Origin of the sequence: Dyella lutea (genome assembly GCF_024158035.1) — a bacterium.
In the GTDB taxonomy this organism is placed as follows: Bacteria; Pseudomonadota; Gammaproteobacteria; order Xanthomonadales; family Rhodanobacteraceae; genus Dyella_A; species Dyella_A lutea.
Window position 1 is genome coordinate 1,596,119 of record NZ_JAMZEK010000001.1, and the last position, 57,671, is coordinate 1,653,789.

Annotated in this window: 47 protein-coding genes and 1 pseudogene (2 of these 48 running past the window's edge); 26 read left to right on the top strand and 22 right to left on the bottom strand. The window is 66.4% G+C overall.

Annotated elements, in window-relative coordinates; translation table 11 throughout:
- From NC595_RS07015 to NC595_RS07055, 9 genes are all read right to left on the bottom strand, one after another.
- Window positions 1-362: the 5' portion of a hypothetical protein gene (locus NC595_RS07015; RefSeq protein WP_253565622.1), read on the bottom strand. It extends 124 nt beyond the left edge of the window; only the first 362 of its 486 coding nucleotides appear in the window; its start codon is at window positions 360-362; its stop codon lies off the left edge, out of view.
- 466 nt (window positions 363-828) lie between these two features.
- A complete protein-coding gene (locus NC595_RS07020; RefSeq protein WP_253565623.1) occupies window positions 829-2,871 on the bottom strand; it encodes a glucosidase family protein in 2,043 nt (680 codons plus the stop codon).
- A 122-nt stretch (window positions 2,872-2,993) separates the two neighbouring features.
- Window positions 2,994-3,725: a CDP-diacylglycerol diphosphatase gene (locus NC595_RS07025; RefSeq protein ID WP_253565624.1), complete on the bottom strand. Its 732-nt coding sequence runs from the start codon at window positions 3,723-3,725 to the stop codon at window positions 2,994-2,996.
- A 95-nt stretch (window positions 3,726-3,820) separates the two neighbouring features.
- Complete coding sequence (locus NC595_RS07030) at window positions 3,821-5,023, bottom strand: M23 family metallopeptidase (protein ID WP_253565625.1); 1,203 nt, start codon at window positions 5,021-5,023, stop codon at window positions 3,821-3,823.
- A 313-nt stretch (window positions 5,024-5,336) separates the two neighbouring features.
- Complete coding sequence (locus NC595_RS07035; RefSeq protein ID WP_253565626.1) at window positions 5,337-6,044, bottom strand: dienelactone hydrolase family protein; 708 nt, start codon at window positions 6,042-6,044, stop codon at window positions 5,337-5,339.
- A gap of 160 nt (window positions 6,045-6,204) precedes the next feature.
- Window positions 6,205-7,233, bottom strand: a complete 1,029-nt coding sequence (locus NC595_RS07040; protein WP_253565627.1) for a YncE family protein — start codon at window positions 7,231-7,233, stop codon at window positions 6,205-6,207.
- Between the two features lie 28 nt (window positions 7,234-7,261).
- Complete coding sequence (locus tag NC595_RS07045; protein WP_256489005.1) at window positions 7,262-10,309, bottom strand: efflux RND transporter permease subunit; 3,048 nt, start codon at window positions 10,307-10,309, stop codon at window positions 7,262-7,264.
- A gap of 14 nt (window positions 10,310-10,323) precedes the next feature.
- Entirely contained in the window at window positions 10,324-11,403 is a 1,080-nt protein-coding gene (locus NC595_RS07050) for an efflux RND transporter periplasmic adaptor subunit (RefSeq protein ID WP_253565629.1), read from the bottom strand.
- A complete protein-coding gene (locus NC595_RS07055) occupies window positions 11,400-12,785 on the bottom strand; it encodes a TolC family protein (RefSeq protein ID WP_253565630.1) in 1,386 nt (461 codons plus the stop codon). Before NC595_RS07055 ends, NC595_RS07050 begins: the two co-directional genes overlap by 4 nt.
- A gap of 160 nt (window positions 12,786-12,945) precedes the next feature.
- On the opposite strand from NC595_RS07055, the gene NC595_RS07060 reads away from it, so the two are divergent.
- The 7 genes from NC595_RS07060 (at window position 12,946) to NC595_RS07090 (ending at window position 20,498) form a co-directional block, all read left to right on the top strand.
- Window positions 12,946-13,611, top strand: coding sequence for a response regulator (locus tag NC595_RS07060; RefSeq protein ID WP_253565631.1), 666 nt, complete (start codon window positions 12,946-12,948; stop codon window positions 13,609-13,611).
- A complete protein-coding gene (locus NC595_RS07065; RefSeq protein ID WP_253565632.1) occupies window positions 13,608-14,987 on the top strand; it encodes an ATP-binding protein in 1,380 nt (459 codons plus the stop codon). The genes NC595_RS07060 and NC595_RS07065 overlap by 4 nt, the downstream gene beginning before the upstream one ends.
- A gap of 232 nt (window positions 14,988-15,219) precedes the next feature.
- Complete coding sequence (locus tag NC595_RS07070) at window positions 15,220-16,839, top strand: methyl-accepting chemotaxis protein (RefSeq protein ID WP_253565633.1); 1,620 nt, start codon at window positions 15,220-15,222, stop codon at window positions 16,837-16,839.
- Window positions 16,805-18,655, top strand: a complete 1,851-nt coding sequence (locus tag NC595_RS07075) for a GGDEF domain-containing protein (protein WP_253565634.1) — start codon at window positions 16,805-16,807, stop codon at window positions 18,653-18,655. The genes NC595_RS07070 and NC595_RS07075 overlap by 35 nt, the downstream gene beginning before the upstream one ends.
- Before the next feature lie 84 nt (window positions 18,656-18,739).
- On the top strand, window positions 18,740-19,087 hold the full coding sequence (locus tag NC595_RS07080; RefSeq protein ID WP_017463483.1) for a PadR family transcriptional regulator: 348 nt from the start codon (window positions 18,740-18,742) through the stop codon (window positions 19,085-19,087).
- Entirely contained in the window at window positions 19,084-20,004 is a 921-nt protein-coding gene (locus NC595_RS07085) for a hypothetical protein (RefSeq protein WP_253565635.1), read from the top strand. The genes NC595_RS07080 and NC595_RS07085 overlap by 4 nt, the downstream gene beginning before the upstream one ends.
- A complete protein-coding gene (locus NC595_RS07090; protein WP_253565636.1) occupies window positions 20,004-20,498 on the top strand; it encodes a hypothetical protein in 495 nt (164 codons plus the stop codon). Before NC595_RS07085 ends, NC595_RS07090 begins: the two co-directional genes overlap by 1 nt.
- A gap of 79 nt (window positions 20,499-20,577) precedes the next feature.
- Here the strand turns inward: NC595_RS07090 and NC595_RS07095 are convergent, their stop codons facing one another.
- The 3 genes from NC595_RS07095 to NC595_RS07105 all read right to left on the bottom strand — a co-directional run bounded on the left by NC595_RS07095 (window position 20,578) and on the right by NC595_RS07105 (window position 25,214).
- Entirely contained in the window at window positions 20,578-21,525 is a 948-nt protein-coding gene (locus tag NC595_RS07095; protein ID WP_253565637.1) for a CHAD domain-containing protein, read from the bottom strand.
- A 51-nt stretch (window positions 21,526-21,576) separates the two neighbouring features.
- A complete protein-coding gene (locus tag NC595_RS07100) occupies window positions 21,577-23,472 on the bottom strand; it encodes a putative bifunctional diguanylate cyclase/phosphodiesterase (RefSeq protein WP_253565638.1) in 1,896 nt (631 codons plus the stop codon).
- Window positions 23,473-23,558: 86 nt separating this feature from the next.
- Complete coding sequence (locus NC595_RS07105; protein WP_253565639.1) at window positions 23,559-25,214, bottom strand: methyl-accepting chemotaxis protein; 1,656 nt, start codon at window positions 25,212-25,214, stop codon at window positions 23,559-23,561.
- Window positions 25,215-25,466: 252 nt separating this feature from the next.
- Here NC595_RS07105 and NC595_RS07110 point away from each other — a divergent pair, with 252 nt between their 5' ends.
- From NC595_RS07110 to NC595_RS07140, 8 genes and pseudogenes are all read left to right on the top strand, one after another.
- On the top strand, window positions 25,467-25,826 hold the full coding sequence (locus NC595_RS07110; protein ID WP_253565640.1) for a helix-turn-helix domain-containing protein: 360 nt from the start codon (window positions 25,467-25,469) through the stop codon (window positions 25,824-25,826).
- Between the two features lie 644 nt (window positions 25,827-26,470).
- Complete coding sequence (locus NC595_RS07115; protein ID WP_253565641.1) at window positions 26,471-28,648, top strand: CHAT domain-containing protein; 2,178 nt, start codon at window positions 26,471-26,473, stop codon at window positions 28,646-28,648.
- Window positions 28,649-28,772: 124 nt separating this feature from the next.
- Entirely contained in the window at window positions 28,773-29,072 is a 300-nt protein-coding gene (locus NC595_RS07120) for a HigA family addiction module antitoxin (RefSeq protein WP_253565642.1), read from the top strand.
- A gap of 392 nt (window positions 29,073-29,464) precedes the next feature.
- On the top strand, window positions 29,465-29,728 hold the full coding sequence (locus NC595_RS07125; protein WP_253565643.1) for a hypothetical protein: 264 nt from the start codon (window positions 29,465-29,467) through the stop codon (window positions 29,726-29,728).
- A gap of 238 nt (window positions 29,729-29,966) precedes the next feature.
- Window positions 29,967-32,387 carry an integrase catalytic domain-containing protein gene (locus tag NC595_RS07130; protein WP_253565644.1) on the top strand — a complete coding sequence of 807 codons (2,421 nt, stop codon included), beginning with the start codon at window positions 29,967-29,969 and terminating at the stop codon, window positions 32,385-32,387.
- Window positions 32,384-33,361: a hypothetical protein gene (locus tag NC595_RS07135; protein ID WP_253565645.1), complete on the top strand. Its 978-nt coding sequence runs from the start codon at window positions 32,384-32,386 to the stop codon at window positions 33,359-33,361. Before NC595_RS07130 ends, NC595_RS07135 begins: the two co-directional genes overlap by 4 nt.
- Before the next feature lie 3 nt (window positions 33,362-33,364).
- Window positions 33,365-33,820, top strand: a pseudogene (locus NC595_RS20555) (TniQ family protein); the annotation flags it as partial.
- Between the two features lie 159 nt (window positions 33,821-33,979).
- Window positions 33,980-34,657 (top strand): hypothetical protein, encoded by a 678-nt coding sequence (locus tag NC595_RS07140; protein ID WP_253565646.1) that lies wholly within the window; start codon window positions 33,980-33,982, stop codon window positions 34,655-34,657.
- Between the two features lie 227 nt (window positions 34,658-34,884).
- Here the strand turns inward: NC595_RS07140 and NC595_RS07145 are convergent, their stop codons facing one another.
- From NC595_RS07145 to NC595_RS07160, 4 genes are all read right to left on the bottom strand, one after another.
- Window positions 34,885-37,371 (bottom strand): hypothetical protein, encoded by a 2,487-nt coding sequence (locus tag NC595_RS07145; RefSeq protein WP_253565647.1) that lies wholly within the window; start codon window positions 37,369-37,371, stop codon window positions 34,885-34,887.
- Window positions 37,372-37,527: 156 nt separating this feature from the next.
- On the bottom strand, window positions 37,528-38,877 hold the full coding sequence (locus tag NC595_RS07150) for a hypothetical protein (protein WP_253565648.1): 1,350 nt from the start codon (window positions 38,875-38,877) through the stop codon (window positions 37,528-37,530).
- Window positions 38,878-39,325: 448 nt separating this feature from the next.
- Window positions 39,326-40,018 carry a DUF2971 domain-containing protein gene (locus NC595_RS07155; RefSeq protein ID WP_253565649.1) on the bottom strand — a complete coding sequence of 231 codons (693 nt, stop codon included), beginning with the start codon at window positions 40,016-40,018 and terminating at the stop codon, window positions 39,326-39,328.
- Window positions 40,019-40,057: 39 nt separating this feature from the next.
- On the bottom strand, window positions 40,058-41,071 hold the full coding sequence (locus tag NC595_RS07160; RefSeq protein ID WP_253565650.1) for a hypothetical protein: 1,014 nt from the start codon (window positions 41,069-41,071) through the stop codon (window positions 40,058-40,060).
- Between the two features lie 554 nt (window positions 41,072-41,625).
- Between NC595_RS07160 and NC595_RS07165 the strand changes: the two genes are divergently transcribed.
- The 3 genes from NC595_RS07165 to NC595_RS07175 are packed head-to-tail and all read left to right on the top strand — an operon-like array spanning window position 41,626 to window position 43,384.
- The gene (locus NC595_RS07165) at window positions 41,626-41,991 is read left to right on the top strand and encodes a PadR family transcriptional regulator (protein ID WP_017461925.1); all 366 of its coding nucleotides are present in this window, start codon (window positions 41,626-41,628) and stop codon (window positions 41,989-41,991) included.
- Window positions 41,991-42,914: a sensor domain-containing protein gene (locus NC595_RS07170; protein WP_253565651.1), complete on the top strand. Its 924-nt coding sequence runs from the start codon at window positions 41,991-41,993 to the stop codon at window positions 42,912-42,914. The genes NC595_RS07165 and NC595_RS07170 overlap by 1 nt, the downstream gene beginning before the upstream one ends.
- Before the next feature lie 26 nt (window positions 42,915-42,940).
- Window positions 42,941-43,384 carry a DUF1579 domain-containing protein gene (locus NC595_RS07175; protein WP_253565652.1) on the top strand — a complete coding sequence of 148 codons (444 nt, stop codon included), beginning with the start codon at window positions 42,941-42,943 and terminating at the stop codon, window positions 43,382-43,384.
- A gap of 9 nt (window positions 43,385-43,393) precedes the next feature.
- Here the strand turns inward: NC595_RS07175 and NC595_RS07180 are convergent, their stop codons facing one another.
- From NC595_RS07180 to NC595_RS07190, 3 genes are all read right to left on the bottom strand, one after another.
- Window positions 43,394-44,596 (bottom strand): DUF1501 domain-containing protein, encoded by a 1,203-nt coding sequence (locus tag NC595_RS07180; RefSeq protein WP_253565653.1) that lies wholly within the window; start codon window positions 44,594-44,596, stop codon window positions 43,394-43,396.
- 8 nt (window positions 44,597-44,604) lie between these two features.
- Window positions 44,605-46,188: a DUF1800 domain-containing protein gene (locus NC595_RS07185; protein ID WP_253565654.1), complete on the bottom strand. Its 1,584-nt coding sequence runs from the start codon at window positions 46,186-46,188 to the stop codon at window positions 44,605-44,607.
- 117 nt (window positions 46,189-46,305) lie between these two features.
- Entirely contained in the window at window positions 46,306-46,593 is a 288-nt protein-coding gene (locus NC595_RS07190) for a hypothetical protein (RefSeq protein WP_253565655.1), read from the bottom strand.
- A gap of 111 nt (window positions 46,594-46,704) precedes the next feature.
- On the opposite strand from NC595_RS07190, the gene NC595_RS07195 reads away from it, so the two are divergent.
- The 8 genes from NC595_RS07195 (at window position 46,705) to dsbG (ending at window position 53,106) form a co-directional block, all read left to right on the top strand.
- Window positions 46,705-47,313, top strand: coding sequence for a class I SAM-dependent DNA methyltransferase (locus tag NC595_RS07195; RefSeq protein WP_253565656.1), 609 nt, complete (start codon window positions 46,705-46,707; stop codon window positions 47,311-47,313).
- Window positions 47,314-47,341: 28 nt separating this feature from the next.
- Window positions 47,342-47,755, top strand: a complete 414-nt coding sequence (locus NC595_RS07200) for a hypothetical protein (protein ID WP_253565657.1) — start codon at window positions 47,342-47,344, stop codon at window positions 47,753-47,755.
- 129 nt (window positions 47,756-47,884) lie between these two features.
- Window positions 47,885-48,769 carry a metalloregulator ArsR/SmtB family transcription factor gene (locus tag NC595_RS07205; protein ID WP_253565658.1) on the top strand — a complete coding sequence of 295 codons (885 nt, stop codon included), beginning with the start codon at window positions 47,885-47,887 and terminating at the stop codon, window positions 48,767-48,769.
- A gap of 27 nt (window positions 48,770-48,796) precedes the next feature.
- Window positions 48,797-49,771: a substrate-binding domain-containing protein gene (locus NC595_RS07210; protein ID WP_253565659.1), complete on the top strand. Its 975-nt coding sequence runs from the start codon at window positions 48,797-48,799 to the stop codon at window positions 49,769-49,771.
- A complete protein-coding gene (locus NC595_RS07215) occupies window positions 49,761-50,435 on the top strand; it encodes a c-type cytochrome (protein ID WP_253565660.1) in 675 nt (224 codons plus the stop codon). Before NC595_RS07210 ends, NC595_RS07215 begins: the two co-directional genes overlap by 11 nt.
- Window positions 50,432-51,409, top strand: a complete 978-nt coding sequence (locus NC595_RS07220; RefSeq protein ID WP_253565661.1) for a c-type cytochrome — start codon at window positions 50,432-50,434, stop codon at window positions 51,407-51,409. Before NC595_RS07215 ends, NC595_RS07220 begins: the two co-directional genes overlap by 4 nt.
- Window positions 51,410-51,496: 87 nt before the next feature.
- Window positions 51,497-52,351 (top strand): TlpA disulfide reductase family protein, encoded by an 855-nt coding sequence (locus NC595_RS07225; protein ID WP_253565662.1) that lies wholly within the window; start codon window positions 51,497-51,499, stop codon window positions 52,349-52,351.
- A complete protein-coding gene (gene dsbG, locus NC595_RS07230) occupies window positions 52,348-53,106 on the top strand; it encodes a thiol:disulfide interchange protein DsbG (RefSeq protein WP_253565663.1) in 759 nt (252 codons plus the stop codon). The genes NC595_RS07225 and dsbG overlap by 4 nt, the downstream gene beginning before the upstream one ends.
- A gap of 72 nt (window positions 53,107-53,178) precedes the next feature.
- On the opposite strand, the gene typA is transcribed toward dsbG, so the two are convergent.
- From typA to NC595_RS07245, 3 genes are all read right to left on the bottom strand, one after another.
- Window positions 53,179-55,008: a translational GTPase TypA gene (gene typA / locus NC595_RS07235; RefSeq protein WP_253565664.1), complete on the bottom strand. Its 1,830-nt coding sequence runs from the start codon at window positions 55,006-55,008 to the stop codon at window positions 53,179-53,181.
- Window positions 55,009-55,420: 412 nt separating this feature from the next.
- Complete coding sequence (locus tag NC595_RS07240; RefSeq protein ID WP_253565665.1) at window positions 55,421-56,116, bottom strand: lipase family protein; 696 nt, start codon at window positions 56,114-56,116, stop codon at window positions 55,421-55,423.
- A 320-nt stretch (window positions 56,117-56,436) separates the two neighbouring features.
- A protein-coding gene (locus NC595_RS07245; protein WP_253565666.1) for a GntP family permease crosses the window boundary here: on the bottom strand, window positions 56,437-57,671 show its 3' portion. The gene runs 163 nt beyond the window's last position; only the last 1,235 of its 1,398 coding nucleotides appear in the window; its start codon lies off the right edge, out of view; it ends in the stop codon at window positions 56,437-56,439.

Below are 57,671 nucleotides of genomic sequence, written 5' to 3' on the forward strand. Positions count from 1 at the left end.
AGAACCGCTTTGCAGTTGAACGGGTCTCCGAGCGTACTGAAAAGGTCAGGGCCGCGGGCGTCTCCGAAGGAGCCGAATTCGACCAGGATCTTTGCTCGGATAACCCGGGATGGGGGGAAGCCGGCTCTGGCAAGTGAGGCGGAGAGGTAGCCCCCATACCTGACGATGAGGTTGCTGGCGACCGGACGCTTCGGATCCGTCTCCCTGGACAGAAGATCCAGCTCTACCGTACGAGATTCGCAATCTTCGGTCTCGTTTCGAAGCTGTCCGATACCCCAGTATCCGAAGACGTCATTGTTCCGGCTGACGAAGGTCTCGACGAGACCGCTCGCGATGCTTTTCAAAGCTCGGGATCCGGGCATGTGTATGCCTCCTTCCTTCACATGCGCAGGTTGCAAAGGACCTGTTCCATAGTCCCTAGGGTCCCCAGTAGTCGAACCTGAAGGTTGTGCCTGTGGGAATGTCGAAAGCGGCATCGCTGCCGCACTCGATCTTGTGGCGACCTGGAGACACCAAACCCGGCTCGCCGATCCTGTGGGGCCAGATTCTGCCATCCAGCTTGATCGGGCCACACGCCCCGCCGTTGTCGTCTGCGACCACCAGATAGGTCCTTCCGTCGACCGACTTTTCAACGGACCGCTCTGAGCGGTCGATCAGAGCAGCCAGTCAGGCAGATCAACGCCACATACACCACGACAAGTTTGCGCATCCATGCCTCCATGGCCCAGCGGTGCCGACGCCCCCTGTATCGTCACCTGCGGTCATCAAACGGATTTGACGTCGTTCGCGGCGAGGGCGGGCAGGCCCGATTCCTCAATGCAACCGGTATCAATCATTGCATTTTGCTCCCGCTGTTCCCGGCGCCGGAATCGCCAGATACACCGTGCTCCACAGCTGCGCCGCGTTGGACTCGTCCGCGTCCTTGCCGCTCGCGCCGAAGGCGGCGACCTGGTAGTGGCCGCCGGCGTAGTGCCAGGACCAGAGTTCCGAGTTGCTCATGTCGCGGGTGGCGTCGATGGCGTGCCACAGGCAGGCCTGCGCGCTTTCGAGGTGCTTGCGGGTGTTGACCGGCAGGTCGGTGCGGGTGAGCTGGCGGGCGAGGCCGGCGGCGGTGAGGGCCTGTTGCCACGACCACACTACGGTGCCGTGGTAGGCGCCGGGGGTGAAGCGCGCCTGTTCGGCCGTCGTTGCGAAGGCGGGGTTGGCGACCAGCATGCCGACCGGGGTCATCAGGCCGGCGGGGAAGGGGCGGCGCAGCAGTTCGGCTTCGGCGTCGAGTTGCGCGGGACTCGGGTGGCCGAACAGCAGGGCGAAGCCGCCGTCGCTGTTCTGCACGCGGATCGGGTGGCCGTCGGCATCCAGCGACAGCGCCTGGAACTGCACGGGCCGGTCACCGACGGCTTTCAGTGCGGGCGCGTCCGGCACGCCCATGGCCTTGGCGTAGGCGGCGATGTCCTGCTTCGCGGTGGCGGCATCGACGTGGACGATGAACAGCGCGGGGGCCTTCTCGCGCCACACCTTGGCAGCGTGGGCGAGGCCGGCGAGCATCGTCTTGTCCCGCGCGTTCGCATACGGCGCGAGCAGGCCGCTGCGGTTGAGCGCGTTGGCGGCGTCGAGCGCGGCGGGGATCAGGATCGCGTTGACGTCGTAGGCGTAGCGGCCGCCACCGAGGCCGTCGTTGCTGTCACGCCAGTCGCCCACCGGCACGCCGGGCTTGAGCGAGACCAGGTTCGCCGCGACGGGATCGGCGGCGAAGGCCTTGGTGTGCGCCGCGATGTAGCGCAGGTTGCGCATCAGCGCATCGCCGGCGTGGGCGTCGCCCAGCTTGCCGGCGAGGAAGGCTTTGGCGCGGGCGCGGGCGCGGCCGCGGGCGTCGTCTAGCAGCCAAGCCTGCGCGACCGGAGCGAGCAGGTAGTCGCTGTCGACCATCTTGTAATCGTAGATCGGGGCGTCGGAGCGCGAGCCGTCGGTCTTCATGTGGTCGAGGATGGCGAACTCGCCGATGTCCTCCTCGTGCGCCACCTGGCCGTCGGGCGACAGGCGCTCCAGCACCGAGCGCAGGCCGGTTTCCACCGCCTGCGGCTGCAGGGCCGGCATCAGCAGGCGCACCGACATCAGCGTGTCGCGGCCGAAGTAGGTGTCGAAGCGCCAGGAGCCGGCGAGGTATTTCTCGCGGTAGCTGAGGAAGGCCAGTGCCTCGCGCGCGGCGCGGTCGTCCTGCGCGTGCGCGTTGAGCAGGGCGTGGCCGGACACCGGCGTGAGCGGCTTCTCGCCGGAGAGTGCGGTGATGGTCAGCGTGATGTCGCCATCGGGGCCGGCGACGAAGCGGCCGTCCTTGAGTGCGCCGTGCACGGCGGTGAGCGAGAGCGCATAACCGGGGGCGCCGTCGAGGCGATCGCGCGACCAGGCGAGGGTGTTGCCATTTGCGCGCGCGTCGGTGAGCACCGGCTTCGGCGCGGTGCCCAGGCCCTGGTAGTCGCGCAGCACGCGGATGCTGGAGAGCACGGCCTGCTTCGGTGCCAGCGCGGCGGTGTGGAGGGTGGCGGTGAAGCGCACGCCGTGCAGCGGACGTCCCTTCGCGTCGGCCTGGGTCAGTGGCGTGGCCGGGCCATCGAAGCGCCATGTGACCGGTGAGGACACCGCATCGAACCACAGCCCCACGCCGCTGTTGCCGGCCGGGAAGGCGACGATCAGCCGCGGATCGGTGCCCGAGCGCAGCACGATGTGCGCGGCGACGTCGCCCTGGCGCACGAAGCGGTTGAGGTTGAGGCCTTCGCTGCGGTCGAAGGTTTCCGCGCCCGTCGCCAGCGTCGCCTGCGCCACGCCCAGCACCAGTGCGCCGATCACGCCCACCCATTGCCTTGCCTGCATCGGATCGTCCCGTCGTGTTCGCCGGTCGCTGCCCGGCCGAACGGACATGCTAGCGCGCGGGCGGCCGCGGCGATGCTGCGTTGCGGATGATCGCGGCGTGGGTTGCCTGCGTGTAATGCCGATCAGAGCGGCGGCGGGCGACGCGCCATGGTGCAGTCGACATCCTGCAGCTCTTCGGCGTTGGCGCGGTCGTCCGGGCCGATGCGGTCGCTGAGCAGGATGAAGCCCGGTCGGGCCGGGCCGCGCGAGGCGCCGACCACGGCCAGCCCGTGCATGTCCATGCGGTCGCCGGCGGGCAGGGCGCGGGCGAGGTCGGCGAACGGATTGACGTGCAGCTCGGTGCCATCCACCCAGCGCGCCATGTAGCGGTGGCCGTGCGGCGGCAGTCCGACCGGCAGCCAGCGCCAGCGGGAGGAGATGTGCCGCAACTGGCGGGCGAGCGCATCGCGCACGTCGCGGCGCATGCAGTCGACGTGGATGTGCAGCTGGTTCTGTGAGCGGCCTTCTGGCGAGTTCACCACCAGGCCAAGCACCTCGCGCGGCTGCGCCATGCCCAGCGCGGCTTCAACGTAAAGCCGCGCGCGCCAGGCCGCAGCGAGGTAGTTGGGCGCGTCGGGCCGGATCAGTTCCGGGCTCTCGATGCCCTGCGTGCGGGCCAGCGGCAGCACCAGGTACTGGTAGGCGCCGTGGCGGTCCTTCAGTACGGCGTAGCCGCCCGGCCCCTGGTGCACGGCGGCGCAGGGCGAGGGCGGATAGACGCCGCTGGCTGCCGCGGGGGCGCAGTGGTCGTGGACGATCTTCCAGAGAGCGTCCGGATCCTCGTGATGCGTGGCCTTCCAATCGGCCTGCGGCACCGTTGCCGCTCCAGCCTGAGCTTGCGCCTGCGCTGTCGCGATCAGCCCGAAGGCGAGGACAAGAGGGGCGAACACGAGGCGGGAGGCTAAGGAGGTCACGAAGTCTGCTGGACGCTGGCGATGAGGTGGCGGAGGCGTTTGCGCTGGTGGGTGTCGAGCCGGGCGGCCACGGTCAGTGGAGCGTGGCGCAGGGGGTCGACGCGGACGCCATGTTCCCAGATCTCGTAGTAAAGGTGGGGCCCGGTCGACAGCCCGGTGCTGCCGACGTAGCCGATCACCTGGCCCTTGTGCACCCGGCTGCCCGGGTGCAGCCGCGCGGCGAAGCGGCTGAGGTGCCCGTAGCGTGTGCGCAGCCCATGGGCATGACGGATCTCCACCACCCGGCCGTAGCCGCCGTGCCAGTCGCACAGGCTGACGGTGCCGTCCATCGCCGCATGCACCGGGGTGCCGATGGGGGCGGCGTAGTCGATGCCGCGATGGAACTCGCGTCCGCCCAGCACCGGCTGGATGCGCCAGCCCCAGCCGGAGGAGATCCGCGCGTGGTTGACCGGATGGCGGGGGCGCAGCACTTCGAAGCCGCGGCCGCGGTCGCTGACGACGTAGTCGTGCCCCTTGGCATCGATGTAGTGATACGCCCGCCACGTGTGGCCGTGCGCCTCCAGCGCCACCATCGCCAGCCGGTGGCCCGCCCCATGGTGCGGATCCTCCAGCATCGCCAGGCGGTAGTGACTGTCCTTCGGCAGGGTCCTGGGCAGGTGCCAGACATGGTGGGCGTAGGCGGCCAGGGCCTCCACCACCGGACGCCGGCCGACCACGGCGGCCAGCGCGCCGGCCAGGTGGGTCGCCGACGGCAGCGGTTCGGTGACGGTTACCTGCGATCGCAGCGGATGCCGGGCGGTGGTGCTGCCGCCGGCCAGCGGCACGGTGACTACCGATGCGCGGATGCCGACCAGGCTCGCCACGGTCGGTTCCTGCGCAGCCCGGCGTCTCCCGGCGCGATCGGACTGCACGCGCAGGCGGTCGATCGTGGTGGGGTGACCGTCGACCCGGGCGACGCACAGCTCCAGATGATCGCCGGGACGCATGCTCCGCAGCGCGCGGCGTTCGGCATCGCCCGCATGGGCCAGCCAGTTGGCGAAGGCATGCGCGTCCACGCCGTCGCGGCGCGCCAGCGCCACCGCGGTATCACCCGGACGGATGTCGTGATGGTGGGAAGTGCAGGAGGTTTCGACGGGATGGGCCGGCACGGCGGCGACACACATCAACCACAGGGAACACGCCAGGAGCCATCGCCTCATCCACATCCTCGTCTGCTTGTCGTTGCCGGTCCGATCGTCATCCCGCCAAGCGGCGGCCGCTGCGCGTGCCGTGACGACGGACCGCAGAACGGTGCGCTGCCATCGCAGCGGGATGATTCGGGTTGCAGATGCCCCGGGGCCACGCATGCGGTCCGCAGGCGGGCAAGCGGCAGATGGGACAGCGCGGCGGCGGCGGTGTTCCCCCGATCCGGCGCAGCATCCTGCGAAATGTGTGCGGCGTGTCGATGCCGCAAAAAGCGGCGGCCCGGGAAGGCGCCTCCCGGGCCGTCTCCGTCGTGCGTGGAAGAACTGATCAGGCCCAGAGCGTGCGGCCGAAGAAGGTCAGCGTGCGGTCCCAGGCCTGCGCGGCCCACACCGCGTCGTACTGCGTGGCGGCGATGCGGCCGGGGCCGACGGCCTCTTCGTTGGCGAAGGCGTGATGCGCCAGGTAGCGGTGGAACTCGGTGCTCACGCCGGCCTCCTTCAGCTTCGCCTCCAGCTTGTCGACGTTGTCGATGGCGAAGAACTCGTCCTGCGTGGCCCAGTGGCCGAGCACCGGTGCGGTGATCTTGCCGGCGTCGATGTACTCCAGCGGCGGCATGCCGTACCAGGCGGCACCGGCGTCGACCGCCACGCCCTGGCCCATCGCCAGCAGGGTCAGCGCGCCGCCCATGCAGAAGCCGGTGATGCCGACCTTGCCCGCACGCTGGCGCAGGAAGGCGACTGCGCCGGCGATGTCCTGCGTGGCGGCGTCGGCGAAGTTCAGGCCTTCCATCAGGTGGTGAGCCTCTTCCTGTTCCACCGTGCTCTTGCCGCGGTACAGGTCCGGCACCAGCGCGAGGTAGCCGCAGCGCGCGAGGCGGTCGGCGACGCCGCGGATCTGGTCGTTGAGGCCCCACCACTCCTGGATCACCACGATGGCGGGCGCACCCTCGGCGTGGGCTGGCGTGGCCAGGTAGCCCTGCACGTCCTTGCCGTCGGGGCGCTTGAAGGTGACCGTGGATCCGGAATGAGTCGTCATGGCGATGCCTCGCTGGTTGATCGGGAGAGATGGGGTTGGGCGGGGCGCGTGCGGCGCCCCGCGCATGCGATGCGGCCCGACGCCGGGGCGGGGCCGTCATCGCGGCCGCAAACCTACGACCCGCCCAGCATATCGGATGCGCGCCCGCCCACGCGTGGCCTCAGTGCGCCAGTTCCAGCACCACGAAGCTGCCCGGCACCGCCATCGGCCAGCCGCGCGCGTTGCGCTGGCTGCCCAGCGTGGCGGCGGACAGGTAGATGCGCTGCGTGGTCGGGTCCAGCGCCATGGTGCGCGCGCTCTTCTGCGTCGGCACGGTGGCGGCCACGGTGTAGTGGTCGGCATCGACCTGATGCACCACGGTCAGCGTGCCGCTCTCGCCGTTGGAGCTGTAGACCGTGCCGGTGGACGGATCGAAGGCGGCGGCATCCGGGCCCTCGCCGATCGGCACGGTGGTCACCACGGCGCCCTTGTCGACGTCGGACACCGCCATCACGCGGTTGTCGCAGACCGAGAAGGCACGACGGTGCGCGGCGTCGAAGGCCAGGCCGCTGGGCGACTCGCACGGCGCCAGCGACCAGGTGCGCAGCAGCTTGTCGCTGCCGGTGTCGATCTCGGCCAGCTCCGACTTGTCCTCGATGTTGACGTACAGGTGGCCCTTGCCGTCGGCCGCCGCGAACTCGGGCTTGCCGGGCAGGGCGATGGTGGCGACCACGGCGCGCCTGGCCGGATCGATCACGCTGGCCGAACGGCTGCGGCCGTTGAGCGTGAACACGTGGCCGGAGGCGGCATCGAAGGCGATCGCGTCGGGGTTCTCGCCGGTGCCGCGGATCGTCGCCAGCACCTTCAGCGAATCGAGGTCGAAGACGGTGACCGCGGCGGCGCGGCCGTCGCTGGTGAAGCCTTCCCGGCGCGCCGGATCGAAGGCGATGCCGTGCACACCGCTGGTGCCGGGGATGGTGCCGGCCAGCTTGCCGGTGGTCGTGTCGACCACCATCACGCGGTCGCCGCGGCTGACGAACAGGTGGTGATGCGGTGCGTCCACCGCGAGGTAGTCCCAGCCGCCGGGACCGCCCAGGGCGAGACGACCGACGACATGCAGGGGCTGGGTGCTGGCGGTGCCGGTGGCGAAGGCCGGCGCGATGACGCCGGCAAGCAGCATGGCAAGGGCGGTACGTGGAAGCGTGGACATGGTCGGTTTCCTCGGGCGGCGGAGCGGGTCAGGGCGACGTGCGCCGGCGCTGCAGCAGCGCGTACAGCACCGGCATCACCAGCAATACAAGGGGTAACTGCAGCAGCATGCCGGCAATGATCGCGATGGCCAGCGGCTGCTGCATCTGCGAGCCCTGGCCGATCGCCAGCGCCAGCGGCAACAGGGTGAGGATCGCCGCCAGCGTCGACATCAGGATCGGCCGGGTGCGGTGCTTGCCGGCGCGGTGCAGTGCATCGTGCAGCGGCAGTCGCCCTGCGGTCTCGTCGGCCTCGGCCTGTTGCAGCTCGGAGAAGTAGAAGATCGCCACCTCGGTGACGATGCCGACGATCATCGTCATGCCCATCATCGAGGAGATGTTCAGCTCGATGCCGGTCAGCCACAGCCCGATGAACACCGCCGGCAGCGCCAGCAGCGGCATCGCCATGATCGCCAGCGCCACGCGGAAGCTCTCGTAGAGGAACAGCAGCAGGGTGAACACCAGCGCGATCGCGGCGACCATCACGATGGTCAGGCCACGGAACGCCTGTTGCTGCTGCCGGTAGACGCCGCCGAGCTGGTAGAACATGCCTTTCGGCAGCACGCCCGGCCTGGCCAGCGCGGCTTTCACGTCGGCGATCGCCGAGCCCAGGCTGCGACCGCTAATGCGGCCGGTGACCGCGACCATGCGCTTGAGGTTGTCGCGGGTGATCTGCGGCTGGCCCTGCACCGGGGTGATCGTGGCCAGCTGCGACAGCGGCAGGTGGTGGCCGTCCGCGGCGCGGATCGGCAGCGAGTCGATGGCCCCGACATCACGCCGGGCGCTGTGGTCCAGCCGCACGCGCACGCCGACCACCTTGCCGTCGGCTGGAAGTTGCGCCGCCACGGTGCCGTCCACCGCGGCGTTGACCTGCGCCACCACGCCGGCCGGATCCAGCCCGGCCAGTGCGGCACGCGCGGGATCGACGTGGATCTCCAGCGCGTCGCCGGCAGGGTTGATGCCGTTGCGCACGCCGACCACGCCGGGGATCTTGCCGATCAGCGCGGCCACCTTGCCGGCGGTGTCGTTCAACTGCTTCGGATCCTCGCCGTACAGCTGCACCTCGATCGGTTGCGGCACGGCCACCAGGTCGCCGATCAGGTCTTCCATCAGCTGCGACAGCTCGATGTCCAGGCCGGGCACCTTCGCCTCCACCTGCTGGCGCACCTGTGTCATCACCGTCTCGGTACTGGGGCGCGAGCCGTTCTTCAGCCGCACGAAGAAATCGCCCTCGTTGGCCTCGGTGAGGCCGCCGCCGAGCTGCAGGCCGGTGCGGCGGGAGTAGGTGTCGACGTAGGGGTTGGCGCGGATGATCGTCTCCACCTGGCGCAGCAGGCGGTCGGTCTCTTCCAGCGAGGTGCCGGGCGGCGAAATGTAGTCGAGGATGAAGCCGCCCTCGTCCATCTGCGGCATGAAGCCGGTGCCGACCCGCGTGTAGGCCAGCGTGCCCAGCGCCAGCAGCGGCACCACCAGCAACAGCAGCAGGATCGGGCGCTTCAGCCACGCGGCCAGCGTACGCTCGTAACCGGCCATGATGCGCCGCCCGAAGCGGCTCGGTGGCGGCTCGTCGCGGTGCTTGCGGTCGAGGAAGCGCTCGGCCAGCAGCGGCACGGCGATCCAGGTCAGCAGGTAGGAAATGATCAGCGCGCTGGCCATGGTCAGCGACAGCGCCTTGAAGAACGCGCCGGTGACGCCGGAGAGGAAGGCCAGCGGCAGGAAGATCACCACCGTGGCCGCGCTGGAACCGGTCAGCGGTCGGGTGAACTCCCACGCCGCGCCGGCGATGCGCTCGTGCACCTGCGATTCCTCGGTGCCGCCGCCAAGCCGGCGCATGATGTGCTCGAGCATCACGATCACGTCGTCGATGATCAGGCCGACCGCCGCGGCCATGCCGCCGAGCGTCATCATGTTGAAGCTCATGCCCAGCACGCGCAGCAGCAGCACGGTGATCGCCAGCACCGCCGGCACCACGATCATCGCAACCAGGATCACCCGGGTGTTGCGCAGGAACACGAACAGCACCAGCCCGGCCAGCACCACGCCGATCAGGATCGCGTCGCGCACGCTGCCGGCGGCGTTGGTGACCAGCTGGGTCTGGTCGTACCAGTTGGCCACGGTGACGCCGGCCGGCATCTGCGGCGCGAAGTCGGCCAGTCGCTGCCGCACGTCCCTGGCGATCTGCACGCTGTTGCCGTCCGGCTGCTGGTAGACCTGCAGCAGTACCGCGTTCTGGCCATCGGCGTTGACCTTGATCCACTGCGGCACGTGGTCGAGCCGCACCGTCGCCACGTCGCTCAGCCGCACCACGCCGGAGGGGCCGGCGCGTAGCACCACGTGCTCCAGCGCCTGCACCGTGCGCGGCTGGTTGTTGCCCAACAGCAGGAACAGCTTGTAGTGATCGGACACGCGGCCCATCGCGTCGATCGTGGCGGCCTGCGCTACCGCCCGGGTGACTTCGTCCAGGCTGAGGTGGAAGGCGCGCAGCTTGTCCGGATTGACGTCGGCATGGAACTCGGCCACCTCGCCGCCCTGCACGCCGACCTGGGCCACGCCGTTGATGCCGCTGAGCAGCGGGCGCAGCTGGTATTCGGCCAGGTCATGCAGCTGGCTGGGCGAGAGCGTGTGCGAGCGCAGGCTGTAGGCCAGCACCGGGAACGTGGTCGGGTCCATGCGGCGGGTGCTGAGCCGGGTGCCCGGCGGCAGCTGTGGCAGGATCTGGCCGGCCGCCGCGTTTACCTCCTGCAGCGCGCGCGCCATGTCCGCGCCCCAGTCGAAGCGCACCGCAATGTCGGCGCTGCCGCGGCTGGTGGTCGAACGCACGTCGCGCACGCCGCGCACGCGGCGCACGGCTTCTTCCACCGGCGTGGTGACCTCGATCGCCATCTGGTCGGCCGGCCGGTCGCCGGCGTCCAGGGTGACCTGGATGCGCGGGAACGCCACGTTCGGGAACAGCGCCACCGGCATCAGGAAAGCGCTGGCTATGCCGCCGAGCGCGAGCATCAGGGCGAGGAACAGCAATGAGCGGCGATGGCGCTGCATCCACAGCGACAGGTTCACTTGCCGGCCTCCTGCACGCGGTCGCCGTCGGCCAGTTCGTACACGCCCTGCACGATCACCTTGGCCTTGGCGTCGAGCGGGCCGTCGACGCCCACCGGGTCACCGTCGGGACTGCTCAGGGTGACGTCCACGCGGTGTGCCTTGTCGCCCTCCATCTGGAACAGGTAGTCGCCGTGGTCGTCGTGCAGCACGGCCGCGCGCGGTACCGACCAGGCGCTGATGTCCGACACCTGGATGCGCGCATGCAGCTCGGTGCCGTCGGCCAGTGTGGCGTCGGCCGGCATCGAGGCGCGCAGCGGCAGCAGGCGCGACTGCGGATCGACCGCCCGGCCCACCACCAGGAGTTTGCCGGTGAGCTTCGTGTGGTCTCCGTAGACGTCGTCCAGCACCACAGCCTGGCCAGCATGCAGCCGCCGCCCCTCGACCGGCGGCACGCCGAGTTCGGCGATCAGCGCGTGGTCGGGCGCAAACCCGAGCAGCGGCGCATTGGCGGCGAAGCGCTCGCCGCGCGCCACCGCGAGGGTGGTGACCACGCCGTCGGACGGCGCGGTCAGCGTCTCGCGTGCCGAGCCGCCGCCGAGTGCCTGCTGCGCCTGCAGGGTCGCCTCGGCATCGGCGAGGTTCTTGCGCGCGGCAGCGAGTTGCGACTGCGTGGCGAGTTGCTGGGCGGCGAGCTGCGTGGTGCGATCCAGCTCGTTCTTCGCGAGGGTCAGTGCACTCTGCGCCTGCGCCACCGCGGCGCGGGCGGCCGGATCCGGGGCGATCGTCAGCAGGGCCTGGCCGTGCTTCACGCGCTGGCCCGGGGCCACCGCCAGTGCCTCGACCTGGCCGCCGTGGCCCAGGCTGAGGGTGCGGCTGCGGGCAGGATCGGCCACAGCGCGGCCCCAGGCTTCCACCGTGGCGTGGAAGGCGGCGCGCGTGGGCTTCACCGTCTGCACGGCGACCACGCCCTTTTCACTGGGGGCGGCGCCATCGTCGTCGCCACCGGACCCGCCGCCGCAGGCCGCGAGCAGGGCGGTCAGCAGCAGCGGCGAGACGAGCAGCAGGGGACGGAGCGAGGGGAGCTTGGAGGTCATGGTGTCGCGGCCTTGCGGTCGGCGGGAGAGGAGGCCAGGTCGGTGTTGCCCAGCAGGGCTTCGAGCGCAATGGCGTCGGTGCCGCGCTGCTGGCGCAGGTCGATCAGGGCGAGGTCGGCAGCCAGCGCGTTGCTGCGCAGGCTGAGGTAGGTCGGCCAGTCGAGGTCGCCGCGTGCCCAGGCTGCCTCGGCCGCTCGGCGGGCGGCGTCGAGCGCCTGTGCATGGACGGCCAGCGTGGCCAGTCGGGCATCCAGCGTGGCCAGGTCGGCCTGCAGGTGGCGGATGTCGCCGTGCGCGGCGAGCAGGCGGCTGCGGTAGTCGTCGCGCAGCTGCTCGCGAGTGGCCCTGGCGATGGCGATGTTGCCCCGGTTGCGGTTGAACAGAGGCAGGCTGATGCCGACGCTGAAGCCGTTGGTGTAGATGGCGCTGGTGTCGCGCGCGGTGTTCACCCCCAGCGTGATGGCCGGGAACTGCGCGCGGATCGCTTCCCGTAAGGAGGCTTCCTGTGCCGCGTAGCCGGCCTGCAGCGCGAGCAGGTCGGGGCGTCGCTGCGGCAGCGTGGTCAGTGCGGCATCGACCTGTGCCGTGGTCGGCATGGCGTCGTAGCCGGTACCGACCAGCGAAAGGGGAGCTTCCGGCGACAGGCCCAGCAACTGGTGCAGGTCGGCTTCGGCCTGGTGCAGCGCCAGCGCGTTGTCGGCGCGCTGCTGGCGCACGTCGGCCAGCGCGTTCAGTCCGCTGCTGGCCTGGTCGTGGGTGAGATTGCCGGCGCGCAGGGCGGCCTGTACGTGCGCGTCCAGCGGCGTCAGTGCGCGCTGTTCGGCGTCGAGCTCGCGCTGCCTGGCGCGCAATGCCTGCACCTGGTCGAACAGCAGGCGCGATTGCGCCACGGTCTGCCATTCGGCCCAGAGCAGATCCAGGTTCACCTGCCGGGCCTGCTGGCGGGCCGCCGCGACGCGCGATGAGCGCAGCAGCAGCGAGGTGACATCGGCGCTCAGCCCGAGGTTGAAGGCGCTGGTCAGGCCCGGGCCACTGTGCCGCGGGAAATCCATGCCGGCGCCGAGTTGCGGATCCGGCAGCAGGCCGGCGTCGAAGGCCTGGGCCCGCGCGACACCGAGCGCATCGCGCTGGGTGCGCAGGTCCGGGTTGTTGGCGACCGCCAGCGTGGCCACCTCGGTGACGTCCAGGCCGTCGGAGGGATCGAAACGATGTGCCGGCAGCCAGGACGGCGGCGCCGGTGCGGCGAGGTCGGCGGCACGGCGCGCGCCGGCCTGATCCGGCAGCGGTCGGGCGTGATAGCTGGCGCAGCCGGCGAGCAGCGCGGCGCTCAGCAGCCAGGGCAGGCGGGAGGCCGTCGGTCGCGCGGAGGGGGAGCGGGGCATGCGTGGTGTCCGCGGTCGAAAGCGGTCACGCTAGCCGGCCTGGCTTCGGTTCACCTTAGCGGCCCGGCGGGTGCCGGAGGCGGCGTTAAGCTTGTTCGAAGGTTGATGCGGCATGGTTCTCCGGATCGCCGTAACGGCGCGGGACAGACGAGGGCAAGGCGTGCATATCCTTCTGGTCGAGGACGATCCGCAACTGGGCGCCGCCATCCAGCGCGCGCTGGAGCGGCTCGCCTACACTGTCACCTGGCTGCGCGACGGCCAGTCGGCGATCGCCGGCCTCGCCGACGGAAGCGCCGACCTGGTGCTGCTCGACCTGGGCCTGCCGCGCCGCGACGGGCTGGAGGTGCTGCGTGAGGCGCGCCGGCAGAAGGTCGCCACGCCGGTGATCGTGATGACCGCTCGCGACAGCGTGGAGGCGCGCGTCAGTGGGCTGGACGCAGGCGCCGACGACTACCTGGTCAAGCCGTTCCACCTCGACGAGCTGGCCGCGCGGATCCGCTCGGTCTCGCGCCGCCACCACGGCGTGGCGGCGAACCGGCTGGAGGTGGGGGCGATCAGCATGGACCTCGCCACCGCGGAGGTCAGCTATCGCGGCGAGCGCCTGGACCTCACCCGGCGCGAGTTCGCCCTGTTGCAGGCACTGATGGAACGCGCCGGCCACATCGTGCGGCGCGAGACGCTGGAGAACTCCATCTATGGTTTCGACAACGCGGTCGGGCGCGGCGCGCTGGAGGTGCTGATGCACTCGCTGCGCCGCAAACTCGGCGCCGACGCGGTGCAGACCGTGCGCGGCTTCGGCTACATGATGCCGCGGGAGCCGGCATGAAGCCGTCGAGCCTGCGCTGGCGGTTGCGCTGGCTGGTGATCGGTGCGCTGGTGGCGGTGCTGGTGCCGCTGGGCCTGTTCAGCATGCGCATCACCCTGCGCGAGATGGACGAACTGGCCGACGGCCGGCTGGCGCAGGCCGCGCACGTGCTGCAGCTGATGGTGCGTGGCGCCGGCATCGATGCGCTGGCCGGCGCCGCCCAGGCACCCGGCCAGCCGCCGGCGACGCTGCCGCAGTCGCGCCATACGTTCGAGTCCGAGGTCGCCTTCCAGGTGGTCGATCACGACGGCCGGGTGCGTTTGGCCACCGCCAACTTCGCCACCCTGCCGGTGCACGCGACGACCGCCGACGGTTTCGCCGACATCGAGTGGCTGGGCTATCGCTGGCGCACCTACCGCACCTGCGACGTGCCGGCCGGGGCGTGCATCGTGGCCGGCGAACGCTACGACAGCCGTCACGACATCCTGCGCGCGCTGTGGCTCGACCACGCCCTGTTGCTGGTGGTCGGCCTGCCGTTGATCGCCCTGCTGGTGGGCTGGGCGGTGCGTCGTGGCCTGCGACCGCTGGACCGGCTGGCCGACAACCTGGCCGCGCGCGCGCCGGGCAGCCGCGAGCCGGTGGCGCTGGAGGCCGCCCCCACCGAACTGCGCCCGGTGGTGCAGGCGCTCAACACCCAGCTCGCGCGGCTGGAGGATGCGCTGGAGCGCGAGCGCCGCTTCAGCGCCGACGTGGCGCACGAGCTGCGCACCCCGCTGACCACCAGCCTGATCAGCGTGGAGGGGGCGATCGGCAACGCCGACCCGGCCGACGCGGATGCCGCGCTCGGCCAGGCGCAGCAGGCGTTGAACGGGCTGGCGCGACGGGTCGAGCAGTTGCTGGTGCTGGCCCGGCTGGAAGCCGGCGTGGTCGACCGCCCGCGCGAGACGGTCGACCTGGTGCCGCTGGCCGGCGAGGTGATCGAAGAGCTTGCGCCGATGATCGGCGAGCGCCACGTCGACGTGACGCTGGAAGTGCCCGACGTGCCGGTGAGCGTCAGCGGCTATTCCGCGGGTCTGCTGGCGCTGATCCGCAACCTGGTCGACAACGCCCTGCGGCACGTCTCCGAGGGCGGCCACGTGCTGCTCGCGCTGGCGCAGGCCGGCACCGCCGTGCGGATCGAGGTGACCGACGACGGCCCGGGCATTCCGCCGGAGCGGCGCGCAGAGGTGTTCGCGCGCTTCCACCGCGAACCGGGCGGACACAACGAGGGTTACGGCGTGGGCCTGTCCATCGTGCAGCGGGTGGCCGAGCTGCATGGCGCGACCATCGAGCTGCTGGATGCCCCCTGGGGGCGCGGCCTGTCCGTGCGCGTGAGTCTGCCTCGCGCCGCCAGCTGAGCACGCCGCGTCACAAAAATGCAGCCGGACCGCGCGAGCATGCAGCGCCGCGTGGCTGCGATGCGTTGCTGCGCGGCTTCGGCTTCGGCTTCGGCTTCGGCTTCGGAAGGAATGCATGCGGCCTGTCACGAATAATGCAACGCATTGAAATAAAAAAGAAATATAAGAAATTTCGCTCAAGTTCCCGGTGTCGCCCGCCGCTAAGCGCACGTCCTCGACTGCCGGCCATCCCATGCTTCCGCGCCTGTCTCTTCCCTCGCTATCCTCGTTCGGCGCCCGCCTGATCGCCCGTCTCGCCGGCACCGTCGCGCTGTTGCTGCTGGTGCTGGCGATCTCGGCCGGGCTGCTCGGCCGGTCGGACGCCCGGCTGCAGGGCGTGGTGTCCGAAACGCTGGCGCCGGTGTCGGCGCTGGGGCGCATCCAGAACGACGCCAACGAGGTGCTGCAGACGCTCACCCATGCGGCGCTCACCGAGCTGCCCTCGTCGGTGGACGATGCCAGGACGCAGATCAAGGCGCGTCGCATGGACATCGCCAGGTACCGCAAGCGGCTCGAGGACAGCGGCTTCGGTATCCGCCAGCACAAGGCGTTGGCGCTGGTCGACGCGCACAGTGCGGCGTTCGACCAGGCGGTGGACGAGACCATGCAGTTGCTCGAGGCCGAGCAGTTCGACCTGGGCCGGCTGAAGGTGTCCAACGACGTGCAGGATGCCTATGGACCGCTGAAGAGCGACTTCTCCAACCTGTTCGCCGCGGCGCTGGACGATGGCCAGGCCGCCGCCACGCAGCACCGGATCAACCGCATCGGACTGTACGTGCTGATCATCGTGGCGCTGGCGGCGCTGGGGCTCACGCTGTGGATGGACCTGCGCATCCTGCGCCAGCTCACCGGTCGGCTGGCGGCGGCCACGCAGGTGGCCGCGCGGATCACCGAGGGTGCGCTGGGCGTGCCGGTCGAGCCCGGGCACGACGACGAAATCGGCCGCCTGCTGCATGGCCTCAAGGGCATGGACCGGCAGCTCGCGCAAGTGGTCCGCCGGGTGCGCCGGCGCGCTGCCGAGCTCGACCAGGGTGCGTTGAGCATGGCCGGCGGCAACGACGCACTGAGCCAGCGCACCGAACTGCAGGCGATGCGGCTGGAGCAGACCTCCGGCGCGATGTCGCGCGTCGCCGCCACGCTTGCGGGACATCGCGAACACGGTATCCAGGCCGATCGCGCGGTGGTCGAGGCACGGACCCAGGCCGGGCTTGGCCGCACCGCCGTCGGCGAGGCGATCGGATCGATGGGGGCCATCGAGACCACCAGCCGCGGTGTCGGCGAGATGCTCGACCTGATCGACCAGGTCGCTTTCCAGACACGGCTGCTCGCGCTCAACGCGGCGGTCGAGGCGGCGCGTGCCGGCGAGCACGGCAGGGGCTTCGGCGTGGTTGCCAGCGAAGTGCGCGAGCTGGCCCAGCGCTGCTCCCAGGCCGCGCGCGACATCCGTGGCCTGGTCACCGACAGTGAGGAGGCGGTGCGTGTCGGTCTGGAGCGGGTGAACCGCACCGGCGAGGTGATCGACAGCATCGGCCACAGCGTCGAGCGCTTGGCCGAAACGGTAACGGTGATCCTCGCCGCCGGTCGCAGCCAGGCCGAGGAGATCGCCGCGGCCAGCCAGGCGGTGGCCGCAATGGATGCGATGACCCAGGAGAACGCCGCGCTCGGCGAGCAGGTCGCCGCGGCCAGCCGCGCGATGCTGGAGGCGGTGACCGCCCTGGTTCGCGACGTGGATTTCTTCCACCTGCCGGACAACGATGCAGCGGTGTCGGGAGCGCGACATGCAGCAGTCCCTGTCGACCAGATGGCGGCTTGAGGTCGGTGATGCGATGAACCCCGCATCCGGCCATGACCGCGGTGGTTCGCTGCTGGACCAGGCCACTGGCGGCGCCGGTCTGCGCGCGGTGTTCCAGCCGATCGTGCGGCTGGACACGCTGGCGGTGGTCGCCCACGAGGGATTGAGTCGCCCGGCCGAATCCGCCAGCGGCCTCAGCGTGCTGGACATGCTCGACCTGGCGCGCGCCAAGGGGCGGCTGGGCGAGTTCGAGCTGCTGGCCGCGCGTACCGTGTGCGGCGCGTTCGCCGCGCAGGGCGGACATGGCCGGCTGCTGGTGAACCTCAGCGCGCAGGCGATCCTGCATGGCGGCCTGCGACCGGACGAGGTGATCGCCGTGCTGGCGGGGGCCGGCGTAGGGCTGGATCGCATCACGGTGGAAATCACCGAACGCGACATCGTCGAGGACCCGGCCGAGCTGGCTCACGCGCTGGGCTACCTGCGCGCCCGCGGCGCGCGCATCGCGCTGGACGATTTCGGCAACGGCCACTCCAACTTCGAGATGTGGAACGAGCTGCATCCGGAGGCGGTGAAGATCGATCGCTACCTGGTCAACGGGCTGGCGCGCAGCGCGGAGAAACTCGCCATCGTGCGCGCGCTGTGCAGCGTCGCCGAGACCCTCGGTGCCGAGCTGGTCGGCGAGGGCGTGGAGCAGGCCGAGGACCTGCGCATGCTGCGCGAGCTGGGCATCACCTATGCGCAGGGTTATCTGCTCGGCTTGCCGTTGCCGCACCTGGTGGGCGAGGTGCGCGACGAGGCGCGCGAGGCGATCCGCAGCCAGTCGGTGCCGGTGCCGCCGCGCCCGCGCGGACCGGTGACGCAGCGACCGCTGCAGGCCGGGCACATGGTGATCGCCGCGCCCCACCTCGACGCGTGCCAGCTCAATGACGACGTGGCGGCGCTGTTCGCCCGGCACGAATCGCTGCACGCGGTGGCGGTGACCGAGCACGATCGCCCGGTCGGCCTGATCAACCGCCGCGTATTCGCCGAGCGCATGGCGCAGCCGTTCGCGCGCGAGCTGTTCGGGCGCAAGCCGTGCGCCGTGTTCATGCACGCCGAGCCGCTGCTGTGCGACGAGCAGCAGTCGCTGGACAGCCTCACCGACGTGCTGCGCGGCGAGGACCAGCGCTACCTCACCGACGGCTTCATCGTCACCCGTGATGGGCGCTACCTCGGCCTGGGCACCGGCGAGTCGCTGGTGCGCCGGGTCACCGAGCAGCGCATCGAGGCGGCGCGCTACGCCAATCCACTGACCTTCCTGCCCGGGAACATCCCGGTCACCGAGCACATCGAGCGGCTGATGCGAGAGCAGCGGCCGTTCGTGGCCGCCTATGTCGATCTCAACGACTTCAAGCCGTTCAACGACCAGTACGGCTACTTCCGCGGCGACGAGATGATCCGGCTGCTGGCGGCGATCCTCACCGCGCGCATCGACGCCCGCCACGACTTCGTCGGCCACATCGGCGGCGACGATTTCATGGTGCTGTTCCAGAGCGGGGACTGGGAGGCGCGCTGCACGGACATCATCGCCGAGTTCAACCAGCGCGCCCGCTCGCTGTTCGATGACGAAGACCTCGCCCGGGGCGGTATCGAGGGCGAGGATCGCCGCGGCGCGCGTCAGTTCTTCGCGCTCACCACGGTATCGATCGGCGCGGTGCAGGTGCCGGCGCAGGCGCCCCGCCGCCCGGAGCTGATCGCCACCCTGGCCGCCCGCGCCAAGCGTCACGCCAAGCGCGGCCGGCTCGGCTTCCACCGGCTCGCCGCGGTACCCGGCGAACTGCTCGATCCGGCCGCCTGAGCCGGCTGCCTGACGGTCGGGCCGGCCGTCGCTTGCATACTGTGTAACTCTATGTATGATGCGTCACACGCTACGAGGTGTCGCATGGTCAAGCCGCAGGACAATCCGCTGCCCAAGCTGGAACTCGAACTTCGGCGGGGTGCCCTGGTGCTGGCGGTGCTCTCGCAGCTGCGGGAGGTGCAGTACGGCTATTCGCTGCGCCAGGCGCTGGCCGTTCGCGGCATGCCGATCGAGGAAGGGACGCTGTATCCGCTGCTGCGGCGGCTGGAGGGGCAGGGCCTGCTCGCCTCCGAGTGGCGCATCGAGGATGGCCCGCCGCGCCGCTATTACCGGCTCAACGACGCCGGCGAGCGCCTGCTCGCCGAACTGACGGCTTCATGGAACGCCCTGGCGGGAACCATGGCCGGACTGCTGGAGGGAGGGACGACATGAATCCGAACGAGGTGATCGACGCCTACCTGGCCGACGTGATGCGCCGGGTTCCCGGCGGCGCGCGTGATGGCATTGACCTGGAACTGCGTGGCCTGCTGGCCGACATGCTCGACGATCGCGCCCGCGAGGCGGGCCGGCCGGCCGACGACGCCATGGTGCTGGAGCTGCTGCGCGGCTTCGGTACGCCGGCGGAAGTCGCCGCACGCTATCACGCACCGAGCCTGGTCATTGTGCCGGCCGAAGGGACGCGCACGTTCGCCTGGATGGCGCTGGTCGGTGTCGGCCTGCAGTGGGCGCTCACGCTGCCCGGCGTGTTCCGTGGCGAGTCGTTCGCCCGCTGGTGGCTGAGCTGGGGGCTGGGTGCCCTGTGGTGGCCGGGCCTTATGGTGATGCTCTCGCTGCTGGCGGCGTGGCTGCGCCAGCGCGGCCTGCCGAAGCCGGCGTGGAGTCCGCACCAGGTGGATCCCGAACGCGTCCATCGCGGGGCGATGGCGTTCGGGCTGGCCGGCTTCGCGGTCGGCGTGGCCGGCATGACCAGCCTGCCGTGGCTGGTGGGTGCCATGCCGCCGCCGCTGCCGGGTGTGCTCGCGTTCGATCCGGCCTTCCTGCACGGACGGGCCTGGCTGGTGCTGCCGCTGTGGATCGGGAGTTTTGCGGTGATGGCACGAGCGCTGTCGCAGGGCCGCTGGTCGGTGCGCCTGCGTCGGCTGGATCTCGCCTTCGGCGCGGCCTGGTTGTTGCTGCTCGGCTGGTGGGCCGCCACCGGCGGCATGTTCCTGGCCGAGGCGACCGACCAGGGCGCACGCGGCGGCATCGCGCTGGTGATGCTGTTCGTGGCGATCGACCTGGTGGTCAAGCTGCGTCGACGCCAGCGTGCCCCGCGGCTGTCGTCGACACTGGGACGCCGGACACCGTGATGCGATGGGCGCAGCGCCTGCGCCCGCTTCGGGGTCCGATCGCGATGGCGGCACCGGCGGCTGCGTTGCTGTCGGCACCCTACGCCGGTTTCATGGCCTACGTGGTCGTGCTGGGGCTGCTGATCTGGCTTCCCGTCGCCGCTTTGCGGTTCATCCGGAGGCCGGAAACGCGAGCGCACCTGGCCGCTGTGTTCGGGGTGTGGGTGGCCGCGTTGCTGGAGGTGGCGGCTGTCCAGGGTTGGCGGCATGCGATGGCGCGTAGCCATGCGGACGCCATCGTCGCGGAGATCGAGCACTTCCACGCCGTCCATCATCGATACCCCGACGATCTCACCGAAATCCGCCTGTCGCGCGACGGTCTGGCCGCCAGGCTGGACCTCGCCGGCTACGTGCAGCAGGGGCAGGTGCCGCACTTCTTCTACGCGGTGACGTACATGCCGTTCGCCGTGTGGTCGTTCGATTTCAGGACCCGCGCCTGGGAGCTGCAGGACTAGCCCGGTTCACGGCCCGTGCATGGCTGGGGGCGTTCCTGGCTCGGCACGCCTCGCCGTGACCCGGGGGCGGGCGGGGCCCTCATCCGCGGTGATCGGCGGCGAAACCGGCGCGTGCCTCGCGTATCGCCGCGGCCAGGGCGGCGCGCAGTACCGGATCGTTGCGCACCGATGCGATCCGCCGTGCCAGCCGGCACATCAGCTGCACGTCCTGCAGGTGGCCGAGACGGTCGGTCTGCTGCTTCAGCGGGTGGTGTCCGGGCGTGTGTGCCGGCACGGCATCGGGCCCGGCGGGCAGCGCTGCGTCGAACGCTTCCAACTGCAGGCGCAGCCGACGCAGGCGCCGTCGCCAGCGGTGTCGCATCGGCGACGTGGGCAAGCGGCGGGCCTTGCGCTCCGCACGCTCGACACGCTTGCGGCTGCGCCGGAGTGCGCGCCTGGCGGCACGCTCCCCCAGAGCGTGCCAGGGCAGGGCGGCGACCTCGGCGCGGATCGCTGCCGCGGCCTCGCGCCGGTCGCGGAATCCGGGGTCCTGGTGCAACGCGTCTGCCAGAGCTTCGTCGCGCCGGAGGACCAGTGCCGCTTCGAGCGCCGATCGAGCGTCCGGTGTCACCGCGCCGCGCAGCGTGCTGGCCGTGACGGCGGCTACATGCGCGTCGCGCAGCGGCGACAGGCTCCGGCACAGCCGCTTCAGCCGCGCATCGATCCGGCGCAGGCGCTCGCGATCGGGCCGGTCGAGTGCAGGCTTCAGCAGGCCAAGCTGGGCGCGCAGCGTGCGGATCGCCTTGCGCGCCCGATGGATGCCGTGATGGCGGTGGCGCGTGTCGGCCAGGGCACGCACGATCCGGCGACACTCGCGGTCGGCGGCGGCCGCGAGCAGCGGGCCCGGCGCCTCGAGCCGGATGTCGACGACGCCCCCTTGCCTGCGAACGCTGCGGTGCTTGTCTCGCTGCATGGGATTCGACGCGTGGGCATCCGCCAGGACCGCCAGTGTGCACCCCGGGCCGTCCCCCGCCAACGCGTCGGGCATGCGACATGCCGCCGCGCCACCGCAGGCCGGTTTCCAGGGGAGTGGGCGGGATCAGGCAGGCGGGTCGAGCGCCCCGCTGCGCGCCAGGTCGAGCCGGTCGGCCGCGGCCGGACGGCCGAGCAGATACCCCTGCACCGCGTCGCAGCCATGGTCACGCAGCCAGCGCGCTTCCTCGATCCGCTCCACGCCCTCGGCGACGGTGCCGATGCCCAGCGAGGCGGCCATCTGCAGCATCGAACTGACGATCGCCTGGCTGTCGGTCAGCCGGTCCACGTTGCGTACGAACGAAGCGTCGATCTTCACCTTGCCGATCGGCAGGCGCTTGAAGTGCGAGAGGCTGGAGTAGCCGCGACCGAAATCGTCGATGGCGATGGTGACGCCCATGGCGGCCAGCCGGATCAGGCTCGCGCGAAGCTCCTCGTCCAGATGCAGCGCCACCGTCTCGGTGATCTCCAGTTCCACCCGGTCCATCCGCAGGCCCGATGCGATGATCGAAGCGTGCACCTGGTCGACGAAGCCGGGTTGACGCAACTGCACCGGCGACACGTTGACCGCGATCGGGCCGCGATAGGCGCCGTCACGGCTCCACGCGCCAAGCTGCACCAGCGACTCGCGCAGGGCGAGCAGGCCGAGTTCGACGATCTGGCCGCTGCGTTCGGCGACCGGGATGAACTCGCTGGCCTTGACCTCCGAGCCATCGGGCTCGTGCCAGGTGCTCAGCGCCTCGACGCCGACCACCTCACCGGTCGAGAGGCAGTACTGGGGCTGGTAGCGGAACCGTATGCGACCGGTCGCCAGGGCCTGGCGCAGCCCCTGTACCAGCGATACGTAGCGGGTTGCCGCGCGCCGCATGCTCGGATCGAAGGCGACGATCCGGTCGCGCCCGCTCTGCTTTGCGTGGGCAAGCGCGGCATCGCCCGCACTGAGCAGGGTGTCGGCATCCGTTCCGTGCTCGGGCCACCATGCAATACCGATGCTGCACGTGCCGGCGGCGCCGAAGTCGTCGGTGCAGACGGCTTCGGCGACCGCGGCGCGGATGTCGCGTGCCAGCCTGACCGGCGCGTCGTCGTCGTCCAGGCAGGTCATCACCACGATGAACTCGTCGCCCCCGAAGCGGCCCACGCTCACGTGGCGGTCCGCGAACGCGCCGATCCGCATGGCGATGTCGCGCAGGTGGCGATCGCCGGCCGGATGGCCCTGGACGTCGTTGATCAGCTTGAAATGATCGAGGTCGACGAACAGCACGGCCATCCGGTGGCCGTCCGGTGCCGTGCGGATGGACCGGCTGATCCGTTCGTGCAACACGCCGCGGGTCGGCAGGCCGGTCAGCGGATCGATGCCGGCGCGCAGGCGCTGCAGTTCCTGTTCGTGGAGCTGCGCGGTGATGTCCAGGCAGACCACCAGGTCCACGTCGCCCTCCTCGCGACCCAGGCGCGTGCTCAGCAGGCGCACGTCGGCGTCGCTGCCGTCGGCGCGCCGGTGCCGGGCCAGTTGCTCGCCAGGCGCATCCGGGAGCGCCTGGCGCGGAGCGGCATCCAGATCCGCCAGCCGACGGATGCGCCCGGCCGGCGCCTGCATGCCGTAGGTGTCGTTGGCGGCCCGGTTCGCCTCCAGGATGTGGCCATGCTGCGGATGGACCACGAAACAGGGCAAAGGCAGGTTGTCGACCAGCCGGGAGTAACTGCGCTCGAGGCGATCCAGTCGGGATCGACTCTGCAGGAAGCGGTCGACGGCGCGGCGCTGCAGCCCGTAGATGAGCACCGCCGACAGCACCACGAACAGCAGGCCCTTGGAGGCGAGATAGACGTCTGCCCACTCTCCCGGCGGCAGGGTCATGGCGATGGAGTCGGAAATCGCGACCCAGGCCAGGCCGAGCAGGAAGTAGCGTTTCGCGAGCGACCTTGGCTGCCGCTGCAGCTCGGCCAATGTCTCCATGCTGTTGCGCATTGACTCGATGCTCCCGGGATGAAAAGGGTACGTCGCAAAGTCAGCGTGGCCCCGCATCGCACGATGCGGGGCTGCCGGGGCACCGCTCAGAACTCGTTCCAGCCTCCCGCCGCCGCGACGGCGACCGGGCCGGTCGGCACCCTCGACGCGACCGGGCGAGACGGTTTCGCTGCCTCTCCGGAGGTGGCAGGTGCCGCGTCGTCGAGCCTGAAATAGGCGACCTGGCGGCGCAGGCTCATGGCCTGATCTTCCATCGCCCGGCTGGCCGAGGCTGCTTCCTCCACGAGCGCCGCGTTCTGCTGGGTGACCTCGTCCATCTGCGTCACGGCGAGGTTCACCTGCTCGATGCCGGCGGACTGCTCCGAACTGGCCGCCGCGATCTCCGAAACGATGTCGGTGACCTTCTTCACGCTGTCGACGATGGCTGCCAGCGCGCGTCCCGATTCGTCGACCAGCTCGGCGCCAAGCCGCACCCGTTCGGAGCTGTCGCCGATGAGGCCCTTGATCTCGCGGGCGGCCGCGGCGCTGCGCTGGGCCAGGTTGCGCACCTCGGAGGCGACCACCGCGAAGCCGCGGCCCTGGTCGCCGGCGCGCGCCGCCTCAACGGCGGCGTTGAGTGCGAGCAGGTTGGTCTGGAAGGCGATTTCGTCGATCAGCCCCACGATGTCGGCGATCTTCTGGCTCGAGGCGGAGATCTGCCCCATCGCCTCGACGGTACGCTGCACGATGTTGCCGCCGTGCTCGGCCTGCTCGCGTGCGCCGCGGGCCAGGTGATTGGCATGCACGGCGTTGTCGGCGTTCTGCCGCACGGTGGCGGTCATCTCCTCCATCGAGGAGGCGGTTTCCTCCAGGCTCGACGCCTGCTCCTGGGTGCGCTGGCTGAGGTCGTCGTTGCCCTGCGCGATCTGCCGCGCCGCGGTACTCACCGACTCCGAGCCCGCACGAACGTCCGCCACCACTTCGGCGAGTTTCGCGTCCATCCGTGACAGCGACAGCAGCAGCTTGCCGACTTCGTCGCCGGAGATCCGTTCCACCCGGTTGTTGAGCTTGCCGGCTGCGATGTTGTCCGCCACGCGCATCGCTTCGGCGAGCGAGCGGGAGATCGAGCGCACCAGCTGGAAGCCGATCGCACCGGCGAGCAGCAGGCCGAGTGCGATGGCGCCGATGGTGGTCTCCGATGCCCGCGCCTCGCGCGCCTCGTCGGTGGCGAAGGACGCCGAGGCGATCTTTTCCTGCAGGTTGAACAGGGCGCCGATGTCGTGGCGCAGGGCGCCGTAGTCCTTTTCGGCCGGCCCGTCCATGGTCTGGGTGGCCTGGTCGTACTGCTTGGCGGCCAGATCGGAGACCGCCGAGTTCATCGCTTGCTGGAACGCGCTGCGGTCCGCGTCCAGGTGCTGGCCGATGGCGGCTTCCTGCGGCGAGAGGCTGGCCTGGTGGAAGGTGCCGAGGAACTGTTTCAGGTCACCGGCATCGGCCTGCAGCGCCTGCTCGGCGGACGTGGCGTGGGCGGGATCGCGCGAGCCGATCGCCCGGTGTACCGAGGTCCGTTCGCTGCCCAGCAGGTCCAGCGCCTGGGCCAGCGCCATCGCGGGAACCAGCTTGTTGGCGTGCATGTCGCGCAGGGCGACGTTGCTGCCGGACAGGTCCACCATGCCCATGACGCCGACCGCGGCCAACAAGGCCGAGAGCGTGCCTAGCGTGACTATCAACCTGACTTTGATCGACCACTGCGGGAATTGCATGTCCGTTCTCCAGAAAACGTGGTGCCCGAGTGGGGCTCGGCGGACCTGTGGTGCCGGGCGGTTCGGGGCGTGTATGTCCGATAAGTCGCGATGCCGGACGACGCGCTGGGCGTTCGTCTGGCGGCCAGCGGGAAGCGATCGGCTGGCGTGCATCGTTAACGACCCCGAGCGCTCGATCTTAAACGGAAAATATTCCGTTTTGGACTATTTGCACGCGAAATTTACGGTGCCCTGAAACACAGTGGCGGCGCAATGACGCGAACCATCCATAAGGACGACTACCACCTGCTGCTGGCTTTCATGCAGCAGGTCCGCGAATCACTGGACATTACCCAGGCGGAGCTGGCCCAACGGCTGCGCACGACGCAGTCCTACGTTTCGAAGTGCGAGCGCGGCGAGCGCCGGATCGACATCATGGAATTCGTCAATTATTGCGAATCGCTGGGTGTCGACGCGGGCGTTCTGATGGACGCCTTCCTCGATCACCGCGATTACCGGCTGGTGAGCGAGGAGAGCATGGCTGCGGCGGTGGCGTCGCTCATGCGCAAGAGCAAGCGCCGCCAGCGGATGCGCGCTCCGGGCGGAGCTGGCAAGGGCCACTCCGCTTCCTGAAGGGGGACAGTCTTGCAGGCTGTTCCTCAGTCAATCGCTGGAACGGGGCAGGCTTCCTAGCGGGAAAGCCCGGATGGGCGTGTTGTCGACCTGCCGGCAAGAGGTACTCCCGCCCCGTGTTGATTTTCGTGGGTACTGTTCGTCGTTTCCCTGAAGCAGGATGAGCCGCTACGCACGGGAGACGGACATGCGCGTGATGGTGATGGGCAAGGCCACTGGGGCCACCGGGAATGGCGCCGCCACGGATCCGGAAGCGCTCGAGGCGATGAGCCGCTTCAACGAGGAGCTGATGCCCACAAGTGGGCATGACGGCAAAGTGTGTGCATATCTAGAGACCAGAGAGTGTGTCGTAAGGCGATGTTTTGTATGCACTTTGCTTGTAGCTAGTTAGCAAAATACGTACTTTCCCATGCAAAACAAATGGTTACGACCAGGTCATTCCCGCCAAAACGCGCCCTTTGACAACCAAAGTGTGTACCGGAACGATCATGTTGCCGCCTGCTTGCTAGCGGAGGGGTTGGCTTTCAACTGGTAGGAAACATTTCGGGCGAGGGTGCGGACCTCGATGGGGTGGGATATCTTCGTTGCGGGTTTTGAGGTGGCATCCCCAGTATTAGCTGAGCATTAAACTCAAGGATGAAGATATGGCTTCGTCGAACAACGACAAATCGATCGAGGTGGTTGAATACAACATTGAAGATGAAAGCATTTTTCCTTCACTGATGTACTGGATAGTTACCCCAGAATCAAAGGGCGGAATGTATACGCCGTTTCAGGGCTTTGGCGTCGAAATAGTGACGTCAGAGTTTTGCTCGCTTCTTGAGCTGCTGGCGGTCCTTCCTGCATCTATACAAGAATTATTCGCGATGCAGGAGGCGCTTCCTAGCTTAAGGCGCCCGCCGTTCGCAAAGCGATGCGCAATCGTGGGTTTGCGCTATTTCGAGCGAGCCCAGGATAAAATTAAGCACGATGATTCAATCCAAATCATCCTTTGCCTCCCGCATGATGCCCAAACCGTTCGCCAATACTTATTGTGCAAGCAAGCGCTAATCGTTTCGCTTGAATCTTCAGAGGGCGTAATAGGCATTGCTGAACTAACAGGCCATTTGGCCCAGCGACTTGATCAGGCAATATATGACTTGGCGCTCAGTGGCGCCAAGGGGCCCATGAAGTCTGAGATTGCGCGTAAGTCTCTTAGAGGCTCGTTTCCTGAACGAAAATCCGTCGCTAGGCGCGCGGGTGTCACCTTGCCAAATGAGACGCTTTCTGTATGCCTTGGAGAGAGCTACTCCACGGCAGAAAATATTCTTCCAACCAAAACAGGAGTTTATGAGGAGGCCATCCTCGAGTCCTTCAATCATGCGAGGTCACTTATAGGCGATATCAACAAAGATTTGATCGTCTTTGCCCCATCGATATCGAGGCACCTTTACGACTTCAAATCAAATTTCTGGAATAAGGTCTTTCGCCAAATCGAATCAGAGGGCTTGCAGTCATTACTTAGAGATGGAGTGTTTAGGAACAAGGGATATTCCGGCATCACACTCAAAGTGGATGGGGATTTGGGGAACCCCTACGCTCACCCAGTCGTTGGGCCAATTCTGGCCGGTCGCCAATTAGAATTGAAGCTCACAACGTTCGGAGTTGCTAATCTTGCATGCAACACAATGCAGCCAGCCATTCGATTGCCTAATATTGTCAATTTTCACCGGTCGCACTTGCAGGTAATTGAGGAGCATGCAAAGCGATCGGGGGTTAAGGCGCGGTCGCAAATGCAAAAAGCCTTCAAAAGCTTGTCTGATGCGCTGAGCGATGAGATTGATGACCGGTTTAAAAATGAGATGGGGCGGCAGAATCTGGCTATCACTCTCGTAACAGATGCCCCCATTGAGTGGCTGCCAGTAAACGGGCTCCCCCTAATGGTCCGGAATGAAGTCTCCAGAATATGCATGACGCCGGGCAATTTGATGCTTACCCAGTGCGTGGACTCGGGCACGCTTATTTTGTCTGCAAATGAACTGGAGGACGTCTTGGTCATTCGCTCATTTGAGGCCGATGATCAAGTCCGGCCAATGCTAGAACGCGCTATGGACGTCTTCAAAGTTCGACGGCTTAGGGTCAAACTGATCGATGCTGCATGTGCCTCGGAAGTCGTGGCGGCGCTGAATAACTTCACTGGGAATTTGGTCGTGTTCGATTGCCACGGCGGTCATGATGGAGATGAAGGGCACGGATGGCTTCAAATCGGCCCAGACAAAGTGGACACATGGGAGCTTGCACACATCGCAAGAATTCCTCCTATTGTGATACTGAGCGCATGTTCGACATACGCGTTAGCGGGGTCGCATGCGTCAGTCGGAAACGGCTTCATAAGATCCGGAGCGACTGCAGTGATCGGTACGTTTCTTCCTGTTGATGCACTTTTGTCCGCGATGATGGTTGCAAGGTTATTGTTTCGCATCGATGAATTCCTTCCGGCACTTCACGAATTTGACGCCGACTTTATTACCTGGCGGACCCTGATTAGCACATACTTGAAGATGTCGTATTCAACAGACTTGCTAATGCATTTTGTGGGAAAACATCAGATTGAAGTTGGCGATTTTGAGCGGATTGCTCGCCTGAGCACTCTAGATATCAATCATTTTCATCCATACTGGTACGATCGACTTGTCGCTAGAATTTCTAAAGCGACCTCAATCTCTGAGAGGGGTGTCAGGGCCGAGATCGACCAAGAATGCGCTCTCGTGGAGACAATGCTCTATTGCCACATTGGACGGCCTGAACGGATATTGATCTACGTTCCAGGGCGAGATAGCTAAAGCTGACTCCTTGGCAACAGGGGGTATGACGCCGACGTCCCCCCGCTTTTAGTAGCGTGATGGCTTAGAGTCAGACCTATCATCCGGAGCCATGATCTAGGTCTTCGGGTTTGAGAGGTGACCCATGATCAGAAGCGCCGTTCACCCTGGCACGATTTTGCGGGAGGATGTTCTCAAACCACTCGGGTTGAGCATAGCTTCCGCGGCCATGCGACTTGGTACCTCCCGAGGTACTTTGTCGCGCATAGTCAACGGACGCGCTCGCATCAGCGCGGCATTCGCGGTTCGGCTCGAAAAGGCTGGTGCTGGCGAGGCGCAAACCTGGGTAAATCTGCAGGCCAAGTACGACCTGGCCACTACCCGTCTGGCCCCCGGTGACGTCGTTCTGCCTTTATGGAAGGGGGGCTTCCGAGTGATTCCTTGAAGCAGGGTGGGAAGATCATGCGGGTTCGCTTGGAGCGAGCCTGCGGAGAGATCCTGCGCGGTGCGGACGGCGGGGAATCGGCTGCTGCCAACTTAGACCGCGCCTCTTTCCTGGCTTTGGCGGAGCGTCACGCTGCGCCCCAATTTGACTGGCCGGGGCTGAGAAATTGGCCTGTGTATGCAACACATGTGCATACAAATCAAATAGTTAGATGAATATTTCGCTTGCCGGCGGGCTAGGGCGGTGGCAGCCTAGGCTGTATCGGACTGTTTGGGCCGGTATCCGGCCAGGGCCGAGTAGAGACAAAACCTGTATTTGTGGCTTAACAGATCAGGACAGAGCGCGATAGAGCGCGACTAGCAGGGCAATCCTGCGCGGATGCGGAGGTTTCGATGGTGCGTAAGCCGGTATTGCTAGCCGACATCGATACCTATTTGCCGCGAGTGCCCGTGATCAGCGCGGCGGAAACGGCTCGTCTGTTGGGGTATCCATCGACCGGTGCGCTGGCCAAGGCGCGGCAGACCGGAAGATTGCCGATCGAAATGTTTCAGATGCCAGGGCGGCGCGGCTGGTTCGCGGCCACTGCTTCCGTGCGCGCCTGGCTGCAGGAAGTCATGACTGGTGGGTCCGCAAAGGACCAAGGAGGCGCGCCATGAGCGGCTGATGGCTTTGTGGCGCTGCAAAATGAACAAGCCCCGCGTGGCTAGACGCAGGGCTTGATCTTGAAGGCGAAGCTTTTGCGAAGACTCGCTTCCCCTTCCTTGTAGTGCCTTCCCCTCGCGTTCGTCAAGCGCTTTTTGCCCAAACGGGGCAAAGAGACTTTCCGTATGCGCGTCTGCTGGTGCCGCTGCCTGCGGCGTCACGGGAGCGTGTGCCTGAAGAGGAGGCATATTCATGCTTACCGAAGCTCAGCGATCTTTCTACTACGCCGCCCGGGGCCTCAGTCCTGTGGTCATTCGAGAGCTGGAAGAAATGCGGCTTTCCAGTCCTTCGCGGCCGGTCAGCCAACGAGGGCTGAAGAACGTCATCGTCGATATGAAATCGCCCCGCAATCTGGGGCGTCGTCGGCTGGAGAGCGTCTCCTGTGAGTTCATCTATGCGATGGAGCTGGAGGCGTTTGGTGGTTGCCACGAGTACTACACCCAGGTGATCCCGAAGAATGTCGTTCGGTACGGAAAGACCAGCACCGCACACGTGGACTTTTTGGTGTTGCGGGATGAGCGCGTCGAGCTCGTGGAATGCAAGCCGCGATCTAGCCTGGAGGCGCTCGCTTCACGACGGCCGGAAGAATGGCAATGTCGAAACGGTGCATGGCACCGGCCGGCCATGGAGGCGTGGGCCGAGGATCGAGGCCTCATCTACGCCATCTGGACTCCTCCTGAGCCCCATGGCATCTACGGGGCGAACCTGACGGCGCTCTGTGCAGCGATGGCGGCCGCCAGCGAGCTGGTGGCCGCACCCTGTGTTGCACAACTGACCAAGGCCCTCCAAGGACGGCCGATCACCCTTGAGGACGGACTGGCTCAGTTCCCGCGACTGACATCTGCGCATGTGCTCTGCGCGCTGGGTGCCGGCCGGATTCATGGCCTTCTCAAATCGGTATCGCTGGATCAGCCCGAGCACTTCACCTTGTTTGCGGAGCGCGAGCAAGCGGAGGAGTGCGAGGCGCGCTTACTTGAAAGCTTGCGTCAGAGCGGCGTGCAACCGGTTCTCGCTTCTAGATTGATGCAAGCGACACCGGTGGACTACGCCAAGGCTCACGAACGTCTGGCCCGGGTCGACAGGATCTTGGCTGGATTGGAGCCAGTGACACGCCGGTATACCGGGCATGTCCGAAAGGTGCTTGCAGCTAGGCAGGCCGGCGAGAGTCCCTTGGAGTCTTGCTTGACGCGTTACGTTGATTCCGGGCGCCGCATGGGTCAGCTAACTGCGGACCAAGAGGCCGCGCTCGATGCTGCTATCACCCGATATCAGCGCGATGTGCTCATTCGAACGAAATTGCAGGCGTATGACCACTTGGTGCATGCCTGTCGAACTCAGGGAGTGCGACCACCGAGTCGATCGACGTTTCATTGTCGACTGAAGCGGCGGAGCCAGACAAAGCGCGCACATACAACAGGCGGGCATCGTGCTTTTCACGCCATCGAAGAGGCAATTGACCCGATGGACCGCACGCTCCGCTGCCCAATTCCTGGGCTTATGGTGCATGTGGATTCAACCAAGCTAGACGTTCGGTGCAGCCCGGACGCGAGACGTGGGTTGGAGTTTGAGTGCCCAACCCTCTACGTAGCGGTCGACTCTGCCACAGGCCAGGTCTTGGGCTATTCGGCGCTGTTCGGTGCTGCCCGCCGGCTAGCTCTGGCGGTTCTAGTTCGAGATGTTCTGCATCGGCAGGGGTTCTTGCCGCGCTATTGGGTGGCCGATGCAGGCGCGGAGTACACGGGGGCGTGGTTCGAGCAGTTTTGCGACTACGCCGGCGCGACGCGGATTCAACCGCCGCCCGGAGCTCCAAGGAAGAACTCGCTCGCGGAGAACGCGCTTGGTCGTATCAATGCGGAGGTTTCTCATCGCTTCCTGGGAAGTACGGACCCGGACAAGGCGGGCCGCTCTGTCACGGCCAAGCACAAGAGCTACGCAACCGCGTGTCATGACTACCGGACGATCGTGGCGGAGTTAGAGCACTATCTTTTCGAGGATTTGCCAAGGACGCCGCTGGGCAAGTCGCGAACGAGTCCTTCCGACGAATGGGCGCGCCGAGCGGAGTCGATAGGCACACCGGGTGTCATCCGGGTCAGCAACATGGATGAATTTCTGATCGCGACATCCGTCCCGCTCACACGATCGGTGAAGGTGGACCCGGTCAGGGGAATCCGCTACCTGCAGCGGAAATACGTCAGTAGCGAGTTGCTGCGCAGCTGCCGTACCGAGTCACCCATGGAATTCCGCATCGACTGCGTCGACCAGCATCGGATGTACGTGAAGTTCCGGTCCGGATGGGTGCTCGCACAAACCGCGGATGGTTTGAGGCGAGGGCCACTCTCGACGCTGGATAAGCTCTTCGAGGCCGCAGCAGATGGTGCCTTCCGAAGTGCAGCAGCGAAGCAGCGCGACGCTATTCGGCTTGATCGGACCCTGCGTAACGAAGCGGCCAATCGGGCAGCGCAGGCAACAAAGCATCTTGAGCCGCAGCTCGATAGCACGTCCGACGAAGAAGCGAAGCAAGCCGAGCGAGCGGCAGAAAGTAAGTCCATCAGCTGGACCGAGCCAGGTGTTCCGCTCCTGCCCTTTGAGCTTGAAGGGGAGGGGGCGCCATGAGGCGCAGAATGATTCTTCACCCAGCTTTCGAGGGGGCGCTTGCGGGATTGCTTAGGGCACTGAAGACGGATGTTCCTGGCCAACTAATCTTCGTCATTGGCCTATCTGGCGCCGGGAAGTCCGAGATCCGTTATGCAGCGATGCCAGAGTTTGCCGGTGATCCGAGGACATGGCGCAAGGGGGAAATTCCTGCGATCGCAGTTCGTGCCACACCGTCGGACCGATCAAACTTCAGCAGTAAAGAGTTCGCTTCGCGGCTTTACCTAGAGATCCTGGAGCCGAGTCTGGCTTGGCTCAATGAGCGCGACATGGTGGAAGACGCTGATCGCGGACATATCCACGCCGAGGAGCGTCTCACGGATCCCTTCTGGAGAAATCTGCGCAGCCACTACACCGAGCATCAGCTACGCGCCTCGTTCGAGCGGATGGCTGTTGCGCGCCATCTCCGGGGCATATTCGTCGAGGAGGCCGCATCGATCACGTACACGCAATCTCGGAAGCATCCAGGCGATCACATGGTGAACTACATGTGCCTCGCCGAGGAGATTGCTGCAACGCTGGTGCTCTTCGGTGTGCCCCGCATGGCGGCGCTATGGGAGGGAAACGCCGAGATTCGGCGGCGTTCCCGATTTGTTTTCGTGGATCGATATCGCTTGCAAGAAAAGGAAGATCGCATCTCGTTTGGCCGCTTGGCCGTCAGCTTGGCGAGCGGTTACCGATTTTCTCGTGCTGACCTGCTACAGAAGAATCTGGCTCTCGCTTATGCCGCATCGGCTGGCGTCTGTGGAGAGCTAAAGGGGTACTTACTGCGAGCTGACGACCTGCGAGCGGGAGAGGGCTTGGAGGCCATTAACAAGCGTCACTTGGAGGAGGCAATCTATTCGACCAAAGAGCTCGACACGCTTCATCGAGACGCGGAGGCCTTCGATGCGTTGCGGGCCTCCGCAGCGGTCTCTTCGCTGATAGGGCATTGATCAATGGTGCAGGGGGCTGCTTCGGCGATCGACTCCGTCCGCGAGAAATGGACTGTGTTACCACCCCTTGAGCTCCGTGGCGTCGGTACATCGCTGGTCGAGTCTTTGCCAAGCTACGTAAGTAGGGTGCTTGCCACGACGGGTATTGGGGCAGGGCATCTGGCTAATAGTCTTGGTCTCGATTTGCCTGTGAGGCTTCGGCGCCTGGGGGCTTTTCTGACAACAAAGGATTCGCTTCTTATGGAAGGCGCCGTGGATCAGCTGGAGCGTCTAACGGGCGCACGGGATCTCCGTCAGGGAACATTCTGGGCGCTGTCGTCGATTTTGTCCGCGATCAATCAAAGCACGCGGAAGAAGGTTCCCCGAAGGTGGTGTTCCATCTGCTACAGCGAGTGGAGTGGGAAGTCCTACGAGCCGCTCGCCTGGACCGTTGATCTACTCAGAACTTGTCCGAAGCACGGTTGCTTGCTCAGCAGTGCATGCCCCTCGTGTGGTCGAGCTCAACGCTCCTGTCTGAGCGAACGGCATCGTCGCTTGTGCCACACATGCAAAGCTGACCTCAGTGCATCGGTCGCATGGACGAAACCTCATCCATTCCTTCAGTGGGTGGAGAATCAGGTGCTCGACTTGATCGAATTCTGCGCCACGCCAAGGGCCCAACCAGTGCCGTATGAAGTTTTCCTTGAGTTCGTCCAAGGGCTAGATCGAACAATAGGTGGGCGCCGTGGTGGCGCCCTGGGTGATCAGGTCAAGCAATGTGCAGCCGGCGCACGGCGCCGAAGGGCACGCGTGTCCATGCGCTCCCTTATCAACCTATGCGCGATTCAGGGGATCTCTGTTGGAGAGTTTCTGGCGGCGCCCCGCGAAACTTCGGGACCTATGCTCTTTGATACGTGGGGAGGGCTGAGCTACATGCCTCTTCCCGCACCATGGCAGGCACAAAATATCTACGTGGCAAGCCGCTGCTTGAAGGACTTTTTGCGGGTGAGGCCAGCCTATCTTCCGCCGATATCGCTGCTGCTAAGACGTCTGCATGTTCAGCTGCTCGCGACCCGGGATGTGGCTGAAGAGGCCTACGATTTCTACGAAGACGCTTACTCAGTGCAGGGCGACAAGCCGACGCAAAGGAAGCTTCGTTCCGCGTATCTAAATGCCATGAACGCCATGTCGGCGAAGAAGCTACATGAGACAGGCGACCTAGATCACATCGTGAGAAAGGTGGCCGACCGTGCCGGGGTGGCCCTGGCTATCGCAAAGCATGTTGTCCGCAGTGCTGCTGTGGTGCGGGAGGTTTAGGCTGATGATCAAGTTGAGCGATACAGGCTGGAAATGCCAGTCGAGGCGACAGTCGAGTGGTTTGTTAAGAACAGGAAGTGCTCTTGGATCGGGACGAAGTAGCGAGCCAGGCTAGACATGGCGCGTCAGGTAGCAATCGGGCGATCAGGCATAGGGTTCTTGCCACCGGCCAGTATTGCGGCGGATGGCGGCATTCGGCCAAGAGCGAGCCGACTTTTCCTACAAGGCTAGGTGCGTCGAAGTCGCGCACCATGAACGCCCAGATCGGCACCAAATTCGCGAAACTCGGCCAAGTCCTCCGCTACGACTATCTCCAGGCTAGTCTCGCCAACCAACTGTTCACGGATGGTCGCTGCCACCGCGTTGAGCCGACTCTTGGTTTCCTCCACTGCATGCGCGTCCGGGCAGTATTTTTCGAAGGACAACATCGCTACATCCGGCCTCAGTTTGCGAATAATTTTCACGAAGGTGTCCGCGGCGTCGGCTTTGTTCAAGAACAAGCTCGCGCTCGATTTGACCTCGACGGCGTAGAACGTGCCGCCGAGCACGCACAAGATATCGATCTCGTTGCGTTCCCCGGACGGTTCGTCATTGGCGAACAATTCGACTTCGGGCAAGTACCAAAAGGCTTGGGAGTGCCCGCGTTCCTGCAAGTAGCCCAACGTCCAAAGCACGGGCAGGCCGCGGTGCTTTTCCAGCGAACGGAAAACAAACGCGTTCAACTCATATTCCCACTTCAAGTCGATCTCTGCCAAGTGCTCGGCTTGGCAGATGTCGCAGGAATTGCGCAGCTTCACGTGATCGAAACTGCGCGTATTGGAATGACCGCAGTAGGCGCAGCGCCACTGAGCGATTTGATAGAACACGCCGTAGCGCACTAACTGCTCGAGCGCATCCATTAGTCCATTTTTGAGATATTTGCGTGTGTGTTCTCTGCTCGGGAAGTGCTCCTTAGTCGTTAGAGCCTGGATGAATTCGCGTGAATTGGGTACCAGACTCGATAGTTTCTCCATGCTGAAAATCAGCGGCTTCGCACTGTCTTCCTTTGCCGCGGACAAGACGGTGCGCCAGTACTTTTTAGTGAGAATCTGGAACGCCGTTGACAGCTCTCCGGCAAGCGAAATCACACCGCGAAGGTTTTGTCCCTTGTCAGATACGCGAAGATCGCGGTAGCCCGCCGGGAGCAGGTCGCGTCGCAAATCGTCGTCCGAGTATTGAAAGAAATCTAACACCAAGTGCCGGAAGTACGCCTCATCCGATGGCAGTTGGAGGTCGAAAAGATGCGGCTCCTTGATCGACTGTCCGCGATGGTGAAAGCCTTTGGGTGCGGGGAGGAGAGCCAGAAGCCCGTTCCGGGTTCCCTTTGCTAGGCAATTGGTGAACGCACGCACGCCCCTCAGGCGATGAGGCAAGTGCCAGGTGTCGGTGATGTTGGAGTACGGCGATAGGTTGTTGTGACGCTGAATGTCGCACTCGACGACCCATTGACCGCGGGCCAGACCGCGCAACTGGGGTGGCAGGTAAATGAAGTGCGCGGGTTCGGCGGCGACGAGCTCCTGGTAATCCTCGGTTAGGCGGAGCGTCACGGAGTCCGTCGAGCCAGTGTGAAAGCGATTGGAAAGCTCCTTCGCCGTGGGCAGCGCCGGGGCGTCGGGTAACGCGGCAACACTCACCGAGTTGTAGGTCCTGGCCGCCAGCCGGTCCCGAAGTTGGCTCAATTCACCGACCGGGATGCTGGAACTGTGTAGCGCCACGTAATAGTGACCGCCCCCACCGCTTCCCAGGAAGTTGTTCTGGTTGAAAAACGTTCCCAGTTCGGCGACGAAGACGTCGTCATTGAACATGTCGTGGCTGACAATCAGCGACCCGATGCCAGTATTCCAGGCGTTGGCCAGGTGGCGGCAATTCCATGCGTTGATTCGATCGAGCACGTCGCTGCCCACAATTAGGCGAAAGGCGTTCGTCCAAGCCGCGCTTTCCACCCGAGGCATCCCCGCACTGTTGGCCATAGCAAAGCGAGCGATGGGCGTCGCCTTGCGCCCCGCCACGGCGCGAAACGCCTCCAGCACGCTCGTACACCGTTCGCTTCCGACTCGATGACTTGCGGGCAGATCCTCAGGCACAAGGCACAGCGTTTGGAAGAGCCCTTGTATTGGGTTGGGCGAGGCATGAATATCGAAAGCGACCCCGAAATTGTCCGCGATGAATCGGATGGGATCTCGGAGACCATACTGTGTCAGGACGGTCGGCTCGCGAGGTCGTTGCTCATGGGGGTGCTGAGGATAGCTGGCGGGGCTTTGTACGGCCGTTACTGACGCGACCGGTTTAAACCAGCGATCCCACGCCGGCAAAAATGCGCGCCAGCTATCGGCATCGCCGCGTACGTTGTGCCTGAGAAATGCAATCGGACTGCACAAACGGTCGATCGCGACGGCAAAGTCCGGATGCAGGTCCACGAAGCTGTAGATAAAGTCAGGGTCATAACGCTGCAACCAGTCCTGGAATCCGGCGTCCAGGAAGGATTCGGCGGCGGTCGGCACCGCGAGCGTGAAACCGCCCCCCCACCGCGTATACGACTCGTAGAAGACGGCGTCGAGGATTTGATGGGCCTGCTCCAGATTCTCGTGCGGCACCAAGTAAGCAATCTTGATGGGTCGGTTCGTTGCGTCCACTTCCACCGACCGGCCCAGTGCATTTGGACGTTCCCACTGCATGCGCTGACCTCCTGAAATCGCGGCTCCCAAAGCCTCACAGCGGCGCTTCCACATCGTAGCAGTGCACAGACTTCTGCCTCGATGGGGTGGACAGACGGTGCCTCTCCAAACTTGAAGCCGCAGTGCGAATGGATGCCAATGCCGCTGGCCTTGCCGTTACGGCACGTCGTCAGCTACCCGAGTTCGAAACGGCGCCGCCGCTGGGTCGGGCTCGCCGAAGGAAAATTCGAGCCAGTCGTCGTCGGCATCGGCGCCCGGCAAAACTTTCGCACCCGTGATCAGCTGCCCGCGCGCCAGCTTGCGGGCGAAAGGATTGGGCTCGTTACGCTCCGAGCCTGGTCCCCAGCCATAAATGCGTTGAAGCTCTTGCGTCGAAACCTTTCCAGCCAGTAAGTCCAGCACGACGCGGGCGGACAGTTCAATTTTGTGGTCACTCATTCGAAGCCCCAAGGTCCCTGTGCCCGGGCTGGGCAGGTCGGTACGTAAAGAAGCGTTGTGGCAGTCCAGCACGGGACTAGGAAGGTGCGCGATCGCGCGTTCCAGGTAGTCGCGCACGACGGCACTCGCTTGGACGGAGCGTCGCGAACCTGCCGCGGCCGGAGCGCTGACGATTCGCGGTTGTAGTTCCAGCTTGCGGTCATACCAATTGAGGCTCTTGCTGTCGACGCTGATCAACAACACCACGTCGATCACCGTCGATTTACGCAAGAACCGCTCGACGATCTCATCGGACGACAGCGTGGTTGAAAACACCCTCCTCTTCAGTGCGTGGCAGCCTCCATCGCACAAGATCACGACTCGCATTGCGTTCGCGGGCGCGGAGCGAAGCTGATCCTCCTTCGATTTGAGCTGATTAAAGATCGGATTGCGCGTGGGAGAGGTGTAGGAGTTGTACGAGATGTGACCGCCGCCCGCGTACTGCTGGGACGTGTCGTACTTGAGACTAATGCTCGCTTCGGAGGTCGCAATCGTATGCTGGGCGTGGTCAGGCTGCGATGCCGCCCATTGGCGGAGCACCGGCGCGACTTGCTGTTTGACGAATGCCACCAGCCGGCTGCGTGGCGGCAGTTGCAAGACGTGGCGAATGTCTGGCCAACTACCTTCGGTCCGATGCCCAATCTGACAGTTGAAGTGATTGGGATTAAGGCCCGCCGCTTGCACGTGGCGCTGGAACTCCTTCCAGAACATGTCGACCGGATTGTTCGCATGCACACCGCGATCGGACACCGTGGTGATGTCGCCAACGACCTCCAGCGCGCCAGCGCCGTCGGGCACGTGGATGAGAAAGTCCGGCTTGGATCCATCGGGGAGGGGACGTTCGTGCTCGAAGGGGCCGACTTGGCCCAACGCGCTCAGCCACGCAGTTTCCCACATCGCTGGCAGGCGCCCCGTGCCGCGGCGGTCCAGCCGGGCCGCCAAATCACTCAGTGTCTTGGGCGCCAAGTGATCCACTAGTGCATCGAGCCGCTGCTGCAGGCTCCGGCGGGAGAACACGAGTAATCGCATGGCGGTGAGGCTCGTCGAATAGGTGCGCTGAGGAACTGGTCGGCGCGTTGCCGGCCTAAAATACCCGAGTGCTTGCGCCACCGAAAACGTGCATCTCTGACTGGAATCTACTACCGAGACCCCCGGTCCGGTGAGAAAGCCGCAAGCCACGCCCGAACCGTTACTTAATGCCGCCTGGAGTCCGCAAAGGGTCGCATCACGCCCAACTTATAAACCTAGGCGAAAGCTGCCCAACCCCCAACCGAAATTGGTCATGGAAATTCTTCGTACATCTCAAACCCATGAACCTTGGAACATAGGGAAGCTGCGACGTTCCGGCAATAGCTGACCAAGGTACTGGTGCTGACCAACAGGCTTTGCGTTCTGTTGACCTCACCCGTTCAAGGCCACCGGCCGGAACCGGCCACAAGCGGACAGTTGCGATCAAGCGAAATCGCGGGTCTCCCAATCACGATCGTTTCTTCGAGACCTTTGGCGGGCGCACCGTGACAGGTCTGACCTGGCGCTGTTCAACCATTGCGAACCGCCCGAATGCAGGTCGGGCTTTCGATATACGGACCGGCGCCGTTACTTGGCCAAGGAGGTCTACCGCCTTGGCCACAGTCCATCCGCAGCGATAGCCTATGATCACCGCGCGCAATTGTAGTTGCGGACCGAAATCGGTGTAGTAGAGGCCGTTCTTCGGGTCAGGTGTTTCCAGTGCCGCAAGCGCCCGTCGCTCTTGTTCTGGTGCCCACGCAGTGCTCTTTGTGGTCAAAACCTTGCTGAGCAGCTCGGCTGATAGGCCGTGGTTCGCCAGGTGCGAACCGAACTCAACGTCGATCTTCTCGTCGGTGTAATGCACCGTACTTAGTAGTTTGTCGTCGACCTCGAACCCTAAACATACGCCTGCATGCTTGTCCGCATAGTGCGCCCACATCATGGGATTGTCCCAGGTCGCGCCAAAGCAAATCATGCCCGTGCGCTCGTTGTGGTAACTCTCGATCATCTTGACGATCTTGCGTCGGTTCGGGTCTCGACTGTCAATCAGGTTGAGCTCGAACGGATCGTTTGCCTCATAGAATCGTGAGAGCTTAAGCCGGCGCTCCTTCAAGATTACCTCGGCCCACATCGCAGTCGTCATGTAGTAGTGCAGACGCATGCGCGTTTCACTTGATGGGCGGTTGCAGGTTCAAGGTCGTCATAGACGACCCCGTGGCTCGTTGCCCATATCACTGCGGCGCATGCCCAAGCTCAACCCATCGGGCAGTTCGGCGGCAGCCGCGATGAGGGTCGGTGTGCTTGCGATGATGCGGTGGTTATCCAGCACTGCGAAGGACGGATACCAGCGATGCGCGTCGCGGTCGAACTCGTAGACAAGCCGCGCAGCCGGCATCGATCGATCTTTAAGGGTGGCAATGACCTTGGCAGCCTGCGTGGCAGCCAAGGCAAGGCCCTCGTGCGCCGCATAGTTTGAGGTTACGTCGACACCTCGGATGAGGAACGCGACATGACAGCCGTCGTGATGACTCTCAATACTTAACACTGGCGACCTCCGATCACGCAGGCGACCAACAACGTCCTTTAGCCAGGCATGCACGCCCGCATAGGCGGCTTTGCCAGCCTCTGTCGCAAATGCTTTCACGAAGGGATTCCACACCAGTGCCGCAAAGATGAGCCCAACTTTAATCAGGTCGTGCGCTGTGTCAGCGGCATTGTGCGACAGCGACGTGCGCACCACGGGTAGCGGCGCTTGCGCGGCTAACTCATCAATCCAAGCCTCGGGAACGTCGCGCGGATCAGTGGCGATCTCAATCAGCAGATGGGCCGATGGCTCAGGCAACTCGTGAACGGGCGGCGCGACCACTTCGCTCAGGCCCAACTCGTCAAATGTCTGCACCGTGGCGCGGGTGTAATAGCCCAGCACGGCGACCACAAAATGCTGGCCCTGGGGCGACTGGAAACGCGCTGCATCTAGAACATGGCCGATCGGCCGACCGGGATCGTGGTCGCGCAGGAGGGGCATCGAGCGCTGCTCAAGCACCTTGAGTAGCGCATCTGGATCAGCTTCTACCAGAAGCTGTCCGTCGGCTCCTCGAGCGTCCGACCAGATTACACCGGAGACAACCTCGCCATAGATCCCCTCTCGGTGCCGCGCAATGGACTCTTGCGCCCATTGCTGGGCTTCAATCGTGTCAGCGAGCAACTGAGACATGCTGTCGTGACCTCGCGCGATAACGGGACAGACCTGCTTAGAGGTTAACTACACGGTTTGGCGATGACGCCCTGCTCAGGGTACCTATTCACTGAGCTTGCGGGAATGGGGCACCGGCGGCCCGGACACCTCCCGAGAGTGAGCCTCGTCTGCTCTGGCATGCGGCGGATCCAGCTCTCCGCGACTGGCAGCAATGGGTCGACTTCTGCCTGTCGAGCTTGCCCAGACCTCGTCGAGGCAGCAAGGGCCATGATCAGCCGGATTCGGCTACGCGGCGACATCTAACGGGGCGGCTGCGGCCGCCAGTTATCACGAAAGCCCGTCGTGTTAGCTGTCCATCTATACCCCCTGCGGTTGGGCTTTTTGGGAGTCACCGCGGCCGTTTGACACCAATGTTTGTACATCGCCCCTGACACCATTGTTTGTACAACATGCACACACATTGGTGTCATGCCCACAAGCAGCCGCACCGCTCGCCATGACTTCATACCCATAGACTAGTCATAAGTTCACACTATGCTTGATCCCGACACAGGTAGCAGGGCGGTCAAGCCGTGGATGAGGACGTCGCCAGCGCGCTGAAGAAGTTCCAGAAGGAGTTGTCGGCCGGCACGGTGTCGCTGGCGCTGCTCTCGGTGCTGGGGCGTGCGCGGCAGCCGATGTACGGCTACCAGATCGCCAAGCGGCTGGAGGCGGCGGGCGAGGGCGTGCTCGCGGGCAAGCAGAGCGCGCTGTATCCGGTGCTGCGCAACCTGGAAGCCGCCGAGCTGCTCAGCAGCGAAGTCGAGCCTTCCGTCAGCGGGCCGCCGCGCCGCTACTACCGCATCACCAAGACGGGTCGCGAGGTGCTCCGCGTCTGGACCGACGCCTGGCACGCCACGCGCGACTCGATGGACCGGGTTCTGGAGGGAGAGCTGTGATGAATGCGCCACGCACGATCGCCGAATACCTCGCGCAGCTGCGCGACGCCCTGCGCGGGGCCGATCCCGCGCTGATCCAGGACGCGCTGTACGACGCCGAGGAACACCTGCGGGCCGAGCTGGCCGAGCAGCCGGGACGCAGCGAGGCGGAGATGCTCGCCCACGTCGTCGGCAGCTACGGCGCGCCGGACGAAGTGGCCGAGCTGTACCGCGACCAGGAGATCAAGATCCAGCGCGCGCTGCGGCCGCCGCCGATGCAAAAGCGTCGATCGCTGGCGGGCCGTTTCTTCGGCGTGGCCGGCGACGTGCGTGCCTGGGGTGCACTGTTCTACATGCTGCTGGCCCTGGGCACCGGCATCGCCTACTTCGTGCTGGTGGTGGTCGGGCTGTCGATGTCGGCGGGCCTGTCGGTGCTGATCGTCGGCATCCCGTTCATCGTGCTGTTCTTCGGCGTGGTGCGGGCGATGTCGCTGATGGAGGGGCGTATCGTGGAGGCGATGCTCGGCGTGCGCATGCCGCGGCGGCCGCCGTACCCGGCGCAGAACGGGTCGCTGCTCAAGCGCATCGGCGCGATGTTCACCGACTGGCGCACCTGGACCACGATGTTCTACATGGTGTTGATGCTGCCGCTGGGCATCGCCTATTTCACGCTCACCGTGACGCTGATGACGATGGCGCTGGCGTCCATGGCGCTGCCGTTCGCGCGGCTGGTGGACATCGACGGCATCAACCGCGTGTTCGTCGATGGCACCCTCACCTTCGACTGGGGTATGGGCCCGCACGTGCCGGGCTGGGGCGAACTGATCGCCGTGGGCATCGGTGGCATGCTGCTGTTCTTCGCCACCCTGCACCTGGTACGGGCACTGGGCCAGCTGCAGGGCCAGCTCGCCAAGCACCTGCTGGTGGCCGGTTCGGCGCGCTGAACGCCCAGGAGTTGCGGGAGAGCGGTATGAACGGGGAGTGGCAATGGATGGCCGGCCGCTGGGAACGGGAGGAACGGATCTCGGCCACGCGCTGGGGCCCGGCCGGAGTCGCCCGCGGATGCATCGATGCGCGCATCGAACTGGGTGGGCGCCTGCTGGTGCAGGACTACCGCCACGACCGCGACGGTGCGACAGCGCTGCGGGTCCACGCGGTATTCGTCGCCGAACCGGCGGGTCGCGTGTCGCTGTACTGGTTCGACAGCTGCGGGTTCCTGCCGCAGGAACCGGCAGCGGGTGCCTGGTGCGACGAGGTCCTGACGATCGTCCGCCGCTCGCCCCGTGGCCAGACACGGCATCGCTACACCCCGCGCGACGCGCAGGCTTCTCGCCTGGAGCTGGCCAGCTCGTTCGACGACGGCGTGAGCTGGGAGCCGTTGATGGAGACGACCTATCACCGTATCGGTGACTGAGCGTCCGGCTCAGACCAGCCCGAGATCGACCGGCCGCGCCTGCGGGAACACCGACTGCAGCTGGTCGGCGCGCAGTCCCCACAGTTTCTGCATCAGCCCGCCGAGCACGTCGCGGTAATTGTTGAGCACCGGGTAATCACGGTTCTGCAGCAGGTTGGGCTGGGTGACGGCCACCTGTTCGCCGGCGATGCGGCCGCCGCGCACGCGGCCACCGAGCACCCAGTGCACCGTGCCGTGGCCGTGGTCGGTGCCCTTGTCGCCGTTCTCGCGGAAGGTGCGGCCGAATTCCGAAAGCACCACCACGGTGGTGTCGTTCCAGTCGTCGCCCAGCGCGTCGGCGTAGGCGGCCAGGCCCTCGCCGAGGTTGCGCAGGTTGTTGGCCAGACCGCCTTTCACGCTGCCCTGGTTGACGTGGGTGTCCCAGCCGCCGACGTCGACGAAGCCGAGCCGGTACTGGTCGCGCATCAGCGTGGCGATGCGCCGGGTCTCGCTGGCGAAGTTGCGTGCGCTGGGCGCGCCGCGGCTGGCGGCGACCATCTCTCTTTCCAGATCGGCGGTGACATCCTTGCGCAGGGCCAGTCCGTCGGCCGAGGCCGCGGCCAGTGCTGTGCCCTGGTACATGCTGGCAAGGATCGCCGCCTGGCGGTCGTTGAAGTGCGACTTCGTGTTGCCCTTGAGCGAAATATTGGGGATGTCGTGGCCGGCACCCTGGAAGCTCAACGGCAGGTTGTTGGTGAAGGCGATCGCCGGCGTGCCGGTGAGCTGGCCGGACAGTCGCGCCATGAAGCCGGAGCGGTAGTCGCCGCTGTGATCCATCGGTTCGCCGCGCTCGATGTGGTCCTGCGTCTCGAAGTGGCTGCGCGAGAGATCGGTGGTGCCGGCGAAGGGCACGAAGGCGATCTGCTTCTTCTGCCACAACGGCCAGATGGAATCGCGCAATACCGGGTTCAGGCCCCAGCCGCCGTCCAGCGGCAGCGCACTGTCCGGGTTGCCCGCATCCGGCCGGGCGATCGCCAGGGTCGGCCGCGATTCGTAGTAGAAGTCGCTGCCGGTCGGCACCAGCAGGTTGTTGCAGTCGTAGCCGCCGCGCAGGAACACCAGCAGGAAGCGCGGCGCGTTGGCCGGTGCGGCAAACAGCCGGCTGGAGAACGACAGGGCCGGGGCGGCGAGCGCGGCGGCAGCGGCGGTGCGGAGAAACTGGCGACGATCCATGGCGAACCTCAGCGCGTGTTGAAGTCGGGAGAGGACAGCAGGAAGGTGTTCCACTCGGCGGGCGATTTCGCCTGGGCCAGCGCGTCGCGGGTGTGCGGCGTCAGCCAGGGTTCCATCGCCTGCGCGAACAGCGGCCCGTTCAGGGCGGGCGGGTCCGGGCGCTCACCCGGTTGCCTGCGGGGCCGGGTGCCGTCGGGCGCGAACAGCGGCGCACGGCCGCTGCCGATCATGCCGGCGATGTCGAAGCGTTTGGCCATCTGCCCGGAGCCGGACCAGCTGGCGTTGTCCAGCGGCCAGCCGTCGGGGGTGATCCGGCCGTACAGCGGCTCGCCCATCTGGTTGAGCGCGGCGACCAGCGGCTGCGCGTTGGTGATCGGCCGGCCGTCCAGGCTGAAGCGCATCGCCGAGACGACGAACTGCATCGGATCCTTGAACTTGGCGCCGGCAGTGGCGGTGATGTCCTTCGAGGTGAACAGCGTGCGCAGCACGGCCGCGATGTCGCCGTCGGTGCGCTGGAAGGTGCGCGCCATCGCGTCCACCAGCGCCTGCGGCGGCTGGTCGGCGACGAAGTACTCGGCGAGCTGGCGTGAGACGAACTGCGCGCAGGCCGGCTGTTTCACGATCAGGTCGACCGCGCGCTCCACTTCGCCGAAGCCGCCGCCCTCGATGCGCTGGCCGAGAAACACCTTGTCGCCGTCGTCGTGGCGCGCCGGGTTGAACTCGAACATCCCCTGGCGCACCACGCCGGGCCGTTCGCCGCCGAAGCGGTCGAATCCGCCGAAGCGCCCGAAGCGGTTCGCGCGCGGTCCCCGCATCGCTTCGCGCGGGCGGATCACGCCGACACCGGTGAGGATGGCGGCCAGCTGCTGCACATCCTGCTGGGTGTAGCCGGCGTGCACGCCCAGGGTGTGCAGCTCCATCAGCTCGCGCGCGTAGTTCTCGTTGATCTTGTCCTTCGCGTTCTGCGCGTTGTCGAGGTAGACCAGCATCGCCGGGCTCTTCAGCGTGGCCATCACCAGGTCGCGGAACTTGCCCAGCGCGTGCGGGCGGATCACGTGCTCCTCGTAGTCGGCGGCCAAGAGCTTCACCGGGCCCTTGTTGCCGTAGACGCTGAAGTGGTTGAGCCAGAACCACACCATCTGTTCCTTCAGCGGATTGCTGCCGTAGATGGCGTGCAGCAGCTCGGCCTGCTGGGCCTGGCGCAGCAGTTCGCGGCCGTGGATCTGTGCCGCTTTCTTCGCCGCGACCTTGGCGTCGCCGTCCGGCATCGCCTTCACCTGGCGCAAGGCCTGGCGATAGGACATCAGCAGCTGGGCCGGCGGTGTGGCGATCGCCTCGTAGCCGTCGATCTCCTGGCGGATCGCCGGCGGCAGCTGGTCGTCGCGGTCGACCAGGGCCTCGTCCAGCCAGCGCTTGCGGCCCAGTTCCCGATAGCGCTCAAGGGTGGCGCTGTCGATGCCGAAGCTGGCGCGACGCAGCCAGGCGATGTCGTCGCGGGTCAGCGGGACACTGTCGGCGCGGGCTGGGGCGCACGTTGCGCCGGCCAGTGCAAGCAACAGGCCGAGCGGTGCGAGGCGGGTATATCGGCGCATGCAGGGGCGTCCTTCCGGGGCGGTCAGCGCCATCTTCAACGCGGTGCATGCGCCGTGGTGTACCGGGAAGGAGCCGGAGCGAATCCGCGTTCATTCTTCGCAAGACGTTACGCGAATTCAGAACTCGTCGACAAACTCCACCACCATGCCGTGGCGGCTGCCGACGAACTCGGCCACGCTGCGCACCGCGTCGGCATGCAGCGCATTGGGTGCACGTACCTCGACGCAATAGACACGCCCTTCGCTGTCGTCGACCAGTTCGCTGGAGCTGGAGTCGTCACGCATGGCGGGCGTGAGGTCGTCCACTTCTTCGACGTGCTCGATGCCGTCGATACCGTGCAGGGCATTGATCACGTCGTCGGCATTCTCTCGGCTGCCGATCAGGCGCATGCGGACCATGGGCATGGGGGGGGCTCTCCGGCGGGTAGGGCAAGCCCATGCTGGAACGGGGAGTGTTCGTGCGAGGTGATGCCGCCCGGCGGTTACCATGGCCGGCCAGATCACCGGAAACCCATCGTGCCCAAGACCTACGACCGAGCGTACTTCGACAAGTGGTACCGCCATCCCGACCACTCGGTAGCCTCGCCGGCGGAGCTGCGCCGCAAGGTGGCGCTGGCCCTGGCGCTGGCCGAGTTCTACCTGGGCCGGCCGATCCGCAACGTGCTGGATGTGGGCTGCGGCGAGGCGCCTTGGCGCACCCACCTGCGCGCGCTCCGTCCCGGCATCGCGTATCGCGGCCTCGACGCCAGCGAATACGTGGTGTCCCGCTACGGGCGCAGCCGCGATATCGGCCTGGCCACTTTCGGCCAGCTGCAGCACCTGCGCTTCGACGAGCGCTACGACCTGATCGTGTGCAGCGACGTGCTGCATTACCTCAAGGCCGCCGAGATCCGTGCCGGGCTGGAGGGACTGGTCGACATGCTCGAGGGCGTCGCCTTCATCGAGGTGTTCACCAGGCAGGACGACCCGGCCGGCGACCTGCAGGGCTTCGTCGCCCGCAACGCTTCCTGGTACCTGCGCACCTTCCGCGACGCCGGCCTGCTGCCGTGCGGTTCGCAGGCCTACCTGGGGCCGCGGTTGGATCGACGGATCGCGGCGCTGGAGCGGGCGCAGCTGGCGCTCTAGGCGTTCAACGGAAGATCGGAGGCGGACCATGGAGTGGCCACTGGCCTGGCGTCGGCGCAGGGCGCTGGAGCGCATGCTGGATGAAGAGAGGCGCGCATCACGAGCGCGCGCCGCCGGGATCGTCGAGTCCCTCGAACGTGACGGCGCAGGGACCGGACGGATCCTCGCTGCGTTGGCCCGGGAGCTGCACCGGCATGCCCCGAGCATGGCCGAGCTCGAAGCGAGGGTGAGGGACAGGACTTCGCTGCGCGAGCTGGAAGGCCAGCTCGACAAGCTTCCGCGCGGTGCCGGATGGCAGTTGCTCTCGCTCTACATACGGGAGCGGCGGCGGATGGCGAAAGGGCGGGGGCGGCGCTTGCTGGCACGGCTTGGGGCATCCGTGCTCCTGCTGGCCGCAGGCGTGGTGGCGTGGATGTTCTGGCTGGCGGCCGTCGACGCCTGATTGCGTCCGCTGGCGGGGCCGGCGGACCCGCGCTCCCTGGCTGGCCGGCGCAATGACTTGTGCGATGCGAAATGACACGGCTCGAGCGGCTGCGCTAAAACATTTCAACTTTTACTGAAATGTGAATTTGTGAACCGCAGGAATCCGACCAGGCACCCTCTCGTGGTGGAAACGGCGCGCCAGCTCAAGGCGCTCGGCAACCCCGTTCGGCTGCTGGTGCTGTGCCGGCTCCATCACGGCGGCGAGGCCTCGGTCAGCGTGCTGGCTAAGGAGCTCGGGGTGGGCATGTCGGCGCTGTCGCAACACCTGGCCCGCATGCGTGAAGAGGGACTGGTACTCCAGCGGCGCCAGGTGCGCCAATTGCTCTATCGACTCGATGAATCCGCATCCGCCCATCTGCCGGCGGTGCTCTCAGGCATCTGCGGCCTTGCCAGGCCGCCATCCACCGAAGGAGAAGTTCCGATGAACAAGACCGTGACCGCCTTGGGGGCCGTGCTCGGCCTGGCGCTGGCCAGCTCCGGGGCGCTGGCTGCCGACAACTTCTGGGTGACGCCCACCATCCACTCCGCCGGCAAGATGCACGAGCTGCCGCAGGCTTCGTACAAGCCCGACGCCAAGGCCAGCTACAAGATCGTGTTCGGGCTGACCAAGGCCGCCGCCAAGCCGGACGAAGTGAACCCCGGCATCGAGCGCGTGGCGCGCACCGTCAACCTCTACACCTGGGCGGGCGTGCCGCTGAAGCATCTGCACATCGTCGCCGTCGCCGCCGGCGGTGCCACCGCGATCGCGCTGGACAACGCGCACTACCGCCAGGAGTTCGGCACCGACAACCCGAACCTGCCGGTGATCGAGGAACTGCGCAAGGCCGGCGTGGACATCGCCGTCTGCGGGCAGGCGGTGGCCGAGCACAAGTACCCCTACGAGGCCATCGACAAGCGTGTCACGCTGGCGCTGTCCGCGCTGACCACCATCACCGAGCTGCAGCAGAAGGGCTATGCCCTGATGCCGCTCTGATCCCCGGCCGTCGACGGAGGAACGACCATGAACCGTTCGCCCACCCGCCTCGCGGCGACGTGCGGCCTGGCGCTGCTTGCCCTGGTGACCACCGGGGCGGCGGCCGTGCAGGCGCAGAGCACGGATTACCTCCCGCCCTGGAACCCACCGCCGGCGGGCGGCGTGCACTTCAGCGCACCGCCGGTCGACGCCATCGCCGACCTGCATGGCGACATCGTCGATCCGCAGCTCACGGTGTTCTTCGCCGGCAACCAGTTCATGGTCGTGCACGACCTGATGGATGCGTTCCGCCAGGCCTACCCGCAGTACCAGCGCATCTACGTCGAGACGCTGCCGCCGGGCATCCTGGCCAAGCAGATCGAGAGCGGTTCGCTGGTGATGGGCAACCTGCGCATCGCGGTGAAGCCGGACATCTTCACTGCCGGCAAGGCGTCCGTCGCCGAGCGCCAGAAGGAGCACGGCTGGTTCGCCGAAACCGTCGACTACGTGCGCAACCCGCTGGCGATCCTCGTCGCCAAGGGCAACCCGAAGCACGTCGAGGGGCTGAAGGACCTGGGCCGTCCCGACGTACGGGTGAGCATGCCGAACCCGGCCTGGGAGGGCATCGCCCGGCAGATCCAGGCCAGCTACCGCAAGGCCGGGGGCGAGGCGCTGGTGACCGCGGTGATGAAGACCAAGGTGGCCGACGGCAGCACTTTCCTGACCCATATCCACCATCGCCAGTCGCCGCTGCGGGTGCTGCAGGGCGAGTCGGACGCGGCGCCGGTGTGGTCCACCGAGGCGTATTTCCAGCAGGAGATCCTGCATCGCCCGGTCGAGACGATCGCGATTCCCGCCGACCAGAACTCCATCGCCACCTACACCGCGGCACGCATGAAGGATGCCCCGCACGCGCAGGCCGCGAAGGATTTCCTGCGCTTCATGCAGACGCCGGCGGCGCAAGCGATCTACCGCAAATACGGCTTCCAGACCGTGGATAGGGGCGGCCACGATGCGCATTGATCGTTGGCGCGGCTGTGCGGTCGCCGTGGCCGCGCTGCTGATGGGAGGCACCTTGCCGGCCATGGCGCAGGACGCAGCGACCATCGCCGCACAGGGCAATGGCAAGGGCGCGGCGCCCTGCCAGACCTGCCATGCGCCCGATGGCGGCGGCCAGGCGTCCGGCGGCTTTCCGCGGCTGGCCGGGGAAAATGCGGCCTACCTGCAGGCGCAGCTCGACGCCTTCGCCAGCGGCACGCGGGACAACCCGGTGATGAAGCTGCAAGCCAGTGCGCTGACCGAGGCGGAACGCAAGGCGCTGGCGATCTACTTCAGCAAGATGCCCGCAGTCGCCACGCCGGATGCCGGGGGCAGCACGCCTTTTGCCGATCCGGAGCACCTCGGCGAGACGCTGGCCACGCGCGGGCGCTGGTCGAAGCAGGTGCCCGCCTGCGAGCAGTGCCATGGCCCGGGCGGCGTGGGCGTGGGAGCGGATTTCCCGCCGCTGGCGGGGCAATCGGCCAACTATCTGGCAGCACAGCTCAAGGCCTTCGGCAGCGGCAGTCGCCACAACGATCCGATGGGCCTGATGCGGCACATCGCTCAGTCGCTGGGCGACCGGGACATCGATGCCGTGGCGCATTGGTTCGCCGCCCAACCGTTTCCGCCGAAGGAGTCCCGTCCATGACGCCGCGTCATCTGCTGATCGGCCTGGCCGTGCTGGCGCTGGCGGCCTGTTCGCAGGCCGCCCCGCCGGAAGCTTCCAAGCCGGCGCCAGCCACCGGATCCAGCGCCACGTCAGCGGCCGGCCCGGCGGCCCATGCGCAGGCCGCGGCCGCTGCGAGGGCCAGGCCGACCGCGTTCGAGCCGCCGCCGGAATCGGCGATCCCTGAGGGGCCGTTCGGCGACGTGGTGCGCGAAGGGCGGGAGATCTTCGTCAACACCGACGTCGCAGCGAAGGCGTACGTCGGCAACGGCCTGCGCTGTTCCAACTGCCACCTCGATGCCGGACGGCTGGCCAACTCGGCGCCGTTGTGGGGCGCCTACGTCGCCTATCCCGCCTACCGTGCGAAGAACGGTCACGTAAACACGCTGGGCGAGCGCCTGCAGGGCTGCTTCAAGTACAGCATGAACGGCAAGGCGCCGCCGCTGGACTCGAAGGAGATGGTGGCGCTGGAGACCTATGCGTTCTGGATGGCCAAGGGCGCGCCCACCGGCGAGAAGCTGCCGGGCGCGGGCTACCCGAAGAAGGGCTTCAAGCCGCCGCAGCCCCCGGACTATGCGCGTGGCGAAGTGGTATTCAAGGCGCATTGCGCGCTGTGCCACGGTGCCGACGGCCAGGGCCAGCAGGTGGCCGGCCGCTACGTGTTCCCGCCGCTGTGGGGGCCGGACTCGTTCAACTGGGGCGCCGGCATGCACCAGCTCGACAACGCGGCGGCCTTCATCAAGGCCAACATGCCGTTGAGCCGGGGCGGCACACTCACCGACCAGGACGCGTGGGACGTGGCGATGTACATGGACGCGCACGAGCGCCCGCAGGACCCGCGCTACAAGGGTGACCTGGCAGCCACCCGCAAGGCGTACCACGACTCGCCGATGTCGCTGTACGGCACCACCGTGAACGGCCATCTGCTGGGCTCGGCGCCGGCGACGCGGAAGTAGCCGGGTGCGGATGCTATTGGAGGCCGCGCCTCACGCCGGTGCGGCCATCCGCAGGTGGTGGCCCGTCCCGATTCGCAGGATCGGTTGATGGCCGCTCCGGTGGTGTCGATCGGTCCACTGGCGTGGTCGCTGGGCACGGTGCTGCTGGTGGCCGGCGTCTTCGTCGCACTGGCGGTGGCGTCGTTCCTGCATCGTCGTGGCCAGGCCAGGGTGGAGCCGGCGCTGTGGGCGCTGCTCGTGCTTTCGTTGCTGGTCGCGCGCATCGCCTTCGTGGTGCGCTGGTGGCCGCAGTACGCGGCGTCGCCGCTGTCGATGCTCGATCCCCGCGATGGCGGTTTTTCGCCCCTGGCCGGCGTGGTCGCGCTGGGGCTCGGTGTGCTTGGCCTGATCTGGCGGCGACCGATGCTGCGGCTGCCGCTGACGGCCTCGCTGGCAGGCGGCCTTCTGGTCTGGGGCTTCGGCCTGCTCGTCGCGGACCGGCTGGACGCCGCCATGCACACGCCGTTGCCGGCACTCACCCTGCACGATCTGGACGACCGTCCGTTGGACCTGCGCGCCTTTGCGGGCAAGCCGGTGGTGGTCAACCTGTGGGCGACATGGTGCCCGCCGTGCCGGCGCGAACTGCCGGTGCTGATCCACGCACAGCAGGCGGACCGGCAGGTGCACTTCGTGTTCGTCGACCAGGGCGAATCCGCAGCCGAGGTGCGCGCTTATCTCGCGGCGAGCGGGCTGCGCGCGGACCACATGCTGGTCGATCCCTCCCAGTCGCTGGCGCAGCAGATGAACGCCCGGGTGTTTCCGACCACGTTGTTCTTCGATGCCGGCGGCGTTTTGCGTAGCATGCATGTCGGAGCACTGTCGCCGGCCACCCTGGCCGCCGAGATGCGGCTCATTCTGTCCGGTGCCCCGTCGGCGCCGATCCACGCTGGAGTAACCCGATGAAGTTTCATTTGCTGGGCCTGGCCCTGCTGCTGAGCGCCTGTGCCCAGGCGCAGGATGCGCCGAAGTACCCGGCGCCGGTGCAGGCGTTGCAGCAGAAGGTGGGCCTGGAGATCAAGGGCAGCCTGCCGGCCCCCGATGGCTACCGCGCCTATCTGGCGAGTTACCGCGGCCATCTGGTACCGCTTTACGTGCCGCCGGACGGCAAGCATGCCTTCGTCGGCGAGATGTTCGACGAGAACGGGCATGACCTCACCCAGGCGCCGATGGCCGAGGCCAGCCGGCCCGTGTTCGATGCCGGTACCTGGAACAGCCTGGAGAAGTCGACCTGGATCGCCGAGGGCTCGCCGAAGGCGTCGCGCATCGTCTACGTGTTCAACGACACCGAGTGCCCGTACTGCCATCACCTGTGGGCGGCGATCCAGCCGAAGCTGGCCAAGGGGGACGTGCAGGTGCGCTACGTGATGGTCGCGGTGATCGCGCCGAAGAGCGAGCCACGCGCCGCCGCCGTGCTGGACGCATCCGATCCGGCCGCCACCCTGCGCCAGCACGAGCAGCACTTCGGCAACAGCCCGGTGCAGCCGTTGGCCAAGGTCTCCGCGGCGACGGCGAAGAAGCTGGATGACAATGCGGCGCTGATGGATCAGCTGGGCGTCACCGGCACGCCCGCGGTGATCTACAAGGACGCGGCCGGCAAGATCCGCATGGCCGACGGCATGCCGCCGCCGGACTTGCTGGACGCGATCTTCGGCAAGTAGGCCAGGCCGTTCCGGGTACGAAAAAGCCGCCCCACGGGGCGGCTTTTTTTCGAGGCGGGCCGGAAAACCCGGTCAGCCGCCGCGCGAGGCCCGCTTGCGGTCGTTCTCGGTGAGATGCTTCTTGCGCAGGCGGATCTCCTTCGGCGTGACCTCGACCAGCTCGTCGTCGTCGATGAAGTCCAGCGCCTGCTCCAGCGAGAACTTGATCGCCGGGGACAGCTGGATCGCGTCGTCCTTGCCCGAGGCGCGCATGTTGGTCAGCGGCTTGGGCTTGATCGCATTCACGGTGAGGTCGTTGTCCTTGGCGTGGATGCCGACCAGCTGGCCTTCGTAAACGTTGTCGCCCTCGGCGGCGAACAGCTTGCCGCGTTCCTGCAGCGGCCCCAGCGAGTAGGCGGGGGTGGTGCCGGCGGCGTTGGCGATCATCACGCCGTTCTGGCGCTTGGCGATCTGGCCTTCTTCCTTCGGACCGTAATGGTCGAACACGTGGAACAGCAGGCCCGAGCCCTGGGTGAGGGTCTTGAACTGGTTCTGGAAGCCGATCAGGCCCCGCGCCGGGATCATGTACTCCAGGCGCACGCGCCCCTTGCCGTCCGGCTCCATGTTCTTCAGCTGGCCCTTGCGGATGCCGAGCCGCTCCATCACCGGACCCTGGTGGATCTCTTCCACGTCAACCACCAGCTGCTCGAACGGCTCCATCTTCTGACCGTCGATCTCCTTGATGATCACCTCAGGACGCGACACGGCCAGCTCGTAGCCCTCGCGACGCATGTTCTCGATCAGCACCGACAGATGCAGCTCACCGCGGCCGGAGACCAGGAACTTGTCCGCGTCCGAGCCCTGCTCGACGCGCAGCGCCACGTTGTGCACCTGTTCGCGCTCGAGGCGGTCCTTCAGCTGGCGGCTGGTGAGGAACTTGCCGCCGGAGAGGTCCTTGTTGCCGGCGAACGGCGAGTTGTTGACCTGGAAGGTCATCGAGATGGTCGGCTCGTCGACGGTCAGCGCCGGCAGCGCCTCCGGGGTGTCCAGCGCGCAGACGGTGTCGGAGATGGTCAGGTCGGCGATGCCCGAGATGGCCACGATGTCGCCGGCCTCGGCGCTGTCCTGCTCGATCCGCTCCAGGCCGAGGAAGCCCAGCACCTGCAGCACCTTGCCCTGGCGCTTCTTGCCGTGACGGTCGATGATCGCCACCGGCATGTTCTTCTTCAGGGTGCCGCGCTGGATCCGGCCGATGCCGATCACGCCGACAAAGTTGTTGTAGTCCAGCTGGCTGATGCGCATCTGGAACGGGCCTTCCGGATCCACTTCCGGCTTCGGCGCATGCTGCATGATCGCTTCGTACAGCGGGGTCATGTCGCCTTCGCGGGCGTTCTCGTCCAGCGAGGCGTAGCCGTTCAGCGCCGAGGCGTAGACGATCGGGAAGTCCATCTGCTCCGGCGTGGCGCCCAGGCGGTCGAACAGGTCCCACACCTGCTCCACCACCCACTCCGGGCGCGAGCCGGGGCGGTCGATCTTGTTGATCACCACGATCGGCTTGAAGCCCATCGCGAACGCCTTCTGGGTCACGAACCGGGTCTGCGGCATCGGGCCGTCCAGCGCGTCGACCAGGATCAGCACGGTGTCCACCATCGACAGCACGCGCTCCACCTCGCCGCCGAAGTCGGCGTGTCCGGGGGTGTCGACGATGTTGATGCGGTTGCCGTTCCAGGTAATCGCGGTGTTCTTGGCCAGGATGGTGATGCCGCGCTCCTTTTCCTGGTCGTTCGAATCCATCACGCGCTCAGCCAGCACGGTGCGTTCGGCCAGGGTGCCGGACTGCTTCAGCAACTGGTCGACGAGGGTGGTCTTGCCGTGGTCGACGTGGGCGACGATGGCGATGTTGCGCAGGTTTTCGATAGACATGGGTAAAGGCTCGGCGGGCGCCATGGGGGCCGCCTGAAGGGTGGGCTGAAGGAATAACCGCCGGATTATACGGGCTTGTGTGACAGATTGCTGCGCCGCCGCGTATGGCGGTTCAGGCGGGACCGGGCGGGCCGGGCCACCCGGGGCATGCGAGCGGGGTGGCGGGCGTCTCCTGATCAAACAGGAGCGGCTTCACGGATGACCTGGCGGGGGCTGGGCCATGGTGGGAAAGGGCATCGCGACTGAAGTCGCTCCTACAGGGGGCAGGGGGCAAGCGTGGGGGGTGTCCTCGACCCGTGTGGGAGCGGCTTCAGCCGCGACGGCGGGCGGTGGACCGCCGGTAATGCGTCGCGACTGAAGTCGCTCCTGCAGGGGATTCGTGCTTGAGAGCGGGCTGTTTGCGGCGCCGGGCCTATTGGATCAGCGCCATCTGGTCGTTGGCGGTGTACCAGAGCAGCTGGTAGTGGCCGTACGGGTAGTCGAAGCTGGCGTCCTCGCCGGGGATGGTCGAGGTGTGCACGCCGTCGACGGTACATACGCCGCCGTAGCAGTTGATCTCGTCGATCCACGACTTGAACGAATACATATGCGTGCCGTAGCGGTGGCCGGCAAACGAGTTCAGCAGCGGGCTGCCGATCGACAGGCCGTAGCTGCCGCAGGTGGCGGTCAGCACGTTGTACGGATACACCCCGCAGCTCCACAGGCCGTGCACGGCGCCGGCGATGCCGATGAAGGTGTCGACCTTCGACGCCACACCCAGCTTGTCGATCTCGCGCATCGCCAGGGTCACGCCCATCGAGTGCGCGATCACGTCGATCTTCCCGCTGCACGAGCCGGCGATGGCGCTGGAAATGGCATTGCGCACCGGGGTTTCCTCGGTGCCGTTGTGGTCGTTGCAGGCGGCGCAATACGGGTTGCCCCATGACGGCCGGACGATCTGCGCGTCGCTCCAGCCGTTCTGGCGCAGCAGGTTGTAGGTGTTGACGAAGTCGCTCGGGCTGCCGGTGTTGCCGTGGACCATCACCACGGTGTCGTGGCACACGGCGTGCGCCGCGGTGGCGGGAATCAGCAACAGCAGGGCGAGCAGGACGTGCTTGATCGACATCATGTCTTTCCTCCTTCGCTACGTGCCTCGCGGACGAGGCGGGTGGCGCCGCGCGGGTGCGTGGTGCCGGATCGGTAGCGACATCGCGGCGTGGCGGGCGCCGGGGGAGGGATGTCGGGGGGGCGGGTTTGGCTTTTAGTGCCGCGGCATCAAGGTTCACCAAGCTTGCTGTAGGAGCGGCTTCAGCTGCGATGCTCCAGGCTTTAGTTGTGCATCAGGAGCAAGAGCATCGCGGCTGAAGCCGCTCCTACAGGTTCTATACGAGCAGGTTCTATACGAGCAGGTTCTATACGAGCAGGTTCTATACGAGCCGCGGGTGGCGCTCACACCAACCCCGTCATCGCATACACCGCGATCACCACGCCCACCGCCAGCGTCTTCACCACGGTGATCGCGAAGATGTCCTTGTACGACTGGCGGTGGGTCAGCCCGGTCACCGCCAGCAGGGTGATCACCGCGCCGTTGTGCGGCAGCGTGTCCATGCCGCCGGAGGCCATCGCCGCCACGCGGTGCAGCACCTCCATCGGGATGCCGGCGGCCTGCGCGTTGTGGATGAAGGTGTCGGCCATGGCGCCCAGCGCGATGCTCATGCCGCCGGAGGCCGAGCCGGTGATGCCGGCCAGCGCGGTCACCGACACCGCCTCGTTGACCAGCGGGTGCGGGATCGCGCGCAGGCCGTCGGCGACCAGCTTGAAGCCGGGCAGGGCGGCGATCACCGCGCCGAAGCCGTATTCCGAGGCGGTGTTCATCGAGGCCAGCAGCGCGCCACCCACCGCCGCCTTGCTGCCTTCGGCGAAGCGCGCGATCACCGGCTTCCAGGCAGCGGCCAGCACGCACAGGATGCCGACCAGCAGGGCGCCTTCCACCGCCCAGATCGCAGCGATCTTGGCGGTCTCCTGCACCACCGGCTTGGCCGTGCCCACCACCGCCGGTACGAACGAACTGCTGGCGCCGTACAGGTGCGGAATCGCATCGGTGAACACCTTGTTCGCCACACCCACCAGCACCAGCGGCAGCACCGCCAGCAGCGGGTGGGCGAGCTTGCCGTGCTCGAATGGTGCCGGCTCGTTCACCAGGTCGGTCCCATAGCCTTCGCCAGCCGCGGCGGCTTTGCGCCGGCGCCATTCCAGGTAGCTCAGTCCGACGACCAGGATGAACACCGCGCCGATCGTGCCCAGCCACGGCGCCGCCCAGCCGGTGGTGCCGAAGAACGCGGTGGGGATGATGTTCTGGATCTGCGGCGTGCCCGGCAGCGAATCCATGGTGAAGGTGAACGCACCCAGCGCGATGGTGCCGGGGATCAGCCGCTTCGGGATGTCGCTGGCGCGGAACAGCTCGGCGGCGAACGGGTATACCGCGAACACCACCACGAACAGCGACACCCCGCCGTAGGTGAGCAGCGCGCACACCAGCACGATCGACAGCATCGCGCGGCTGCGCCCGACCAGGCCGATGGTGGCCGCCACGATCGCCTTGGAGAAACCCGACAGCTCGATCAGCTTGCCGAACAGCGCGCCGAGCATGAACACCGGGAAGTACAGTCGCAGGAAGCCGACCA

Coding starts and splice junctions, on each gene's coding strand:
- NC595_RS07020 (WP_253565623.1), bottom strand. CDS start 2,871: ATGCAGGCAAGGCAATGGGTGGGCGTGATCGGCGCACTGGTGCTGGGC.
- NC595_RS07030 (WP_253565625.1), bottom strand. CDS start 5,023: ATGAGGCGATGGCTCCTGGCGTGTTCCCTGTGGTTGATGTGTGTCGCC.
- NC595_RS07035 (WP_253565626.1), bottom strand. CDS start 6,044: ATGACGACTCATTCCGGATCCACGGTCACCTTCAAGCGCCCCGACGGC.
- NC595_RS07040 (WP_253565627.1), bottom strand. CDS start 7,233: ATGTCCACGCTTCCACGTACCGCCCTTGCCATGCTGCTTGCCGGCGTC.
- NC595_RS07045 (WP_256489005.1), bottom strand. CDS start 10,309: ATGCAGCGCCATCGCCGCTCATTGCTGTTCCTCGCCCTGATGCTCGCG.
- NC595_RS07050 (WP_253565629.1), bottom strand. CDS start 11,403: ATGACCTCCAAGCTCCCCTCGCTCCGTCCCCTGCTGCTCGTCTCGCCG.
- NC595_RS07055 (WP_253565630.1), bottom strand. CDS start 12,785: ATGCCCCGCTCCCCCTCCGCGCGACCGACGGCCTCCCGCCTGCCCTGG.
- NC595_RS07065 (WP_253565632.1), top strand. CDS start 13,608: ATGAAGCCGTCGAGCCTGCGCTGGCGGTTGCGCTGGCTGGTGATCGGT.
- NC595_RS07070 (WP_253565633.1), top strand. CDS start 15,220: ATGCTTCCGCGCCTGTCTCTTCCCTCGCTATCCTCGTTCGGCGCCCGC.
- NC595_RS07075 (WP_253565634.1), top strand. CDS start 16,805: ATGCAGCAGTCCCTGTCGACCAGATGGCGGCTTGAGGTCGGTGATGCG.
- NC595_RS07080 (WP_017463483.1), top strand. CDS start 18,740: ATGGTCAAGCCGCAGGACAATCCGCTGCCCAAGCTGGAACTCGAACTT.
- NC595_RS07085 (WP_253565635.1), top strand. CDS start 19,084: ATGAATCCGAACGAGGTGATCGACGCCTACCTGGCCGACGTGATGCGC.
- NC595_RS07090 (WP_253565636.1), top strand. CDS start 20,004: ATGCGATGGGCGCAGCGCCTGCGCCCGCTTCGGGGTCCGATCGCGATG.
- NC595_RS07095 (WP_253565637.1), bottom strand. CDS start 21,525: ATGCCCGACGCGTTGGCGGGGGACGGCCCGGGGTGCACACTGGCGGTC.
- NC595_RS07100 (WP_253565638.1), bottom strand. CDS start 23,472: ATGCGCAACAGCATGGAGACATTGGCCGAGCTGCAGCGGCAGCCAAGG.
- NC595_RS07105 (WP_253565639.1), bottom strand. CDS start 25,214: ATGCAATTCCCGCAGTGGTCGATCAAAGTCAGGTTGATAGTCACGCTA.
- NC595_RS07110 (WP_253565640.1), top strand. CDS start 25,467: ATGACGCGAACCATCCATAAGGACGACTACCACCTGCTGCTGGCTTTC.
- NC595_RS07115 (WP_253565641.1), top strand. CDS start 26,471: ATGGCTTCGTCGAACAACGACAAATCGATCGAGGTGGTTGAATACAAC.
- NC595_RS07120 (WP_253565642.1), top strand. CDS start 28,773: ATGATCAGAAGCGCCGTTCACCCTGGCACGATTTTGCGGGAGGATGTT.
- NC595_RS07125 (WP_253565643.1), top strand. CDS start 29,465: ATGGTGCGTAAGCCGGTATTGCTAGCCGACATCGATACCTATTTGCCG.
- NC595_RS07130 (WP_253565644.1), top strand. CDS start 29,967: ATGCTTACCGAAGCTCAGCGATCTTTCTACTACGCCGCCCGGGGCCTC.
- NC595_RS07135 (WP_253565645.1), top strand. CDS start 32,384: ATGAGGCGCAGAATGATTCTTCACCCAGCTTTCGAGGGGGCGCTTGCG.
- NC595_RS07145 (WP_253565647.1), bottom strand. CDS start 37,371: ATGCAGTGGGAACGTCCAAATGCACTGGGCCGGTCGGTGGAAGTGGAC.
- NC595_RS07150 (WP_253565648.1), bottom strand. CDS start 38,877: ATGCGATTACTCGTGTTCTCCCGCCGGAGCCTGCAGCAGCGGCTCGAT.
- NC595_RS07155 (WP_253565649.1), bottom strand. CDS start 40,018: ATGCGTCTGCACTACTACATGACGACTGCGATGTGGGCCGAGGTAATC.
- NC595_RS07160 (WP_253565650.1), bottom strand. CDS start 41,071: ATGTCTCAGTTGCTCGCTGACACGATTGAAGCCCAGCAATGGGCGCAA.
- NC595_RS07170 (WP_253565651.1), top strand. CDS start 41,991: ATGAATGCGCCACGCACGATCGCCGAATACCTCGCGCAGCTGCGCGAC.
- NC595_RS07175 (WP_253565652.1), top strand. CDS start 42,941: ATGAACGGGGAGTGGCAATGGATGGCCGGCCGCTGGGAACGGGAGGAA.
- NC595_RS07180 (WP_253565653.1), bottom strand. CDS start 44,596: ATGGATCGTCGCCAGTTTCTCCGCACCGCCGCTGCCGCCGCGCTCGCC.
- NC595_RS07185 (WP_253565654.1), bottom strand. CDS start 46,188: ATGCGCCGATATACCCGCCTCGCACCGCTCGGCCTGTTGCTTGCACTG.
- NC595_RS07190 (WP_253565655.1), bottom strand. CDS start 46,593: ATGCCCATGGTCCGCATGCGCCTGATCGGCAGCCGAGAGAATGCCGAC.
- NC595_RS07200 (WP_253565657.1), top strand. CDS start 47,342: ATGGAGTGGCCACTGGCCTGGCGTCGGCGCAGGGCGCTGGAGCGCATG.
- NC595_RS07210 (WP_253565659.1), top strand. CDS start 48,797: ATGAACCGTTCGCCCACCCGCCTCGCGGCGACGTGCGGCCTGGCGCTG.
- NC595_RS07215 (WP_253565660.1), top strand. CDS start 49,761: ATGCGCATTGATCGTTGGCGCGGCTGTGCGGTCGCCGTGGCCGCGCTG.
- NC595_RS07220 (WP_253565661.1), top strand. CDS start 50,432: ATGACGCCGCGTCATCTGCTGATCGGCCTGGCCGTGCTGGCGCTGGCG.
- NC595_RS07225 (WP_253565662.1), top strand. CDS start 51,497: ATGGCCGCTCCGGTGGTGTCGATCGGTCCACTGGCGTGGTCGCTGGGC.
- dsbG (WP_253565663.1), top strand. CDS start 52,348: ATGAAGTTTCATTTGCTGGGCCTGGCCCTGCTGCTGAGCGCCTGTGCC.
- typA (WP_253565664.1), bottom strand. CDS start 55,008: ATGTCTATCGAAAACCTGCGCAACATCGCCATCGTCGCCCACGTCGAC.
- NC595_RS07240 (WP_253565665.1), bottom strand. CDS start 56,116: ATGATGTCGATCAAGCACGTCCTGCTCGCCCTGCTGTTGCTGATTCCC.